Below are 54836 nucleotides of genomic sequence, written 5' to 3' on the forward strand. Positions count from 1 at the left end.
TCAATTTCATAGTTGGCGGAAGCCGGCCCCGTTGAATCAGTCAGCAGCGTCATGGACCATTCCGGTTTAAAGCTGTTCGGACTGATCAACGTTTTCACTTCACCGTCTGCCACCCATGCCAGTTTGATATTGGTGGAACCGTCGTCAACAAAAATACGCATTTCAAACCTCACATTATTTAGAAAAAAACCGTATCCATCAGGAAAAATACAACACTCAAATGGATTATTACGCATCCCCGTTGGCGTGTAAAGACAAAAAGACGCACTAATATAGAAAAACACAGAAAAATACCGAACATAAACCAACAAAAGACGGTCAGACCGTCCTGAAAACGGCCTAACAAAGAAAAACTAAGGATTAATTTAGATTTATATGGAAATATAAGGATGTAATGCGGATTATTCCGGAAGTGTTAAATGACTGTCAGGCAGGCTGAATCGGACGCCATACTGACGACCGACATCGAGCGCAAACACGCGCGTGTAGATTTCTGTGGTTTCCAGCCGGGAATGTCCGGCATAAGCCTGCACAACTTTCAGCGGAACCCCATGCTGGATCAGGTGCATACAGAAGCTGTGCCGGAACGTGTGGCAGGTGACAGGGATACTAAAAGTGACAGAGTCACGTTTTGCGAGGTCCAGCGCCTTCCTGATCCAGTTACGCGGCGTGTTATCACTCTGCACCGGCCAGAGCAGTTGCTGTTTACCAATACGCAGGGTGGTCAGAAATTCACGCACCTTCCTGACATATTGAGGATCGGTCAGAGGAACAATACGGAACACTTCTTCATCCTTGCCCGGTCTGCCGCGGCCGCGCTGACGCTGTTTAAGCGTCTTCAGCCGGACAAACGGCCGGGAACCGTCAAGCTGAAAGCTGGCGCCGGTCAGCGCCAGCGCCTCATTAATACGTGCCCCCGTGTTCCAGAGGGTGTCGAAAAGGACCTGCTGACGCAGGTCTGGTACATACCGAAGAAAAACCATCACCTCCGGGGCCAGCAGGTATCTGGGTAACTCGGCCTGGCTGGCCATCTCCCGCAGCGCCAGCGCATCGGCATAATCGAAGTAGGCGTATGTCACACGATCGGGCCCGGTGACGTCGCTACGTGAATTCTGAGAAATTTGCAGGGGAAAAGTGTTCAATTTTTTAAAATCCGGTAATCAGCCTTCAGGCAACTGAATTGTATGGTATTTTCCGCCGAAACAGACCGTTTTCTGCATATCTAACGCCATATCCCATGCGAAGGTGGTCGAGCGCCAGCTTTGCCCGCCGCCACTCCCGTCCATAAGGAGGTCACGCCTGTCCGTACAGAATCTGATGGTGCAGGGCTGCAAAAACCAGCGCCCCGACGGATACTTTTGACATCAGTGCAAACATATTTGCACTGATGCGACGCCCCCTAATTCCATTCATAGCAGCCGGTAACTAAAACCGGCACCGCGGCTGTTATTGTAAATCTGCTGGCCTGACTGTCCTGCATCTTCACTGTACACGCTCATGCGGCGGCCGTTAGTCAGCGAATCCATTTTCCGCCGCGCGTTTTTATCGTCATAGCGCACAGGCAGACACGCCCCTTTACTGGCGCTCTCACTTTCGACACGGAACACCCGTACCCTGATGGCATTTTTCCGCACCTGATCAGGATCTTCACCACTGACCACGCCCGTCAGTTTCTGAAGCGTATCTGCCGGACTGCTGTACTCAGCCTGGCTTAAATAACGGCCGTTCGGGGTTAACCAGAAATCCTGGCTGTCACTGACACGGTAGGTTTCGCCGTGGCTGGCGATGCCTGAGACGTTACAGAAGCGGCCATAATCGGTGGGCTGTCCGGGGAGCATGGCACACCCGCTAAGCAGCAGCGTCGACAGGGCGGCGATGTATCCTTTCAGTTTCATGTTGTCTCCTGTTCAGGATGAACCATTTCGGCCGGTGGGCGGTATCCCGGATACGGGATAAACGGCGCATCGGTGGCAATAAGGTCAAGCAGCTTCTGGCCACTGACCAGGATCAAGCGGCTGTCGCCACGAATGAGTTCTTTGGTGCCTTCGCGCGTTTTGCCGGTATGACAGAAAAATCCGCGGGCACCGGTGGTGTTCAGCAGGTCGCTGAAGTCACGGACGTGGCCAACGGCAATATAGCTGGTATAGCGTTTGGCCTGGACAAGCCAGGTCTGGCCATCAATCTTCACACGGCCATCAATCCCGCCGTCACCGGTATACCGGCGGTTACGGATCACTTCAAAGCCTCGGCGTTCAAAGCCTTCAAGCAGCAGCTCTTCGAATACAAACGGGTCAATCTTGCGCAGATAGGCAATTTTCTGCCCGAAATGCGGGAACGTATTAATTTTATCGATCACTCGTACCGCGCTGGCCTGTTTCCGTTCGTGCCGGCGCCGGCGTCGCCGTGTACCCTGCCAGAGGCCATACAGCAGGATACCCGCAAGGATAAAAGAGCCGACAACATGGATGGACTCATTCATTATCGATCCTCAGCACTTCATACTTCAGCTGCCGCAGCAGCCTGTCTTTGCTCATGGTTTTCAGGGCGGGCCATTCCGCTTTCAGCGTCAGCGCGACGGTGGCAAGTTGTATGGTCCGGGGTACTGTCTCACCGTCCTCATATTTTACCAGGCTGGTACGGCTGATACCGAGCTCAGCCGCGGCGCGTTCCTGGGTCCAGTTCAGGCCCCGTCGCCACAGGATCAAGTCAAAGCCGGTCAATCCGCCGCACTCCCATGCTCAGTGTCGGGCTTCGTGCCGGCGGGTACGGCCTCTTTCCCCTGTGCCTTTTTTTCCGCCGTGGCCGGGTAGGCCGATGCCAGCTGTGCCCGGAAGTCACGCCACGCTGACAACCAGAGCGCATCAGATACCTGGTCTGACGAAAGATTAAGGACCGCATGGCGGTCACGCCAGTGGTTAAACGTCTGTACCGGCAGACCAGCACGCCGGCGCAGCTGCTGCTCGTCGAAATAGGCACACTGAACCAGGAGGTGTCTGACGTTCTGCGGGACAACTTCATCCCTGGCCTCTTCCGGCACGGCCAGCATCCCGGCGCTGCATATCCCCTGAATGCCCGCCTCGGTATAAATCTGCTGCAGATCGGTATCATCACCCTGCGCAGCGCCGGCGGTATGCGCCACAACCAGCATGATGCCGGCAATAAGTGGTTTCTTCATCATGCGTACTCAGCTCCTGGCCTAATCCGGATGGACTGGCCTGTTATATTCTGCCTGTATTTATAGCCTGAAAATGTTCATATTTGAACATTTTTTATGTATATTAATTCGGCAGGCTCGCCATAAACACAACAGGAGACGCGATGGATATCAACTACTACGATGAACATCAGGAAGAATTTGAGGCGGTTAAACTGGCGCTGAAGGGCGAAATGGAGAGGATCTGGGGCTCCATGCTGAAAGAAAGCGGGGATAGCCTGGATAATGAAGCCACGTACCTTAACCTGTTTGAAGAACTGCAGTACACCTTCTCTCCGTCCAGCTTCAGTAAACTCACCCCGTCGCAGGATCTGGATGAAGATAAAATTGCCGCCTTTGTGGCCAGAACCCGCGGCTATAAGTACGGCATCACGATCAAAGCCCGGCCAGGCCACCCGCAGAAATGGCTGAAAGGACGAATCAAGCCACTTGAGGACGCGGCAGGCACAAACCAGTGCTGGATCGACACCGCCACCATCGTGCATATCGGTGCCGGTCAGCAGTTTGACGATCAGTATTACCTCACCGTGACCACCCAGACCGGGCAGAGCTACCGCGTGAATGAATTCCGTCTGCCAGGTCGCCTGCTGGAAGCCGCCCAGGAATCCCTGTTCAGGGCGCTTGATTCAACCACAGGCGGTAATTTCTGATACGGAGTTGCACCACGCTTATCGGGGATTTATACTCGCAGTGATTAACAGATTAATTTTCCGTTTACTCCGACAGAAAGTTAAGTAGTAAAAAGGTCTATAATTAAAAGGCGCCCTTCCTCACCAGTTGGACGCCTTTTGTGTATGCATCATCAGTTATCTGTAACCCCTGAAAGAAGTGTGATGGACATGTCGTCTTCTTCACGTGCAACCATCACCGGAACATCCTCCCAGCGTGCCACGTTTTCTCCCCACTTTTGCAGGTCAGCACATGACAGATTGTGCCTCTGACATAACCTCAGAATGGTGTCATTCGAATACCAGTCTATGCGGGACAGGTGTTCACGGATCACCCATTCATCCCACGGCCGGCCGTCAAATGCTGGTTCACGCCGGCGCCATTCCGGATTGTTAATGACCAGATAATCGCCGACATAAAGACGGTCGGTCAGCTGATATATATCAACGTAGCCAACCTCACTGTCAGGGATCACCTCCAGGAAGAGATAACCCGCTACGGGATGTACCGCGCCCAGAAGCACCATAGGCTGAGTCACCATGTTATTCCCCCTGTTCGTCTTCACCTGGCCGCCAGGCCCGCTGCCCCTTATAGCCCAGCAGGGATTCGCACATCAGGTCAGTGATGCGTGCAATAGCGAGATCCGCATTGTCAGCACGCAGGGATATCACGGCCGTTTCGCCCCGGTTCGCGGCATTCCAGACGCCAGGCAGCAGCGTCTGGAACCGGGCCCGGTCATCCCCCTCCGACAGCAGGGCCGTTTCCGGTAGCCGTTCGCGGATCACCGCTTCACCGGCCTGCCGCAGGATATCGTCACGACTCCAGATGCACAGCGTTGCCGGTCCGCTGCGCATGAGGATAGTAGCGGCGTCAGCCATACTCAGTGTATCCAGCTTCAGCATCTCCATACCCGGCCGACGCAGCACAAATCCTATGGGCCGGCGGTACTTGCCCAGCTGCAGCAGATCGTCGTCTGTCAGCAGCTCCAGGCCACGCTGCAGGACCAGATGAAGCACGTCCGCTTCTTTGACCGGGCGGATCAGGTTTTGTCTGGCATTTGCCCGGACGGTCAGATCTTCAATACGATGCCAGAGCTCGTCATTAATATGCTTGGTGGCCATCGTGTCTACACCTCCGATTCAAAAACGTGCATAACCAGGTTTACGCTGGCCTGCACCATCTGCACGGTCCCGATGAACCTGGCGCCAGTGAAGGACTCAGCCAGCGGCATTCCCGAGCCAGCCACCAGGAAGCGCCGCTGCTCTGTCGGCGCGTCAGTGTCAACCCGCGCCCAGAGACAGATATCATCGCCCTGCGTGCCCACACTGAGGATCGTCGCGCCAGCAGGCATATTCAGGGTGATTTGTGGCTCAAGTACATATTTCCAGATAGTGTTCATTGTGGTCCCGTTATTTACCGGTCAGAGGGCTTGCCGAAGCGCAGCGTATGGCCTGTCGGGGCATGGCCAGCATCGATAGTGAACGGTACGCCCGGACCGCGAAACACGCCCGGATCGACGGCGGCAGGTTCGCCGGCAACGACCGGCCGGACCATGCCCGTATCGTAACTGTCCGGCAGGTTATCCGGCAGGCAGGCCTGCGTGTAGTCATCCGCGACCTTCTGCGCCTCTTCCTGCGTGGGGAAACGACCCAGCACGCCGGTGATCTCTTTCTTCAGTCCGAAGCCGTAGCCGCGAACCTTGTACGCTTCATATTCCATCCCGTTCACTCCGCTTGCCGTTGTTTACTGAATAGCCACACTCTAATAAATTAGGTTTCATGCGTATATTATAAATATTTAGATTTAGCACTAGATGCTAATTCGTGAAATGCCGCACACAGGTAATCATCACGCTGCGTGACGACCGCACGATTTACCCCGCCGGATGATTTGCGACCTTATCTTTTCACCCTGTGACTTTTACGCCCGTAATCACCGGAAAATACCTTTTCGCCGGTGCCGTCATTGCGGAAAAAACGTAAATACCGCAAAAAACGAAATCAACAGGGAAGGGAAGGCAGGGGAACGGCCGCGCGGCTGCCGGCGCGGACACTATATCTTGTGCCGTTATCAGCTGACGGAGCCACTACATATAGCGTTATCCACAGAAACGGGGGATAAGTCGGGCAATTGATGAGAATACCGCTAAACCGCAACGGACCGCAAAACGACACCCTTCTGATAAAATGACATCAAAAAGACCACTATTTGAAGACACAAAAAATAACCAAAAGAGCACATATTGACTCATTGCATTCTGACAGGCATAGTGACTGAAAATCAGTCAGCCAGGAGAACGCCATGCAGCGTCTGAACGTCCGCAACATCCCCGATGAGATCTACAGACAGTTTGAGCAGGAAGCCGCCCGCCAGGAGCGCAGCACCGAGGCGCACGCCCGTTTTGTGATCGCACAGTCCGTGCAGCGTGAAGCAGCTCTCACCGGTGCCGATCGTTACCGCCGGGAGCTGAGCGCCCGCCTCAGGCACCTGTTACCCCTGGTCAACGAAGCGGCCTCCCGCCCCGGCCCCAATTACCAGCCGCCGATGGACGCGGCCGCCCTGGCGGAGCGCCTCGGTGAGGCCAACCCACTGGCGGTGATGAACTGGTTTTCCGGCCACGATGTCCCGGATTTTGAGCAGGCCGACCGTCTGGCCACTTACCTGGGCTGTTCCGCACGCTGGCTGAAATTCGGCGAGGGACGCCCGTTCGCGTTCGGTTCGCAGCGGCGCCTCAACGGCCACGGCAGCGCGTATGACGATGCGCGCGCCCTGCTGACGCCGGACGCCGCCGGCAATCCGGTCTATAAGATCAGCCTCATCCGCGAAGACTCCCCGGAGGGGAATATTCTCATCCTGCGTGAGTTCCACAACAGCCTGCAGGCGGAGATCTTCTGGACTAACCTCCACCTGAGCGAACACGTCGGCAATACCGGTTTTCACGATCTGTGTGATTTTTTCGCCATGCTCGAGCAGCTGTACATTTTCTATACCAATAACGACGTGTTCGTGAAAAGTTACGATATCGCCCGGGGACGCCTGCAGTACGAATTTGAAGAGAACGACTGTCACCCGCTGCTGATCACAAAACGCTGCGGCCGGGAAAACATCTGGTGGGAGGATATCTGGCACGAAGAAATGCTCGGTAAGCGCAATCCGGAACGCAACGGCGGGTATTTCTGGCCTGACGATCGGGAGATTATCAATAGGGTCATGGCGCACCTGAAGGAGAAGCAGCGTCTGATGGATAAGGACGATCTGGAGATGCTGACGCGCTACTCTTTCGGGATGGACGAACAACGCTCCCGTTACAGGCTCGCCACCCACACCGGTACGACAGAACAGGAGTCTGACCATGAATGATGAAATCCGCCATGAAAAACCCGTTGAGGTGAATCTGCAGCTGACGCACAGGGAAGCACAGGCGCTCGCACAGCTGGTCAAGCGGCAGGGATTCAGTGACTGCCGCCGACTGGCAACGTCTGATATTGAGGCATACCTGATGATGGATGGTATCAATCAACTCATGAAAGCACTGGCGGAAGAGGGTTATGCACCACGGTAAGGATGGTTGTCCGTCGTCAGAATCCCTCTATTATAGAGTCCTGTACTGCCTGACGAAGACAAAGGCCCTGGCCATAAAAATTGACCGGAATATCCCGGCGCAGCGGGTTATGCGGGGCTGGACAGGATAGTAGCAAACCGTGGATATCCGCTGAAGATACGGATGGATAACGGGCCGGAGCTAATATCACTAACCCCTGAATACTGAATAACCTAGGGCCGGAAGAATACCGGTTGATAACTGAGAAAACGGAAATATCAAAAAATGTGTGGAACTAAAATGGATGTGCTTACACACCGTTTAGTATCGTGTTAATAAAAATCTAAAAATCCATATATTTCAATCTTCTTATGGCTACTTTGAGCATGCTGTATTTACATGCAAGATTAACTCTAATAAAACCCTCGCCAGACTTACCGTAAATAGAACCACTATTTACGATTATCCCAACATTATTTCTCAGTAGCTCTAGGATTTGATCGCTGTTAAATCCCGTTTTACTAATATCAACCCAAACTAGATATGTTCCTTGTAGTTCCACTACTTTACACTTTGGTAAGTATCGAAAAATATACTTACGGAATAACTTATAGTTTCGATAGATATAATCCTTAACGCCTTCCAACCACCATTCCGAGTCATTATAAGCTGCGATTAGAGATGAAATGGCGAAGATACTTATATCGTTAGCATAATCATTTTTAAGTGAATCCTTTATTTTTTCTCTGAGGTGAGCATTACTGATTATCATCACTCCTTGTTTAACACCAGAAATATTAAAAGACTTGCTAGGTGAAAAACAGACTACAGAACTGCATAGCATATTTCCTATAGGCTTTGAAAATGGAATATGTTTATTACCCGCCCAAATTATGTCACAATGACTTTCATCAGAGATAACAATGACTCCATGCCTAGCACAAATATTACCTAACTGAGATATTTCATCCTCTGACCAGACTCTTCCTATAGGGTTATGTGGACTACAGAATAACATCGCCTTACATGATTCCCTCGCCGCCATAATTTCAAGTTCTTCAAAGTTAATATAATACTTATTATCACGATAAATAAGATTGTTAATCATGGCGGTTCTTCCAGAGCTCTCAATACAAGAGGCGAACATATTGTATACAGGCTCTTGGATAATTATTTCATCACCTTGTGATGAGATACTCTTTATTATTGTAGATATAGATACATCAACACCTGAAGCACAAACAAGCCATTCGCGTAAAATATTGTAATTATGCCTTCGAGAAAACCACTCAATGATAGAGTTAAAGTAATCTTCTGGTACATAATGATAACCAAATACTCCGTGTCGAATGTTATTAGAAAGAGAGTTTATAACTGCGGGGGGAGAATAAAAATCCATGTCAGCTACTGAAAATGGTAGTACATTATCTTGATTAGGCCGATCCCATTTACTCGAATGGGTACCGAGACGTGAAACATGCACATCAAAAAATTGAATAATCCAATCCTGCATATACTCATGATCCCCAATGATTTCATAATAAAGAAACGTATAACTATGTAGTAGCTGAAACATCAAAATGCAAATGATTCGAAGTTTTTTTGGATATACACCTATTCCCTCCTAGCACATCGTAACCCTCATCGCATCGCATCAGTTCCTTGTACCATTTTCTGCGGCATGCAAGAACAAAAGATATACATCACTTCTAAATTCCCAAAAAAAACCTTATATATCAATAGAATAAAAAACAACTTTGATCTTGACCCGCCATCTCCGGACAGCTTTTGTATCTTAAGTTAACGATGCCCGCTGCCGCCGGTATTCCCTTGGGGAGTGATATCCCAGCGCGCTGTGCGGGTGGTTTTCATTGTAATGCGTGAACGCTGCTGCAAGGTTTCGCAGTGCTGTTCTCACATCCGGTTTTGGCATGAACGCGATATAGTCTTCTTTCATCGTTTTCACGAACCGTTCGGCCATGCCATTACTCTGCGGGCTGCTCACCGCTGTTGTGCAGGGCTCCAGATTCAGCTCTCTCGCGAACCTCCGCGTTTCATTCGCGGTATACGCTGAACCGTTATCCGTCAGCCACTGCACCGCTGTGTCGGGCAACCTGTCGCCGAAGCGCTTTTCCACCGACCTCAGCATCACATCCTGCACGGTCGAACTGTCATAGCCTCCCGTGCTTGCTGCCCAGTCTATGGCCTCACGGTCGCAGCAGTCCAGCGCGAACGTTACCCGCAGTTTTTCGCCGTTGTCGCAGCCGAACTCGAAGCCATCTGAACACCAGCGCATATCGCTTTCTGCCACCGCGATTTTGCCCTTATGTTCACGCTTCGGTTGCTCTGGTTTGTCATGCAACAACAACAGGTTATGCTCGCTCATTATCCTGTAAAGCCGTTTGGCGTTCACAGGTGGCTGTCCCTCTGTGCGACGTTGCTTGCGCAGGATGCCCCACACGCGTCGATAACCATAACTCGGCATATCGCTGATAATGTTGAGGATAGCCGACAGTATTTCTGCGTCTGCTTCGTCATTACGCCGGTTACAGCGCCTGTCCTGCCAGTCGGCAGAACGCTTAATCCGCAGTGACAGTTGCGCACGCGACACGCCCATGGTGCGGCTGACCAGGGCTATTCCCCGTCCTTTGGCAACAAGGGCGCGTGCGCTATCCATTTTCGCGACTGACCGTACTCCACGGCTTCTTTCAGGATCTCAACTTCCATCGTCTTCTTGCCCAGAAGGCGCTGAAGCTCCCGGACCTGCTTCAGAGCAGCAGTAAGCTCAGAAGCAGGAACGACTTCCTCTCCGGCCGCAACAGCGGTGAGGCTGCCTTCCTGATATTGCTTCTTCCACTTAAACAGCAGGCTGGGCTGGATACCATGCAGGCGGGCGACATGGGAGACATTCATGCCCGGCTCCATCGTCTGCTGGATAATGGCGATCTTCTCCTGAGGAGTTTTACGTTTACGGACTTCTTGCCCTAACAGGATCCCGGTCATCTCAAAATTGGCGTTAGTGTTAGACATATATTCAAGACTATCTCTTATCTGGAGATACAGCTACTGTCTGGTGTTTCAGGGGGCTACATCAAATAAAAAACAACTTTAATGTATTAACGATTCCGTATTGACACACAATCACTATGTGTTAATTATGTTTCAGATTGTTGATTTTTTGTTTCACATGCGAGAACTGCAGTTTTCTCTGAAAACTAAATGATAACTTAATGTGAGGTATCTGTATGATTAACTGGAAGAATTCAGACTCTTTTTACAATAATGAGCATCAAGGATCAGGAAAGCCGGTTCTGTTGTTTATTCACAGTGACCAACTGAGTTGCTGCAATGAATTAGATTCACTCCTCGAAAACATTAACAACCAGGATAGTATCCTTGAAAACTATTTCCCTATCAGGGTATCTTCATTTAACCCTTCAGAGAATGATAAAAAACTTATTAACAATCATATATTTGTAGCATCTCCTGTTCTGCAGGTGTTAAATCATGATGGTAGCCGTAGTCATGAGTTTAGTTATGTGCCTAGACAAACAAGACATTCAAAAGGATATTCTTATACGCATAACGAGAATGACGGGGTATTTAACGAAGATTTAGTTCGCTCGCAATTGGAAATAGGTCTTGCAAAATATCACTTTCTCAATAAAAACCAAGATAAAGCATCTGATATAGCGGAAAAAATCATTACGAAGAATAATAATGATCCCAACGCCTATAATCAAGCCAAGATTATCATCGATAAAAAAGAAAATGATGGATACTCAAGTTTTCTAGACTCGAAAATAAATTATAGCGAATTGTCAAATGCCACTACCCGCCTGTTAAATAACCTGCGAAATATAGAAGACAGATTAGTGATGAAAGAGTGGCCTTACACCGATGGCGACGGTGATTGGAAATGGTATACAGATTGTGTACGTGAACTCTCATTTCAAATATACCAAGAGTTGATAACAACTTCTAATAATATTGAACTTGCTGTTGGACCGCGCAGGAAAAATAAAAAAACCCACCTAATTTTATCAAATTGGCACAAAAACTACAGGAAATTACAATCAGATTTCATTGGCGTTCCTGATGAGATGTTAGATATTATTGCTCTTAAGCATGAGCGTAGTTTACGAGAAAACATCGTCCATTGCATCCTTTGTGAAGGTAGCGCACATGGTTTACAGATCCTAAATACAGTTAATGAAAAAAACAACCCTGAGTGCATCATTGATTTTGAAACCCATCAAGCACAAGTAGGTGAAGTAACTGCAGATATTGGCCCAGCTGCAGATCTTTTCTCACATTATGAAAGCGTCCACACAAAAATGATGAACCAGCTCAAGTATATTAAGGATAGCGAGCTAGATATTAAGTCAAAATGGTGGGAGCCCGAAGCAGTTACGCTTAAGTTTAGACTTGACCGTCTTGGATGGCATCTGCAAGACCATATTTGCACTCACAGAAAATTATTATCAGAGATGAATTTTAAACCTAACCTTGTAGATACATTTTCACAAGTTATCTTTGAAGGAATGGCGCAGGTTGAATGCAGTTCTTTAGGATTTGAAAGGCAATTTAAGGATGAACTCTCAAGCCTAATTGCCATGATAAACAAGAGAGCGGACGAATTCTTAGAGTTCTCAAAAAAATAAAACTTCTAAAATACCATGCACGATATTTTTATATCGTGCAATAAACTTCAGGAAGATATTTATGAGCAATGAAGTTGAATTCTGGAAACGTTTGAAATGCTATAGTGGCATTGATTGCGAAACATTCCTATCTGAAAAGTGGCAGTTAAAAAACACGATAAAAAATAGAGATAATTTACTCGAATTTCTTCGACAAGAACTACCTCAAGAAATTATTGATGATTTTACTCTCTCTCTATCTAAAAACCCTATGCAGATAAAATTAAGCCCATATATTTTGTCACTAATTGACTGGGATAATTTTCATGAGGACCCTATTAGAAAACAGTTTATCCCTTTGTTTAGTGAATATAAAAAGGATCATCCGGCATTGAGACTTGACTCACTTAACGAGAGTGACGACTCCCCTGTCCAGGGGATAATACATCGCTACCCAAACAAAGTGCTTTTTCTCTCAAATCATAGCTGCCCAGTATATTGTCGTTTCTGTACACGAAGCTATATGGTTGGCGAAAGTACGGCATCCGTGAGCAAGAGTCATAATGTAGCAATGCCCAATAATTGGCATGATGCAATTAATTACATTATTAACAATGAAAATATTGAGGATGTCGTTGTCAGCGGGGGTGATGTATATACTCTCCCAGCAAAACATCTAAAAACATTACTCACTGAACTATTAAATATACAGTCGGTAAAGAGAGTAAGAATAGCAACCAAGTCACTTGCCGTACTACCCACTAAATTCCTATCATCAGATGGTTGGGCTAGTGCAATAATTGATGCGAATACACTCGCTCTAAAAAAGAGAAAACAGTTTTCTATTCAAACCCACTTCAACCATGCGAATGAAATAACATGGATAACCAAAAAAGCAGCTGACCTTCTGTTTGACCATGGTATAAAAGTTAGAAATCAAACAGTACTGATGAAAAATATTAATGATAGTTTCCAGAGTCTTAAAGATCTTATGGACTCATTAGTTAATATAAACATCGAACCCTATTATATATATATGCATGACCTAGTCCCTGGAAGCGAGTTCTTTCGCACCACCTTGAAAAGCGCTCTAGAGTTGGAGGAACTCTTACGAGGCTCGACATCTGGATATAATATCCCAAACTTTGTCGTTGATCTCCCTGGCGGTGGAGGGAAACGCAATGTTTGGTCATATCGACACTATGATATCGAATCAGGTATATCTATTTTTCGCTCACCTGTAATAGATAAAAATAAATTCTATTTCTATTTCGACCCTATCGCTCAGGGTAAAGAAAGTGATGTCAATATGGAAAACTTTGACCAAGCCAATCTTGATGCTATCATAGAAAAAATAAAAAATAAAAAATTTGAGGAGTTACGATAATGCAAAAATATCTTCTTGTTTCCGCTATGCCTACTCCAAACGGAGGGCTTCACCTTGGGCATTTAGCTGCACAATTTCTACCTCAAGATATTTTCAAAAGATACCACAAGCCTAGAGGAAAAATAGTTGAGTTTTATAGTGGCTTTGATGTCTATGATAACGCAATTAGTGTTGCTGCAAAAAAAAACAATGTTAGTACATATGAAATGGCTATTCACTATCAAAACATTATTAAGGATCAACTTAGTTATTTCAATATAGATATTGACAGATTAATCAATTACTTAGAACCGGAATTGATAAGGAAATCGAAAAACATTCTTGCATCTCTAAATAAAAACCTCAGCCCTAATCTTTTTACCAAGAATGTTTCATATCCTTATTCGGCTGATAACACTCCACTAAGTGGGAATTGGCTGACAGGCAAGTGCAAAAAATGTCACCATGACACAAAAGGCTATTCCTGCGATCGCTGCGGAATATCGATTACCCCCAATGATATTTACGACTTTAATTTTGAAAAATTATACGTAACACAAGGAATAACTTGGAAAGACAAGATGATATCTTTCCTCTCAGTCCCTTTTTCTGATCTTGAGAGTTACATTGAAAGTCAACCTATATCAGATGATATAAAATCTCTTTGTTATGTGTTAAATCAACAGAAAAATAATTGTTACCAATGGACCGCTATTGACCAGTGGGGTATGTCTCTAAATTCAGAGGTAAAAGATGAAGTATTTTTTAACAGAAACTTTACCTTGATAGAACAAATGATGATTTCTGATATTTTTTATGAACATCATGGTGAGAATCCATTTTCGATAGACAGTGAAGTGACAACAATTCTTGCTTATGGGAAGGATAATGTAGGATTACTCTTGATTGACTTACCTAGTATACTACTTGGCTCTAAGGTTTTTGCACCTTATAGACAACATTGGGTAAGTCACTTTTATTGCATCGATGGGCAGAAAATGTCCACGAGCAAAAATTTCGCTATCTGGCTAGATGATATTATGACGTCTAATATAAGCTCCGATAGTACAAGAGCTTATATTTGCAGTGTATACTCTAGAGATGAAGATACCAATTTGGATTTGAAATCACTACTTGAACATGAAAAATTTACTGTCGACCTGCAGCAAGGTATTCTCGGCATGAATAAAATAACTCAAAAAGATTCAGGAGAGAATGTACTATCGAGTAGAATGCAGTCTATAGCTGAAAAAGTAGATACTATATTCTCCAATGTTGATTTGGATTTTAAAGAATACTACAATAGATATAAAGAATTTTGTTCTTTGATTTATTACGTAAACTGTCAGAAATCAGCAATCTTATGGGTGGAAATATTTCATGGGTACTTTAGCGCATTGGTTCCAAACACTGCATCTTTTGCAAAAGAAAATGTGAGATTTTATGCCAAAGATTCAAAAAGGTAAATTTATCGCAAGTGCAGGTTTAGATAATTTTGGGGATGGTCTTATGACCATCTTTTTCCCTCTTATTATGTTATCAATGACTTCTGACCCTATTATTTTCTCACTAAGTTATGTAATAAAAACTTTGTCGTCTGTTCTATCGTCTTTTCTTTCTGGATACATACTGGATTTTCATCCTATATTAAAAGTAACTAAATTAGCTAAAGCCGCCAGACTAATTTCTCTTATTTTAATCATATCTCTGCCAATGAATATTATCATGATACTTTTTTGTGCGCTAATTTTTGGAGCCACAGAGGTATTTGTTGATAACTCAACGCAAACTATTAGTTTAAGTCTCTATCAAAAAAATGAATTAGTTAACATAAATAACAAACTTCAGTCAATGGAATATTTTTTTGTTTTCTTTATTGGGCCAATCGTTGGTGCATTTATTTTTAAACCTTATAACAATACGCTGCTTTACTTCGCGATCACTACATACTCTTTATCTTTATTGCTCTTTTCATTTATGAATGACATTCCAAGAAATAATAGGGAAAATAAAGAAAATGCTTTTAATGAAATTATGCACGGATTGAAATTCCTGTTAAGTCATGTATCGCTGAGGATCTTATGTATCTATGCTGCCGCTTTTTGTTTAGTTATATCTTGTTTATTCTCAGTTTTCCCGATGATAATCTCGTCACAAGTGAATGATCCGCAGTTGTTCACTGGATTGTTCTATGCACTAAACTCTCTCGGGTTCGTTTTAGCTTCATCTCTGACCCCTATAGTTTCAAAAGTTATTTCAACAAGAAAATTGCTATTTATTTCATTGTGTTTTACATTTCTCTCTAGCATTATTCTAGTATTGGATCATACTATTCATATAATGCTTATATCAGTTTTTTTTCTCGGATGTGGTATGGGGTGCTGGGGCTGCATTGCTGTAACCTATAGACAGAAAGTAATACCTCAAGGTATATTCTCGAGGACTAATGCTGTTTACAGACTTTTTTCTTGGGGAGCTTTATGTGTGGGAGGTCTTATGGGTGGAGCTATTTATCAGATAATCGGTTACGATTCACTCTTCTATATGACGTTAGCATTTACACTATTCCTTACTATATCTTTCTATTTTATGCCCTTAACGGATGAGTTATGATGAAGTTACCTACATCACTTTTACCATTCAAAATAAACAGAATACATACTGAGTTAGGTATATTCAAAGTGAATGGATATAGATCATCAGTTAGCACTGATAAAATGACCATAATTCTCTCAACGGTTTTTATTCTTTCTACAGATGGCTGGGAAGAACTTATTTTAACCCAACCTAATAGTAACCTGCTGGAACAATTAATTCCTTACCTGGAGCACCATTTAATGTCAATTCTGTAGTGGCACAATTCGCTTACCGAAAAAACGGCAATGCTCCCAATTAGTAGAACATGTATTTTTCAACGAAGGCTCCGATAACCTTTTCATGCAGCTCAACACCATGATCAAAAGCACATTGCTCCAGTGCGCGGCAGGTGAACTCCGGCCCCTGGTCAGTTCTTATCGTCGCTGGATACATCCGTCCGTGGCCCGAACGTATAGCAGGTCTTTCAATGGTCGGGGACTTTCACCCCTTGATCTCTACCGGTCTCCCGGCGCAAACTGTACATATAAACAGTATACATACAGTTTTAGCGAAGGGGAAAGGTGGGGCTAAGGTGCGTTGTCGCGCGGTTTAGCCGATCGGGCCAACAATCGGTGCAGATAAGTCAGGGAGGCATCACCTTCAGGCTGCACCAGCCAGTCACTGCGGATAAACAGTGTCACCAGTCCCGGTACATTCCCTGTCAGACGCACCAACACAGGATTTATCTGTCGGCCATCGTCGTCAAATGCGGCATCGAGACTGGAGCGTGAAAGATAAATGCCGTTCACGCTGGCATTCAGGGTTACGGCATTCCGGCCGGACCATTCCCGGTCGCTTAACACACGGTAATTCCAGTTCATAGCCTTCGCTGCCTCCAGCGCATGTTTCAGCCGGAACAGATCATTTTGCTCAGACAACTCGCCGGTACAGGAATGCCACAGGTAATTCAGCTTACTGGCCAGCTGTGCATTGACGCCCAGCTGACGGCCCTGTTTAAGCAGCCACTCAATGTCGGAAGCGACATCGCGCGAAAAACGACGTTGTCTCAGCGCGGTCGCCAGCCAGCGGGTGAGAAAGAGATTTTCCTGTGCCGGCGACACCACGTCACCGTTCTGCCTGGCTAAGGCCAGCGCCACCAGGGCACACCACGCCAGATGGGCCGATTTTCCTGACTGATTCACCGCGGGCTTTTTTCCTTTGTTCAGGGGAATGAATATATCTTAACCGGAAGCGGGTCTTATCCGGAACCGGTGATCCCGGATTGAAGGGGTCCGCTTGGAAAACGGAATCTATGGTCACTCCCGTTTTTGCAACACCGATTTTGACGATAAGTTGGCTTGCTTGAATCTATCCGGCGTCTGAATGGGATTTTATTCCCGCGCCTTGATGAGTTCCGCGCCTGATGAACCTCCAGAAAATATACGGCTTCAATGAGCCTTTCCGTTTTACAGGTTCCTCAACAGGCCGGTGGGCCGTTTGTATCATCAATATCAGTATTCGCAAAACCAGATGAATGATTGTTTAAACTGGTGTATTTCTGCCTTTATGCTTCGTAAGTTTGCTGTCGCGCCGTCAGTGCCCAGGCTATTCTGGCCAGCTTGTTTGCCAGAGCACAGGTGACGACAAAGTTGCTTTTCCGACACAACAACTCCCTGATCCAGTCGGCCAACTTGCCAGACTGGTGTTCCAGTTTTTGTATGAATACCCTGGCACATTGAACCAACAAAGTTCGGATCTTTTTATTACCTCGCTTACTAATTCCCAGCAATGTCGTCCTACCTCCCGTGCTGTACTGCCGAGGTACAAGCCCTGTTGCCGCCGCAAAGTCACGGCTGCTGGCGTACTGCTTCCCGTCGCCAATCTCAGTTGAAATAGTACTCGCTGTCAGTGTTCCGACGCAGGGAATGCTCAGCAAGCGCTGTCCAACCTCATCTTCGTCCAACTTTCGTTTCAACTGGGATTCCAAATCTTTAATCTGCTCAACAAGATAGTGATAATGCTGTTGTAATTTCAGCAATAACTGGCTGAGGTAAAGAGGCAAACTATTATCCTCAAGAATGGTACTCAGTCGGCTAATAACGGCAGCTCCTCGGGGAACGCTAATGCCAAATTCCAGCAGAAAAGCATGCATTTGATTGGTTGTTTTTACCTTATCCTGAACCAGGGATTCACGGACACGATGCAGAGCCCGCATTGCCTGCTGAGATTCCGTTCTGGGCTGCACAAAACGCATAGACGGACGCGATGCAGCTTCACAAATAGCTTCGGCGTCGACAAAGTCGTTTTTATTGCTTTTAACGAACGGGCGGACAAATTGTGGTGATATCAGCTTTGGGGAATGCCCCAACTCTTCCAACTTGCGTGCCATAAAGTGAGAACCGCCACAGGCTTCCATTGCGATGGTTGTAGCGGGGCATGTCGCCAAAAATTCGATCAACTTTGGCCGGGTAAATTTTTTACGGTAAACAGCCTTCCCGCGACGATCCTGGCAATGAATATGGAAAGAGTTTTTACCCAGATCGATACCAATGAGCGCAATGTTTTCCATGATAGTTCTCCGAATGAAAGCCTGTCCTCAGCATAGTACCGGGAAGGAGGGAGTGACCATCTCATTAATTATCCCACGCTAAGACTATATTTTGTACAGCAGTGGAGAAGGATGAGAGACCAGCAGTTCATTAACAGGGACTCCTTTTTGCTTAAGCGGCTCAATGGTTCTTTCTATATAAACCGTATTCCAGAGTGTTATCGCCGCCGTATGTAGTGTCAGCGCCGGTGGCGTGGTAACGCTGATCCTCCCACCCCCAGATCCCTGATTTCATTCAGCCGGTGCATGAAGGATGCTCGCCCAAGGGCCTCACCCTTATTCAGCCCCGCCTGTATGCATCGGCCTAAGCCTTTATCGCAAAATCAGTCCAGCATAAACAGCGTCCGATCTCTGCAGAAAATCGCCCTCTGCGCTACGAGTTTGAACGCATTTACTCTGTTTATAGGTAACATTCGCTCCACGATATAATGATATCGGCAACGTATTCAGCATCCTGAGCATGAGTCAGAAGGTGATCCGCCTTACCCAACGAAATGAAACTCTTGGGATGCTTTGCTGCTTTGAATATTTTTTCGGCCTGCTCAATTAACACAGTATCATCTTCAGTCGCATGAAAAATAAGCAGAGGCTTGTTCATGGCGAACACCTTATGAGCGATTTTGTGTTCCTGAATATTGTCCAGCATCTGTTTCTTTAAGGTAAATACCCGCCCGGCCAGCTCAACGGGATAGGCTCCATGCTGGTTAATGTTTTCAACATCATCCTTAAAAAGACGTTTTACGTGTGTCAGTTCTCCGGGTGATCCTATGGTGACAACGGCCTTTGCCTCAGGAACTTCGCCGGCAATAGACAGAATGGCCGATCCCCCCAGGCTATGGCCGATGAGCAAAGAAGGCGCTTCGTACTGTCGGCGGAGATAATCTACCGCGCAAAGCAGGTCCGAAATATTGGATGAGAAGTTGGTGTTGGAAAAATCCCCTTCGCTGTTTCCCAGACCAGTAAAATCAAACCGGAGAACGGCGATAGCATTCTCTGTCAGTTTCCGCGCAATACGCGCCGCGCCTTTGAGGTCTTTGCCACACGTAAAACAATGAGCTAACAGCGCAAACGCTTTAGGATTTTCAGGAAGTTCAAGCAATCCGGCCAGTTCTTCACCAGCCGCATTTTTGAACGTAAATTTTAGTTTTTTCATAGGATATTCCAGGTCTTAAACTGATTTCATATGTTTGATCGCAGGGAAAAATAATCTTCTGCTCTGCATCTGGCATTACGCGTTTTCCTTCCTCTACTGGGGATGTGAAACAGAATTCATTCCGAATGCCTGTCCTCACCTTCCAGTTTGAAAGCTGATTATTGCTTCCTGTTCGGTGATCACTTACGCTATGCTACCAACTAGATGGTAGTTTACAAGAATTTTATGAGGTCTCACTGAATGGCCAATTGCGCGCTCATTCTTAAAATATCCCTGGCAATGCTGGCGTTTGCTGCAAACTCTATTCTGTGCCGTCTGGCCCTGCAGGGAGGCCACATTGATCCCCTTTCATTCAGCAGCCTCAGGCTGGCCAGTGGTGCACTCGTCCTGTCACCTTTCTTGTTTTATCACGCAAAAACTACATTATCGCTGTGGCGTCCGCTGAGCGGATTTTACCTCATGGTGTACGCAGTGCTCTTCTCTGTCGCCTATATCCATCTCGATACCGGGGCAGGTGCGCTGTTACTTTTTGGTGCCGTACAGTTTGCGATGGTGATCCACGGATTATTTAAAGGGGAATCACTCTCCGTTATGCGGGCTTGCGGTTTAGTTATTGCTCTGGCAGGAATTGCTGCCCTGCTGTTACCCGGGGCGAAGGCACCGCCGCTTTACAGTGCACTTATGATGATCGTTGCCGGATTAGCCTGGGCCGCCTATTCCGTCAGGGGGAGGGCGGGCCAGGCGGCCGGGGCTTCAACGGCGGCAAATTTTGTACTCGCCACGCCGATGGCTCTCGCTCTTTCGTTGCTGTTTATGAAGCAGGGTCACTATGATGCTGCGGGCATTGCTTTGTCATTGCTGTCCGGTGCCGCCGCCTCAGCCGGTGCATATGTATTGTGGTATACCCTTTTACCCTCTCTCGGCTCTATCACCGCCAGTACCCTTCAGCTCAGCGTTCCCTGTCTGGCAATGCTAGGGGGTGTGGTATTCCTGGATGAATCACTGACGGTCAGAACGATATTTTCTGCCCTGGCGGTGCTGACTGGCATTGTGATGGTGACACGCGAGAAATCCCCCCGTCAGTCGATGACAAAGGCGAGAGAACCTTAATAACGCAATTAATTCATGCAGTTGTGATGATTCTCTTATGTTAATCACACGAGCCAGTTTTCCCGCTCCGGCATCAGACTGACAGTAATACTGAGGTCGACGTTTCTGACTACACCTAAGGCAGGTTTATGAAATGAAATATGATTTTGATGAGTACGTAAGCAGAGAGAAAACAGACAGTCTCACCGTGGACGGCTGGCGGGAATACCTGTTTTCGGGACAGTCCGAATTTGCAATGCGGTATCCGGCAGAAGGGCTAATCAACCTCTGGGTTGCTGACATGGCTTTTGCCACACCAGAGCCGATTCTTCAGGCCATCAGAGACCGTCTGGATAGAAAAATACTCGGCTACACTAAAATCTACGACGAAGAATACTATGAGATCTTTGGCAGCTGGTGTGAGCGACAATATGGTCACCGTTTCAAAACGGAAGACATTGTGCTGTCTCCGGGCATTATTCCCGCGCTGAACCGTCTCGTCCCGCTTCTGACCGACATGGATGACAGTATTCTTATTATGACGCCTTCATATGGCCCGTTTAAAAAGGCGGGTGAATACAGTCAGCGTCGCGTGGTGTACTCGGCGTTAAAAAAATCAGCAGGCGGCTGGGAACCTGACTGGGAAGACTTTGCACGCAAAGCCAGTCAGGCCGATTTACGTGTGAAAATTCTTTTCCTGTGTAATCCGCATAACCCGACCGGACGAGTCTGGCGGCCTGATGAACTTAAGCGGATTATTGAAATTTGCCTGGCCAATGACATCTGGGTGATATCTGACGAAATTCACTGCGACCTGTCCCGAAGCGGTATCGGTCATACACCGGCCGCCTCTCTTTTCCCTGATTCTACACGCATTATTACCTGCATGTCCTCGAGTAAAACATTCAATCTGGCCGGGAATTTGTTGGCAAATATCATTATTCCGGATCCCGGTGTCAGAAGCGAGTGGCGTCTCAGACACGACGAGTTCATCTCTCCACTGAGCCTGGCAGCAAACAAAGCGGCGTGGAGTGAATGTGATGACTGGCTTGTCCATCTGAGGGAATATATTGACGGCAATTTCCAGTACCTGCACGACTATCTCAAAAGCTATTTACCCGAAACCAGGTTCTCGATCCCCGAAGGGACATATCTGGCCTGGATAGATATTAGCCGCTACCTGCCCGACACCGCAGGTGAGGATTTATCGCTGTATTTTGCCCGGGAGTCAGGGGTCCTTCTTGAAGGGGGCTTGCTGTTTGTCGACAATGGGGACGGATATATCCGGTTAAATCTGGCCTGCCCACGGAGTATGCTGACAGCAGGGATGAAAAGAATTTCACAGGTACTGCGGATACCGGCTCCTCATCGTGTATAACCCCTTTCTCTCTGGCCGTTTTGTCCTGTCAGGATGTCGTCAGAACCCGGCATAACACCCTGTGCCGGGAACACAAAAGGCACGGATGAACAGGTCGTGAATATTCTTAGTGAAGCCTGCTGATGACATGTCTGGCGACAAAAAAATGCCGCCCTTAAGGGGCGGCTTATGCCAGCGTCACGGGGTTATCGTCTGACCGCCATGATGCCCGCATCGACATCCCAGATAGCGCCCGTCACCCATGAGGTTTTGTCAGACAACAGGAAGAGAATAGTGTTTGCCACATCTTCGGCAGTTCCGACGCGTCCCAGCGGGTGGAAATCGTTCAGCGACTTCATAGCATCTGCGATATCCGCTTTGTCCATGAAGCCTTCGTATATCGGCGTATGAACAATCCCGGGAGACACCGCGTTGACACGAATACCCGCGCTGGCCAGCTCAATCGCCAGATTACGCGTCAGGGCATGCAGACCCGCTTTTGCCATTGAATAGGCCGAGGCCGGCGAGTCACCCAGTGCAGCCTGAGCACCAATCGAACCGACGTTGACGATAGACCCTTCGAGCTTCGCGGCGAGCATGTTCTTCACGACATCCTGTGTAATAAAGAACGTGGCTCGGTTCAGCGAAAGATACATGTCATAATCGGCAAAGCTGTGCTCGGTAAATCCTTTGGGCATGAAGATACCGGCGGCATTCACCATCAGGCTGATATCGCGATGGTGAGCATTAATTTCCTGACGGATAGTTTCCATACCTTCTTCGGTCATCAGGTTCGCCGCGATGACCGCAACCGGTCCCAGAGGGCTCAGTTCTTTTTGCACCGCTTCGGCTTTGTCTTTTTTATTCCCGGTCAGCACGACACTGCCGCCCGCTTCCAGTACCATGCGTGCCACGGCCAGGCCCATGCCGCTGGTACCGCCGACGACGAGCAGTTTTTTACCTTTGAAAAAAGTGTTCATTTTCTGACTCCATTACTGGTGGGTAAGACGTTGCCGGCAGCGTGAAACTGCCGGCGGTTGACGGATTAAATACTGCAGCCATCCGTTCCGCAGGTCTGACCCGCAGTGGCTGAAAATTCGGTTTGCTGTTCATCCCAGACCTGACGCAGGGCATTCAAAAAGTTATCTGCTGCCTGAGCCCCGCTGATGGCATATTTTTCGTTCATCACAAAAACCGGAACGCCGCTGAGGCCAATAGACTGTGCGTGGGCTTCATCGTCGGAAACGGTGGCGCGAAAATCGTCATTTTCCAGGGCGGCTTCAGCGTCAGCTTTCGGCATACCGGCTTCTACGGCCATGGCAACGAGCTGCTGACGGTCAAAGAGAGAGCGACCTTCGGTGATACTGCCATGATAAAAACGTTCTTCCACCGCGTCCGCAATTCCGGCCTTACGCGCGGCAACCAGCAGGGTGTGTGCATCTTCTGTATCACCAAACATCATGCCGTCGAAGTTGTAGATCAGACCTTCAGATTTACCGGCGGTGCCCACCTGATTCATCATCAGCTCCGCTGAATGCTGACTGCCCAGCTTTTTAACGATGGCATCCTTAAAAGGCATCGCGGGAGTACCACCGGCCAGACGGTAGCTGTGATGGCGGATCACCACCTGGTCGCGAAATTCAAAGCGATTCAGACCCTGTTCAAATCTTTTTTTAGCAATCCAGCACCACGGGCAGACCAAATCTGACCAGATATCGATGGTAAGGGTGGGTTTCAGCGTTTGCATAATGATTCCTCAAAGACGTTGGGCTGTCGGATCTCACTTATCAGAGAACCGCGACCGTATGGGATTTATTGCGCCTGCCAGACCGGGTAATCGGTATAGCCTTTTTCCGGGGAACCACTGACGCCGTAGTAGGTGGCGCGGTCACTTTCTGCCAGTGGCCAGCCGTTTTGCATTCTTTCAACCAGATCCGGGTTAGCGATGTAGGGCACACCAAATGCCACCAGATCCAGCTCATCATCTTCCAGAGCCTGCTCTGCGATATCACGGGTAAAACCGCCGGCAGCGATGATGGTGCCTTTAAACGTGTTGCGAAAACGGCGGCGGAAGCCTTCCGGAAGTGGCGCTTTGATGTACACCGGCTGATAGTAAAGGTGTACGTAGGCCAGTTCCCGCTGACCGAGCGCGTCGGTGATGGCTGACCAGGTTTGCTCTTCACCTTCATACGGCGCGAGGTCATAAATGCGGCCGAACGGTGACAGGCGCACGGCAACGTGGCTGTTACCCACGGCTTCCGCCACGGCGTCAATGGTCTCCAGCAGGAAACGCTGACGATTTTCCACCGAGCCGCCGTATTCGTCGGTGCGGGTGTTCAGTTCGCTACTGAGGAACTGGTCAAAGATGAATCCGTTTGCCGCCATGATTTCCACGCCGTCAAAGCCGGCTTCCATCGCCAGGCGTGCGGAGTGCACGAAGTCTGCAGTGATGCGTTTAACTTCATGCGTTTCCAGCGCGCGTGGCTGGCTTGGTACAACCGGGCCCGGTTCTCCGGATTCGGTCAGCGCAAAAACGGTGGTATTGACCGCCTGAACGGTGCCCGCTGAAACCGGCGCTATGTGGCCTGGCTGAAGAGAGACGTGAGACATACGGCCGACGTGCCAGAGCTGCGCGAAAATACGGCCACCTTTGGCGTGAACCGCTTGTGTCACCTTACGCCAGCCCTGGACGTGTTCGTCGTTGTAGATACCAGGGGTATAAAGGTAACCCCGGCCTTCTTCTGAAACCGGCATCCCTTCGGTGATGAGCAGGCCAGCAGAAGCACGCTGTGCATAGTACAAAGCCACGACCTCATCCGGCACGTCATTCATGGTGCGGGTGCGGGTCATCGGTGCCATGACTACACGGTTTTTTAACGCCAGGCCAGACAGATTGTAGGGGGTGAAAAGCTTACTCATCGTATACCTCACAAAAAACAAAAAGGAGTATCCCGGCAGGGATTTGCACAGCCCGGCAGTATCATCGACTGGACGTCGCGCACTGGAGTTGCATAAACATCTGATGGGTGGCAATATACCAACCATCTAGTAGGTAGGTCAATGGCTGTGTCGTATTTTTTTGTCATAACGCAGCCATTTCTGAATTGTCACTCATTTTGCGAGGTCATCACCATGCGTACATTAACAGCTTATAACGAAGATAATTTCCGCCAGATAGAGCAGTACAACGGAATATCGGTGGTACGTTTCTCTGCACCCTGGTGTCCGCCCTGTCAGGCCAGCGAAGAAATGTTCAGTCAGTTTGCAGACCGGCTCGATAGAGATATTCAGGTGGGGAAAGTCAATGTAGATCAGGCGCCGGTGCTGACAACCAAATACGAGATCTGGGGGCTGCCGTCTGTGCTGATATTTCATGAAGGGCAATTAGTTAAACGCATACCGGGTGTGAAACCTGCATCGGTATATGCTCAGGCTATTGCGGACATAAAAAAAGGGCAGTAATGCCCTTTTAACGTGGAATTTATTAATGCTTAACCGCGTGCCTGACCGACGGCATCCAGAGTGCGGGCTGAATAAATGACCGCCGCGCCAGCGTTGAGGTTAATCGCCACGCCCAGCGCTTCAGCAATTTCAGCGTCGGTTGCACCGGCTTTCACAGCGGCGTCGGCGTGAAAAGCAATACAGCCGTCGCAGTGGGTTGTGACTGCGCACGCCAGGGCAATGAGTTCACGCACTTTTGCGCCCAAAAGGTCAGTTTTGTTACCTGCGTTGCCCAGGGCAACCACGCCTTTCATGGTCTCGGGGGTCAGTTTGCCCAACTCGCCTAAACGTTGCATTAACTCTGAGCGATAGTTGTTCCAGTCCAGCATAGTGTCATTCTCCTGAATGAGGGGTATTAAGAAGCAGTTTTATATACTTAAGGCTGTTGGCGAAGACTTCGGGTCTGGCCGTTGCATGCGCCACTACGCTTGAGCCTTCACAGACATTAATGATCATCAAAGCAATATCTGATGGTTCGGCATGGGATGAAAACTCACCTGACTCCATGCCCGCCCTGACGACTTTTGTGAGCCACTCGATTTGCATATCGAAATAAAGTGATGTCTGTACAGTAATTGCCTGAGGCAGATTGGCGGTCTCTGCTGACAACGCACAACACAGTGGCAGTAGCGAAGCTTTATGGCTTTGCGCGAAGATATCGATGTAAGCCGCAATTCTTCTCTCCGCGCTTTTCTCAGTCGCCTCTATCTGCTCAAATACGCGTTGTGTATCAGAGAACGCCTGTATTACCACCTGCTCACCCAGAATATCTTTGGTCGGGAAATGGTGATGAATACTGGCCTTGGTGATACCCACTATTTTTGATAAATCAGCATAGCTGAATACTGAATACCCTTTTTCGCGCATCAGGTGTTCTGCTTCGCTGAGCAGCCGTTCCCGTGTCATGGTTGTCATAATTACTCCATATAATCTACTAGTTGATAGATTATATTGTTGCTATTTTTCCGTAGCAAGTTGTATCACTGACTCAGTATCGTGCAGAGCTGAACGTCACTGCCATCCTGCATTCTGAATGGCAGCATTACATCTCTGACATCACGCCAGGCGTGTAATCATTTCAACCGGATTAGCCAGAGTATCGTGGATTGGCGAATTCTTTTGCATTTCGCTGACCAGCGCTTCTAACTCCTCGCGACTGGCGGTCTTGCTCGTAAGGTGAACATCGACGCGAATAGATTTCGCACCTTTACGCACGTTGCTGTCCAGCCCAAGGAAGCCGTTGAGGTTGATATCGAAATTAAGATCCAGCTCGATACCGTCCAGGTCGATCCCTTTTTCAGCAGCCATCATGGTAAGGGTGGCGGTATAACAGCCAGCCAGCGCCTGCATGATGTATTCAGTCGGGCTCATGCCGGTATCGGTGCCGAGTAAACCTGCGGGTTCATCACCGATATTAGAAAATTTCCCCACACGGCTGGTATCGATAACGCCGTTCTGGATTGTGGCGCCGGTCTCTGTGCGAACGGTTAATCCGCCGCTGGAACGGGCTTTCATCTGGAAAGTCAGGTTACCCAGGCCAGGCTGGCTGCGAACTGCTTCACGGGTATTGTGGATCGCAGCTGCGTCTGCAGAAGGTTTAACGGTAGTAGACATAATGGCTCCTGTAATTTCTTGATAAAAGGTATAGCTGGTGTAACCAGCACCAATCATCTAGTTGGTAGATTAGTGTCGCGAACCTCTTTTGTCTACTCTTTTATAAAAAATAGGGGGAAAAGAACCCAGCAGGCTGTTTTATTTCATAATAACCATTTGATTTTTTTATAATCTTCCCAGCCGCTCACTCTTGCAGCAATCCAGCCTTTACCCGAAGGATAGTCTGGCGGGTGGTATTAAATTCCCGGGCAATAGCACTGATACTGATGCCAGCATTTAGGCGCTCTGTCACTGTTTGCTTTTGTTCCTCGCTCAGGATGGGGGGGCGACCGAAGCGTTTTCCAGCCGCTTTTGCCCTCGCAATACCTGAATACGTTCGCTCAAGCAGCAAATCCCGCTCAAACTCCGCTACAGCAGAAATTACCTGCATAGTCATTTTTCCGGCCGGACTGGTCAAGTCAACGCCTCCGAGTGCGAGACAATGAACGCGAATATCTAAAGCCGCCAGTTGCTCTACTGTTTTTCGGATATCCATCGCATTACGACCCAGACGGTCAAGTTTGGTGACAATCAGTACATCCCCATTTTCCATGCGATCTAGCAACCGGATAAATCCGGGGCGTTCGCTGGCAGCAACCGAGCCACTGATATGCTCCTCAATAAGTCGTTGGGATCTGATGGCAAAACCCGCCGCTTCAATTTCACGACGCTGGTTTTCTGTGGTCTGTTCCAGAGTTGAGACCCTGCAGTAGGCAAAAACACGTGACATGGGAAACTTTCCGTACGAAATGGATGTCCGAATTATAACGTGTGTCCGAAATTAATTTCACTAAGTTTCGGACATGTGCTGTAAGTGGTGTACGAAACCGACCGGTTTCGGTCACAGCGAACAAATAACAGATGAAAACTATACGCGAGGGAGGCATTTATGCCACGGCGACAGATACTGAGCAGCGAAGAGCAGGAACGCTTACTGGTTATACCAGATGATGAAATTATTCTGACCCGAATGTGTTTTCTGAACGAACCGGATATTGCGCTCATTAATAAGCACCGAAGGCCAGCGAATCGCCTGGGCTTTGCTGTATTACTCTGTTATCTGCGTGGACCTGGATTTATTCCGGACAAAAGCAGTGCTCCTCACAATGGCGTTGTATCCAGGGTTGCTTCCCGACTGAAACTTCAGCCTGATTTATGGCCGGAATATGCATCCAGAGAGCAAACCCGCTGGGAACATCTGACCGAACTTTATCGCTACCTGGAACTATCCCCGTTCAGCCGGTCAATGCAAAAAGACTGTATCCGTCATCTGCACCCCTATGCCATGCGAACTGACAAAGGATTTATGCTGGCGGAAGAAATGCTCAGCTGGCTACATAACAATAATGTTATTTTCCCTTCTGTTGAAGTGATCGAACGGACGCTTGCCGAAGTCGTCACGCTCGCTAACAGATCGGTATTTTCGACACTTACCGCGCAACTGGAAAAGCAGCATAAATCAGCACTCGACAGCCTGCTCATATCAGAGGGTGAACAACCTTCCCGTCTGGCATGGCTGCTACAGCCTCCGGGTAAAATAAACGGTAAAAATGTGCTGCAACATATCGACCGGCTTAATTCCATCGCTGCGCTGGGGTTGCCTGATGGTATTGCACTTTCCGTTCACCAGAACAGGTTGCTTAAACTGGCGCGTGAGGGCCGGAAAATGAGCAGCAGGGACCTGGCAAAATTCACCGATGTCAGACGTTACGCTACGCTGGTTTGTATAATAACAGAGGCCAGGGCCACCCTGACTGACGAAGTGATTGATCTGCACGAGCGTATCCTGGGTAGTCTGTTCAGCAGGGCAAAACGCACGCAGGCCGAACGGCTCCAGCAAACGGGAAAGCTTATTCAGAGCAAGCTGAAGCAGTACGTTACCGTCGGGCAGGCGTTACTTAACGCCAGAGAATCCGGGGAAGATCCCTGGACTGCAATAGAAGATGTCCTTCCCTGGCAGGAATTCATCAACAGCGTGGAAGAAACGCGGTTTCTTTCCCGTAAGGGCAATTTCGACGCGCTTCATCTGATCACCGAAAAATACAGTACGTTGCGTAAATATGCCCCGCGTATGCTGTCAGCATTGCAGTTCATGGCGACACCTGCGGCGCAGGCGCTCAGCGATGCGCTGGACACCATAACGGAAATGTACCGTAAACAACTTCGTAAAGTGCCGCCATCAGCGCCAACAGGGTTTATCCCTGAAAGCTGGCGAAAACTGGTGCTCACGCCTTCAGGCATCGACCGCAAGTACTACGAGTTTTGCGTACTGAATGAACTCAAGGGTGCATTACGTTCCGGTGATATCTGGGTAAAAGGATCGCGCCGCTACAAAAATTTTGATGATTATCTCATCCCGACTGCTGAGTTTGAGAAATCCCGACATAATGACCAGTTACAGTTGGCCGTTCAGACCGATAGCCAGGCATACCTTCAGGCCCGTATGACTCTTCTTGCATCTCGGCTGGAAGAAGTTAACGCGATGGCGCTTGCCGGTGATTTGCCCGATGTAGATATCTCAGATAAAGGCGTAAAAATCACTCCACTGGAGAACAGCGTTCCTTCAGGTGTTTCGCCCTTTGCAGATTTGGTCTATGGCATGCTTCCCCATCCGAAAATTACGGAGATACTGGAAGAAGTTGATAGCTGGACGGGATTTACGCGTCACTTCGCGCACCTCAAAAATAATAACGTCAGACCAAAAGACGGAAGACTGTTGCTGACCACCATTCTGGCTGACGGCATCAACCTTGGGCTGACAAAAATGGCGGAATCCTGCCCTGGGGCCACAAGATCGTCACTCGAAGGTATTCAGGCATGGTACATCAGGGATGAAACTTATTCAGCGGCACTGGCCGAGCTGGTCAACGCACAGAAAGAGCGGCCTCTGGCCGCATTCTGGGGCGACGGGACAACATCGTCGTCAGACGGGCAGAACTTTCGGGTAGGCAGTCACGGACGTTATGCCGGTCAGGTCAATCTTAAATATGGTCAGGAGCCGGGCGTGCAGATTTATACGCATATCTCAGACCAATACAGCCCGTTCTACGCCAAAGTGATCAGCCGGGTGCGCGACTCAACCCACGTGCTTGATGGCCTGCTGTACCATGAAAGCGATCTGGAAATTACCGAGCATTACACCGATACCGCAGGCTTCACTGAACATGTTTTCGCCCTGATGCACCTGCTGGGATTCGCTTTTGCGCCAAGGATCCGTGATCTTCATGACAAGCGGCTGTTTATTCATGGAAAGGCCGAGCGCTATCCGGGGCTTCAGTCTGTCATATCAACAACCTGCCTAAATATCAAAGACATTGAGTCGCACTGGGATGAGGTATTGCGCCTGGCAACCTCGATTAAGCAGGGGACAGTCACCGCATCACTGATGATGAAAAAGTTAGCCAGTTACCCAAAACAGAATGGACTTGCCAAAGCGCTGAGAGAGATTGGCCGCATCGAACGGACACTATTTATGCTGGACTGGTTCCGTGATCCCGGTCTGCGCCGACGCGTGCAGGCGGGGCTGAATAAGGGTGAGGCCCGTAATGCCCTTGCGCGAGCGGTCTTTTTGCACCGTCTGGGTGAAATAAGGGATCGTGGGCTGGAGAATCAGAGTTATCGCGCCAGCGGGCTGACATTACTGACAGCAGCGATCACGTTGTGGAACACGGTATATATAGAAAGAGCTATTGAGTCACTAAAACGAAAGGGTATCCCGATAAATGAGCAACTGGTCTCTCATCTTTCTCCCCTGGGCTGGGAACATATCAATCTGAGTGGAGATTACGTCTGGCGTAATAATCTTAAGCTGGGATCCGGAAAATACCGCTCATTACGTACAGTCGATACCGCTTTGTACAAAAAACAGTCTTAGCGTGGGATAATTAATGAGATGGTCACTCCCTCCTTCCCAGTACTATGCTGAGGACAGGCTTTCATTCGGAGAACCATCATGGAAAACATTGCGCTTATTGGTATCGATCTGGGTAAGAACTCTTTCCATATTCATTGTCAGGATCATCGTGGGAAGGCCGTTTACCGTAAAAAATTCACCCGACCAAAGCTAATCGAATTTCTGGCGACATGCCCAGCAACAACCATCGCGATGGAAGCCTGTGGCGGTTCTCACTTTATGGCACGCAAGCTGGCAGAGTTAGGGCATTTTCCAAAGCTGATATCACCGCAATTTGTCCGCCCATTCGTTAAAAGCAACAAAAATGACTTCGTTGATGCTGAAGCTATCTGTGAAGCAGCATCACGTCCATCTATGCGTTTCGTGCAGCCCAGAACCGAATCTCAGCAGGCAATGCGAGCTCTGCATCGTGTCCGTGAATCCCTGGTTCAGGATAAGGTGAAAACAACTAATCAGATGCATGCTTTTCTGCTGGAATTTGGTATCAGCGTTCCGCGAGGTGCTGCCGTTATTAGTCGACTGAGTACCCTTCTTGAGGACAGTAGTTTGCCTCTTTATCTCAGCCAGTTACTGCTGAAATTACAACAGCATTATCACTATCTTGTTGAGCAGATTAAAGATCTGGAATCTCAGTTGAAACGAAAGTTGGACGAAGATGAGGTTGGACAGCGCTTGCTGAGTATTCCCTGCGTTGGAACGCTGACTGCCAGTACTATTTCAACTGAGATTGGCGACGGGAAGCAGTACGCCAGCAGCCGTGACTTTGCGGCGGCAACAGGGCTTGTACCTCGGCAGTACAGCACGGGAGGTAGGACGACATTGCTGGGAATTAGTAAGCGAGGTAATAAAAAGATCCGAACTTTGTTGGTTCAATGTGCCAGGGTATTCATACAAAAACTGGAACACCAGTCTGGCAAGTTGGCCGACTGGATCAGGGAGTTGTTGTGTCGGAAAAGCAACTTTGTCGTCACCTGTGCTCTGGCAAACAAGCTGGCCAGAATAGCCTGGGCACTGACGGCGCGACAGCAAACTTACGAAGCATAAAGGCAGAAATACACCAGTTTAAACAATCATTCATCTGGTTTTGCGAATACTGATATTGATGATACAAACGGCCCACCGGCCTGTTGAGGAACCTGTAAAACGGAAAGGCTCGCTGAAGCCGTATATTTTCTGGAGGTTCATCAGGCGCGGAACTCATCGAGGCGCGGGAATAAAATCCCATTCAGACGCCGGATAGATTCAAGCAAGCCAACTTATCGTCAAAATCGGTGTTGCAAAAACGGGAGTGACCATAGATTCCGTTTTCCAAGCGGACCCCAATTAACACTTGCCAACCTATCTACTGGTTGGTAGATTTGATTTTAACAACACGACACACAAACAAAAACACACAACAGAACATCAGGAGCGTCATCATGAAAAACATCATCAAAACCACCCTTGCCATCATCGCCCTGTCCGCCAGCGCACTGAGCTATGCCGCCAGCCCGCAAATGGTTTCCCGCAGCGAAGCAGCATCGCTGCAAAAAATTGGGGTGGTCTCTTCCGGTGGCTTCACCACCCTGGATGACCTGGTGGCCTCACTGGATATGAAAGCCGCTGATGCCGGGGCCACACACTACCGCATCACCAGTGCCACCGGTATGAATAAACTTTCCGGTACCGCTGTCCTGTATCGTTGAATACCCGTTACCCTCGCAACTGCGCCCGGAACCCTTCTGGTTTCCGGGCGCAGTTGTGTCTGAATAACAGGCACCCGCAGGTGCCAGGAGAACATTATGTCCACCCATGACAGTCTGATTGAACTGACTGATACCCTTATCCAGCAGAACGGCTACCAGGGCTTCAGCTATGCTGATCTCGCTGACGGTCTGGGAATACGGAAGGCCAGTATCCATTACCATTTTCAGACCAAAACCGACCTCGGGCTTGCCTATTGTGAATACAAGGAGGCCAGCCTGCTGAAACTGGAAGCTGCCCTGTTACAGCTGCCACCGGGTAAAGCCCGTCTGCAGGGTTATATGGACGCATTTCTCAAATGCGCCGACAGCGGCCAGATGTGTGGCATTCACGCCATGCTGTCCGACAGCGCCCTGTTTGAAGAACCTCTTCAGAAAGCCACCTCACGACTGGCACAAACCGACCTGCGCATCCTGACCAGTGTGCTGGTTTCGGGTCGTGAAAGCGGTGAACTGGCTTTTACTGCTGAGCCGGCTGACGTGGCCATTATCATCGGCAGCGCCATTAAAGGGGCCCTGATGCTCAATCGGATCCCTCCTCATGATGCCTGTTCCCGCACCATGAGCGCGCTTATTCAGCTACTCTCCCGCCCGTAAAGCCACGCCTGTGGCTGCCCCGGTTTAACCGGGGCAGCCAGCACTCAAAAAAATCACCGCTGACAACGCCTGTATTCCGGGGGCCTCAGAAGACATTAAGACTTTCCTTGCGTTTAATTTCCAGTTACCCCTTGCCAATCTATCTACTGGTAGGTAGAATAAATATTAACAACACGACAACACAATAAAACAGACATGCAGGGGGCATCATCATGAAAGCACTTATCAACGACGTTATCGCTGTCTTCACCCGTAAAGCCCATGGACCGGTCATCATCAAATCCGATCTTACTGAGGAAGAAAAAGCAGCTCTGGTACCGGTCCGTACACTCTCTGTTGGCTGGGTGTCTTCCGTGGATGAGCTGGAGCGGGAGGTTATCCGCGAAGCCCTTGAACATGGCGCTGCCGCTTATCTGATTTCTGAGCTTGAGCAGGCCCGTTTCGTTCATGCCCGCGCCACGCTGTTTGCATAAACACAAAACGAAAATAAAAGGACACACACCATGAAAAATAACGTCGAGACACAACTGCGCCGGTTACTTCGTAAAACGTCAGGCCTGGACATTATGGTTCTGCGGCTGTCAGTGATTTTCATCTTCGCCCTGTTTGGCACCTACAAATGGTTTGCCTTCGAGGCCAATGCCCTTCACCACCTGCTGCCAGGCACCTGGCTCGGTGCGCTGTATCCGGCTCTCGGCGTTCAGGGGCTCAGCTACGCACTCGGCGTGGTGGAAAATATCACCCTTCTGGCCCTGATTGCCGGATTTTTCCGGCCGGCAGTGGGTGCAGCAGGCGCCCTGATGGTGGCAGGCACCGGCATCGTCACCCTGAGCCTTCTGCCGCAGCTGGGTCGCATTGACAGCTTCATTATCAAGGATGTTCTTCTGATTGGGGCTGGACTGGTGCTGTTGCGTCATGACCTGCGACGGACACTGATTAACCGGAGGGCGAAGCAACTCAGCGCCGTGCACAAACCCCGCTCGTCTGACGCATTGTCAGCCATGGGGTGACCCTGAATTACGCAGCAGCCTGATATTTCTGGCCAGCAAATATGACACCACTCCCGGGTTCATGGTGAGAGGCATGGAAGCCGCCTTTCGGGCGGGGATCACTCCCCGCTACTTTTTAGAGCGCTACCTGGAAAATAAGTCGCTCCCCGCCAACCCGGACTTTGAAAAACACTATCTGGATCTTATTCATGAGTAGGACCCGTCCCGGTGAGTGAGATTTGTCAGGAGAGCGATATGAACAAACCGTATAAAAAAGACCCACAGACCATTCAGGCACTGACGGAACTGCAGTTCAGCGTCACCCAGAAAAGCGCCACTGAGCGCCCGTTTACCGGAGAATATGACGACCACTTTGAGGACGGACTGTACGTGGATATCGTCTCCGGTGAGCCACTGTTCTCGTCGAAGGACAAATTTGATTCGGGCTGTGGCTGGCCGGCATTCAGCAAACCAGTGGAAAACAACGTCCACAACCTGAGCGACCTCAGTCATGGCATGGTGCGTACTGAAGTGCGTTCCCGTCACGGTGACAGCCATCTGGGACACGTCTTCCCTGACGGGCCACAGGATACCGGTGGATTACGTTACTGCATTAACTCGGCTTCACTGCGTTTTATCCCGAAAGGCGCTCTGGAAACAGAAGGATACGGTGAATTTCTTCCCCTGTTTGAGAAAGGAGATAAGCATGAAAACTGATGTGGCAATCCTTGCCGGTGGTTGTTTCTGGGGTGTCCAGGAGCTGATCCGCAAACTCAATGGCGTGGTCAGCACCGAAGTGGGCTATACCGGCGGACGTAATGATAACCCGACATACCAGCACCACCCAGGACATGCGGAGGCGGTGAAGGTGGTGTATTCCCCGGATAAACTGAGCTACCGAAAACTACTGGAATATTTCTTTAGTATTCACAACCCTACAACAATACTTCGTCAGGGTAATGACGTCGGCTCAAGCTACCGCTCAGCCATCTTTTTCACCACAGAGGAGCAAAAGCAGCAGGCAAACCAGCTTATCCGTGAAATAGATGATTCAGGAGTCTGGCCCGGAGTCGTGGTGACAGAAGTAGAGCAGGCCGGTGAGTTCTGGTCTGCAGAGCCAGAGCATCAGGATTACCTGCAGCATAATCCCGACGGCTATACCTGCCATTTTGAACGACCTGACTGGACGCTTCCGGGATAAGTCACCGTCGCAGACTCGCAGCATTCAGCCCCGCCCATGTGCGGGGCTTTTTTGTTCATATGCAGAAACGAGAATGGGATCACAAACAAATTTCTTTAGTCCATTTCTTGCATACAAAACAATCAACATCCTGATTTTAAGGGGCATATTAGAAAAAAGATGAGGATGATTAGGGTCAAAGGGACAAAGGGACAATGTTTAGAATTATGCTGACCGTTATCGCAGGATCGTTATTTTACGGACTCTCGGCCAGTCTGTGTTTTGCCGGGCTTTTTCGCATACACGCCCCCAGTGCCTGCACAGCCTTCTGTCTGACTTATAACCCAACAGCCGGCTATGTCATGCTGGTTACCGGTATGACACTGTTTATCGTATTTTTGCTCAGCCTTTTCCGGACAACAAAAGCCCCTATTTAACATAAAGGCTTCATTACGCGCACCGCCCAGACTGACTCAGCGCGTTTCTGACGGATAACCGGTAAAAGCGGCAACAAACCACCCGAAAACCCGCCAGAAACGCACCGGATAAATCATACCCGGATGCATGGCTATGCAGCCAGGTGCATGAGTCCGGGTTTGGCGGAAAACGGGCAACGTAAGCCGTATTTCTGGCAAATATCACTGACTCCGATTAAAGTAGTCACATGTATTACACATGACTACAAAGGTGATTTTATGTCAGCTGCGACATCCATCAGGCTTGATGATGAACTCAAAGACCGCCTGAAAACCCTTGCCGATGACCGCCATCGCTCCGCTCATGCCCTGATGCTGGAAGCGATCACCGAATACATCGACCGGGAAGAAAAGCGCAGCCAGTACCTGAGGGATGGACAGGCCGCATGGCAGCACTATCAGGAAACCGGTCTGCACCTGAGCGCCGAAGAGGTGGAAGCGTGGATAGATACCTGGGGAACTGAGAATGAGCAGGATGCTCCACCATGCCACAGGTAATTGTCTCCGCACTGGCGCAGCGGGATTTACAGCGCCTGCAGGACTTTCTCAAAACCAAAAACCGGCTGGCGGCCAGAAAAGCCGGTGAAGTGATCATCCGGGCTATCCAGCAGCTGAAAACGCAGCCTGACATGGGCCGCCCGGTTTCTCTTCTCCCACTGGAATACCAGGAACTGGTGATCGGATTTGGCGACAGTGGTTATGTGATGCTCTATCGCCACGACCGGGAAACGGACCGGATAGTGATCCTGACTGTCCGGCACCAGAAAGAAGCCGGCTATCACGGCCTGCAGGAATAATCCCCCTTGAGCACCGATCTGCTCTGCCGTTCACCGTCGGAGCAGACCGGACTCGATAGCCAGAATCAGCGCCTCCAGTACCAGTCCCACCACCTTCACAGCCAATGCTATTGTCATTAATGCTTTCATCGTCTTGCCCCTGTTTTATCTGATACCGCTATTGCATCACCTGCCGGCCGCAGAAACCACTGACTGTACTTGTCGCAATACCGCGACAATCATCAGGCCATTGGAACAGAAAAAAATCGACAGGAGCGACTGATAGCGTTCAGCGCTTCCCATTATCACCAGGAAATTCGGGTTACATTGGCGCTATAATGATTGTGAGAAATTACACACCTTTCACACCCGAAAAAATCAGGGGTATACAGTGGCAAAAACATTGCTCAACCTTTCACAGGCAGCACAGGCAGCCGGCATCACCAGAAGAACGCTGTATAACCACGTAAAACAAGGGAAAGTGACCGTGTCACGCGACGGGAAAAACAACCCGGTCGTGGATGTATCCGAACTGATCCGCGTATACGGCAATGTGAATTTACCTGAGAAACAAATTCCCAGCGTTTCACACCGTGAAAATACACAGAAAAATTTCCCACATGAGCAGCTGACAGCCATGCAGAAAGAGCTGGCTGAAATGAAACAGGCCATCACGTTGATGCTGGAAGACAAAACGCTGCGGGAAAAAGAAAATCAGCAGCATGAGGACGAGAAAAACCAGCTGCGGGAAGAAATCAAAAAGCTCAGTGAAAGCCTGGAGCAGGCGCAAAAAAAAGGGTTCTGGTCCAGGCTGTTCAGTTAACGCATTCTGGGGTAATCCCGCCCCTTCTGCAGCTGTGGCCGCTCCGGCTCTGGCGCTTTCTCGTGCTGCAGCGCCCGTTCATGTGCCTGCCGCTGCTCGATGGCGTTCATCTCACGGACAAGCGGCGCAGCTGCTCGCTCAAACTCTGCACCTGCCTGCTCAAGTCCGATACGCGCTCGCTCAGCGCCGCGTTCTCCCGTTGCGTAATGCCAAACATCCTCTGCAACTCCGAGGAGGCGGCTTCCCACGCGCTCAGCTGCTGCGCGTAATCCTGCTGCAGTTGCTCGAATGCGCTCAATAATTGCGTTTCCAGTTCGGTCATGCTCTGTCAGTCCTGTTTCAGTTGTACCCACGTCGTACCGTTGTAAGGAATGGCTTCCGGCGTTGTTCCTGCAGGCATCACCAGAAAGCGCCGTCCGTCGCTGGTCGTCTGAAAGCTCACGCCCCACGTCTGCGCGTTCAGCTTCGTCAGCGCGTCTTTCTGCTCGCTGATGGCCTGGTAGTTGTCGAGAATTTTCTGCCCCTGCCACCACAGAATGCTCCCGCTCGTGCAGATCAGCAGGAATGACACGCCGGCGATAATCAGCCACGTCCGCCCGATGGTTTTCAGCATCCCTCTGGTGTTCAGGCTGATGGCGGAGGCCAGCTTCTGGTCGTGGTCGAGGATAGCGCTGTTGATTCGCTTCGCGCTTTCGCTCAGTTCCTGATTTACATACGCCTCGTGCTCGCTGAATGCGGCTTTCAGCATCTCGCCGGTAGATTGCCGCTGCGCTTTCGATTTCTGCTCCAAGTCCTGCGCCAGCGCTAAAAGACTGCTCATAAATGGCTCCTTTCAGTCGGATATTTCGCCCCCCGTCCGGGTTGGCAATGCTGATACTGCTCTGCGTGGTGCGTACCACCTCAAAACCTGCCGCTGTGAGCGCCTCAGTCACGTCCTGCCGCGTTTTAAGCTCCCCGGATGAGGCTAACACCATTAAACCCTGCGTAATCGCTCTGACAGCTTCCTGCTGCGCCTGTGGCAAGGCCGACGGCGTGACCAGCTCGCGTCGGTTTGCCGGGTCGTTCGGATCAGGGGTCGGTTCCGGCTGAGGGCGAAATGACACCCTAAGCGTTAGCTCTGTGTCGTTGCACGATGTCAGCGACGGTATTCTTGCTGATACCGAGCTCGCGTGCGATCCAGCGATAGCTGCGTCCCTCGGCCCTCATCGCAACCACCTTAGGCAAAAGTCGGTCTGATTTTGGTCGCACTCCGGCCTGACGACCAAGCCTCTTACCACGTGCCTTCGCAACAGCAAGGCCTGACTTGACCCGCTCGCTGATGAGATCCCGCTCAAACTCCGCAATGCCGGAAAGAAACGTCGCCAGCATTCGTCCATACGGCGACGAAAGATCGAACGCCATTCCATTCATGGCTATCACGGAAACCTTCCAGTTCTCCAGTTCACGTAGCGTATTGAGCAGATCGAGCGTCGAGCGCCCCCACCGGGAAAGCTCAGTGACCAGGATTGCATCAATTTGTCTGGACTGGGCAAGCGCCAGGACTTTCTTTCGCTCGGCCCGGTCGAGTTTAGTTCCTGAACCTGTTTCCTTAAATATTCCCACCACGTCGTAGCCGGCACGGCCGGCGAAGGCTCGCAGATCAAATTCCTGGCGTTCACAAGACTGATCCGCTGTTGAAACCCGGCAGTAAATGGCGGCACGATGTCCCAATTGAACCCTCCTGGATTTTTGTATCGGAACGCCCTGATTTATATGGGCTGGCTGTTGTCCAAAACAGACTATACTTCAAAAGGGACGAATTTGTATGTCACGACGCCATATTTTCACCGAACGGCAGCGAGCAGCGCTGTTCGATCTGCCCACGGACGAACTGTCGCTACTGAAGTTCTACACGCTGGGCGATGATGACCTGGAAAACATTAGGCAGCGCCGCAGACCGGAAAACAGGATTGGCTTTGCCCTGCAACTTTGTGCCTTACGATATCCGGGCCGTGCACTGGCTCCTGGTGAGATGATCCCGCGTGAAGTCCTTTCCTTCGTCGGTGCTCAGCTTGGAGTTCCGGCTGATGCGCTTCTCACTTATGCCACACGGCGCCAAACCCGTCAGCAGCACATGGACACGCTGCGCGAAATTTACGGCTACAAGACCTTCACGGGCCGTGGTGCCCGTGATCTGCGGGAGTGGACTTTCGGCCAGGCCGAAGATGCCAGATCAAACGAGGATCTTGCTCATCGTTTTATTGTGCGGTGTCGGGAAACTTCCACCATTCTGCCCGCAGTATCGACAATCGAGCGCTTGTGCGCGGATGCTCTGGTCGCCGCTGAGCGGCGGATTGAAACGCGGATTGCGGAAAATTTAACAGCGGATGTTCGCGATCACCTGGACAAACTTCTGAGTTAAATGCTCGCCGGCAATATCAGTCGTTTCATCTGGCTTCGCAACTTCGAGGTTGGTAACAACTCGGCTGCTGCTAACCGTTTGCTCGACAGGCTCGAATTTCTGCGTACCCTGAATATCAATCATAGTGCTTTGGCCAGCATACCTGCCCATCGCATTGCCCGGCTGCGTCGGCAGGGTGAACGCTACTTCACCGACGGTTTGCGTGACATCACTTCGGACCGCCGCTGGGCGATCCTTGCCGTCTGTGTTGTGGAGTGGGAAGCGGCGATTGCTGATGCCATAGTCGAAACCCATGACAGGATCGTAGGAAAAACCTGGCGGGAAGCGAAGCGCCAGCATGACGAAACAATTTCCGGCTCTAAAGCCACACTCACGGATACGATCCGTACCTTCACCGCGCTGGGAGCTTCGTTGCTTGAGGCCCGCAGTGACGGAACCCCGCTGGAGATGGCTGTCGCCAGTTCGGTTGCATGGGACCGGCTCGCTCAACTGGTAGCGACAGGGACTCAACTCAGCAACACGCTAGCCGATGAGCCTCTTGCATATGTCGGGCAGGGATACCATCGCTTTCGTCGTTATGCGCCCCGCATGTTGCGCTGTCTGAAGCTCGAAGCCGCGCCGGTCGCCGGACCATTGGTAGCAGCAGCTTTGTCGATCGGAGAGATGAAAGGTGTTGCATCGCCAGAAAGGCGTTTCCTGCGGCCCAGCTCCAAATGGAACCGTCATTTACGAGCTCAGGAAAAAGGAGATACCCGTCTTTGGGAAGTGGCGGTACTCTTTCACCTCCGGGATGCTTTTCGTTCCGGAGATGTCTGGCTCGCTCATTCGCGCCGCTATGGTGACCTCAAGCAGGTACTGGTGCCGATGATCGCGGCGCAGGAAAATGCAAAACTGGCCGTGCCTTCCAACCCACAGGATTGGCTGGCAGACAGAAAGGCGCGACTCACGATCGCTCTTAAGCGGCTGGCCCGGGCTGCCCGTAACGGCACTATTCCGCACGGTAGCATAGAAGATGGAACGTTGCGGATCGACAGGTTGACAGCAGACGTGCCGGATGGTGCCGAGGCACTCATACTGGATCTGTATCGCCGAATGCCGTCCGTTCGGATTACCGACATGCTGCTTGAAGTTGATGCAGCCCTTGGTTTCACAGATGCGTTTACCCATCTGAGAACCGGGGCTCCATGTCGCGACCGGATCGGTCTGCTCAACGTCCTGCTCGCTGAAGGGCTCAATCTGGGCCTGCGTAAGATGGCGGAAGCTACAAACACGCATGATTACTGGCAGCTCTCACGCCTTGCCCGCTGGCATGTTGAAAGCGAAGCCATGAACCAGGCATTGGCAATTGTGGTGGCCGCGCAGGGTAAACTGCCGATGTCACGCGTCTGGGGGATGGGCACGTCAGCATCGAGCGATGGTCAGTTTTTCCCGACAGCGCGGCATGGCGAAGTCATGAACATGGTCAATGCCAAATATGGTTCTGTTCCCGGCCTCAAAGCGTATACTCACGTAAGCGACCAGTTCGCGCCATTCGCTTGTCAGTCGATCCCGGCGACCGTGAGCGAGGCACCGTATATTCTCGATGGACTACTGATGAACGAGGTCGGTCGCCATGTTCGCGAACAGTATGCCGATACAGCAGGATTCACCGACCATTTGTTCGGAGCCAGTAGCCTGCTCGGCTACAATCTCGTTCTGCGAATCAGGGATCTGCCATCGAAGCGGTTGTACGTATTTAATCCCGATACGACCCCCAGGGAGTTACGCAAGTTGGTAGGTGGAAAAGCCCGGGAGGATCTTATCGTTGCGAACTGGCCTGATATTTTCCGTTGTGCCGCGACGATGACCGCTGGCAAAATCAGGCCCAGCCAACTCCTGCGCAAGCTCGCTTCTTACCCACGACAAAACAACCTTGCAGTTGCGCTTCGTGAAGTTGGTCGTATTGAACGGACCCTTTTCATTATTGAGTGGATCCTGGATACGGACATGCAGCGGCGTGCTCAGATCGGTCTTAACAAGGGAGAGGCCCACCATGCGCTCAAAAATGCGCTCCGTATCGGGAGGCAGGGGGAAATTCGCGATCGCACGACAGAGGGGCAGCACTACCGAATCGCTGGGCTCAATTTATTGACTGCGGTGATCATTTACTGGAATACCGTCCATCTTGGTCATGCCGTCACGGAGCGGCGGAACGAAGGGTTGGATGTTCCCCCTGAATTTCTTCCCCACATATCCCCATTGGGCTGGGCGCACATTCTACTGACTGGCGAATATCTTTGGCCCAAGGAACCGAAAGCTTAGGGTGTCATTTCGCCCTCAGCCGGAACCGACCCCTACCGCAGCGGGGCTGTGCTTATTGAATCGGCCCGGGAAATGTTCTGCCAATTGCGGATGTAACGCGAATGACGACCCGTCCTGCAGCAGTACCTGCTCAAAGCCTGCCAGTCCGTGGGCGTCCGGTAGACACTCCTTGAGGCGTAAGGCGATGGCTCGTTCAACCAGTGCGCGCATGAACAAGGGAAAACCCTGCTTGCGTAACTGGTTGTGAAAGGGTTTATACGCTATTTGGTCAGTATCATGGAGCTGCAACGCATTGAAATGGCGATGCAAACCAGCAATACCATCCACCTTGTCGCAACCAAGCCCTGAGAGCAGAGCCGGGAGTAGTCTCGCAGGCTGGATATCCCGGAGTCGCTGACAAAAACCGGTAAATTTACCGATCCGGTTGAGTTCAGAAGAGCTATGAAGTTGCTTGAGGTACTGGGTTGCATTTATAATAGTCATGGCTTCGGGCGTGTCGGTTTTTTTTTGCGATTAAATCAGATCACAAACGAAGCCTTTTTTCTATCTATTTCAATTGGTTGTAGCTAAAGATCCTGTACATGACAGGTCACTGCAGCGGCCAAACTGTTGCCACATCTCAGTTCAGGAGGAAACGCAATGACTCAGGAAAGGATCCAGACCCGCTACCCACTCGGCGGCCCCTTCGCCACCCAGGCTGAGCTGGAGCAGGCCATCACCCAGGCCATAACGACCCACAGACAAGATTTCTTCCCTCTGCTGGAACGGCTGGTGGACGTGGGGGACACCCGGGTCAACCTCAGTCAGGAGAACCCGCTGCGGGTGCTCAGCATCGAACTCGCTGACGGCCGTGAAGGAGTGGCCCATATCAACTACGAGTCCAACTTCGCCGAGAGCTGCCTGATTATCAACGAATACGACCAGCACCAGACCAGCCTGGCCTTTCGCCTCGACGGGGATGCACTTATCTTCGACGTCGAACTGCCGATCGCGTGGAATTTCAATAACTGAAGATTCAGCGGTGTAATGCCGCCTGGTTGCTACACCCGGTCAGCCAGCTCCCCTCACCCTAACCCTCTCCCAAAGGGAGAGGGGATCAGCCCGTGCCAACCTCCAGCCGTGGTAGTCACTCCATACTCTGCTGTTATTTCAGGCGCCTGTAATCTTCCCCATATGGCTGTCATCTGAATAGCAATATCCAGCATATAGCCACCATAACCCTCACTCATGTACAGGATCTTTAGCGGCAACCAATTGAAATAGATATAAAAAAGGCTTCGTTTGTGATCTGATTTTATCGCCAAACAAAATCAACACGCGCGAAGCCTATGACTATTATCAACGCTAATTACTATCTGGAGCAACTCTTGGCTCCCGCCGCACTCGAGCGCATTGCTCGGCTCTGCAAGTTTTGTCTGCGTCAGCGTGCCATTACCCCAGCCATGCTCGTACCTGCACTGCTGCGGGCCATGGGAGGCGACCAGGTCAATGACATTGCCGGTTTACACCGCCATTTCAATGCCTTGCAACTGGTAAACACCCATCAGGTTTCTTACAAACCGTTTCACAATCAGCTGCGCAAAGAGAGCTTTGCCCTGTTTATGAAAGCCCTGGTCGAGCGGGCCATCGCCTTGCGTATCGACCATCAACTCAAAGCAGCCTCCCTCGGCGCGTTCAAGCAGGTGTTACTGCACGATGGCACCTCCTTTGCGGTGCATCGGCGCCTTGCTGCTGATTTTCCCGGCCGGTTCAAGACCATCAGTCCGGCAGCTATCGAGTGCCATATGACCATGTCACTGTCGGAGCAGAGCCCGTTGTGCATGAGTGTGTCTGCCGATACCGCAGGGGAACGGCAATTTCTGCCTGAAGCCCACACGCTGACCAACTGCCTGCTGCTGGCTGACGCAGGTTACATTGACAGGGCTTGGTTTGAGCAGGTGAACGACGCTGGCGGATTTTATCTGGTGCGCGGCACGAAAAGCCTGAACCCCAAGATAATCCAAGCCTGGCGCGGTGATGGACGGGAAGTACCCAAGCTGGCGGGACTATCTCTGAGAGAGGCCGGACGGCGACGCTGTCGGGCCGAGGTACTGGATATGGTGGTGAAGTCCGGCCAGGTCGAGTACCGGTTGATCCGGCGCTGGTTTGCTGAGGAAAAGCGGTTCTGTCTGTGGATGACGAACCTACCGCGAGCAGCATGGTCAGCAGAGCAGGTGATGAGCCTGTATCGCTGCCGTTGGCAGGTGGAGTTGTTATTTAAAGAGTGGAAATCGCACAACCGGCTCAAGGGGTTTGTGACGGGCGAGAAAGCGATTGCCGAGGGGTTGGTGTGGACGAGCCTGCTGTCGCTGGTGATGAAGAGACGGGTCGCGCAGAGTGTGATGAGTGGGGCGCTATCGATGCTGAAAGCGTCGAAGAACAGTGCGACGTGGTGGCTACCGCTATTGGAAGCAGTGGCCCATAGGGCGCTGACAGAAATAAGGGAAAGATTGGAATGGGCTGCCGATTATTTGGCCAAGAACGCCTGCCGAACCAAGCAGAGAAAGTCGATACAGAACAGGACCTTGGAAGGCGTTTTAAATGGACTCGCCGCTTAAGGTCCTGTACATGATGATACTTTATTACTCGGTTGAAGCTCGATTCGGACTTCGTAGTAGCAATTAGTATGAATCTTTAATTTTGGTCATGTTTCATATAAAACGGTATGAGCAGGGGTGCTTGATTGTTCAGTATGAAACGTTATTCCTCTCCTACAGCTGGCGACCGGCCTGCTCTTCCACAACTTCACTCACTGATGCCGAGTTATCCAATGCCGCGACTCAAGGCAATGGTAAGGCTCAATATGAGTTGGCCAAACGTCTGGCCAGCCAACCTGATTACCCCAATGCCATGCACTGGATGCAGCAAGCGGCAGAGCAGTCGGGCCCTTTGGCTGCCGATGAGCAGGTCCGTGCCAATGCTGCCTGGCATTATTACGCATTATTGGTCGTTTTTTTTGCAACAACCTTACCGGTAGTATTGTCCATGCGGTACTGCGAGATTGTTCCATCCAAAATGTGGTGAATAACTTCAAGGATGGTTGTCAATGGAGTATGGAACCACTCTCTCGGGGCATAGCTGGTGCCATCAACCCCCTTCAAGGTGATATCGAGGCGCTGCTTGGCGAGAAAACCGTGCACCAAGGTCTCCAATTTGTGGGTGTTCATGTTGAAACACTGGAATGTCGTGATGATCCTAACCGGGGCTTGCAGGAACGTCTTGTCTTTCTCGGCGTGCTTTATCCGGTCTTCGACGGTACCCTCGGTGAAACCTATCTTGTAGAGATTTTGCATGAAGGGCATCAATATAGGGTCCGTGCTCTTTGTCGCGAGCACATAGACAAAGCCGCTTGGAATGGGCGCGTAATTTGGCAAGAGGAGTTTGTCACCTAGCATGACCTTACGGCCCTCCTTGTCACGAATAAGCCCCTGGGTTAGTGACTGGTAGAGCATATGCAGCTCAGTGCCATTATCAAAAACCAGGTGAAGTCGTGCGTTATACCTCTCGTACTGTTCCAATCGTTCCCCAGCACTATGCACATAACCCATCACCCCATTCAGGATGAAGAAATCCCCAACCTGAAAACCATGCTCGTTTCGATAGCGCACGAGGGAGAACTCTTGGCCTTGCAGGCCCGTTTTCACGGTCTCAAACAGCGGCGCAAAACGAGCGAAATCTGGACAGGGCTGGCGCTGGGCTATCTCGTCAGGTAACGCCTTTTTTTCCCTAGGCACATGCTGCATGCTGAATATATCGGGAGCATCAAAATCCAATAACCCGAGGTCATCATCGGCAAAAATATCGTCCAGCGAGGTCACCAGCTCCGACGTATCAACGGTGGGTGCATTAACAGTCTCAAGAGCTACTCCCCTGGCAGGATATTGCTCATGCTCCTCGGCAACCATCCCCACTACTTCTATGCCTACCAGCAGACCATGGATATCCTGACCTGAAAGGGCACTGCATTGCTTTTGATCCGTGCGTATCGCCTGCAAGCGCCTTGCAAGACGCTTCTCGGGCATATCGGCACAGGTCGAGTTTTGGGGGGCTCTACCGTGTTGTTCAAAAAACGCCACGATATCCCCAAACTGGTTGCTCACAAGGTCAACTGGCGCACTTTTCGGTTTTAGGGGCTCTACATTGAGCAGACCCAATGCATCGTCTGTCGGTACATTGGTTGAACGGACCAGCGGCTACTTGATGCTGGTGAAGATGCGCGACGCGACGGCCACGTCGGCGATGGAGGGCTTCAGTGCAGCGCTTAATCGGATGCCGTTGGCGGTGCGCAAGAGCATGACTTACGACCAGGGCCGGGAGATGGCCAAGCACGCCGAGATCACGCAAAACACTGGTGTAGCCATTTACTTCTGCGACCCGCATAGCCCTTGGCAGCGAGGCAGTAACGAGAACATCAACGGCTTGATTCGCCAGTTCCTGCCCAAGGGCACAGATCTGTCGGTACACAGCCAGGAGCAGCTGGATGAGATCGCTTACCTGATGAACATTCGCCCGCGCAAACGCTTCAACTGGAAGTGCCCGATTGAAGTCATGACAGAGGTGGTAGGAATGCATCATGCTGCGCCTGCTTCAATTCAATAACCGTGTTGCACTCAGCCCCTGCAACCGCCTATCATAAAACACTGACACTGTATTATATAATCGTGCTTTTGTGTTATTTTTTTAATATTTACTGATTACGTACTTGCTTAACCACTCAGTTGCGCTAGAACTAATAGACGCGAAATTTAAATCTCTAATTTTCCAACACTTAGTAAAACCTCGTTTGCCATCCCACTACCATTGTAGGAGCAAATCAGGAGACATAAAAAATTAGCGGTAGCGTGCCTGGCCCTCTAGATAAGTATTGGAGACTGTAATGAAGTTTGAAAAGTCACAGACAGCAATCGACCACCTGACTCCCGAGCAACACCGAATTACCCAGGAGGCGGGCACCGAAAGGCCCTTCACGGGCGAGTACAACGACAACAAGGAGCCTGGCATCTACGTCGACATAGTGTCGGGAGAGCCACTGTTCGCTTCGACGGACAAGTTCGATTCGGGTACTGGCTGGCCCAGCTTCACCAAGCCGATCGTTTCGGCAAACGTGAACGAGGTGCGGGACAGCGCACACGGCATGGTCCGGACGGAGGTCAGGTCAGTACACGCAGACAGTCATCTCGGCCATGTGTTCCCCGATGGTCCTTCCGACCGCGGCGGTCTGCGGTACTGCATCAACTCAGCGTCCCTTCGCTTCATCCCGCGCGACGAGATGGAGTCCGAGGGATACGGTGAATATCTCGATCAAGTAGAGGAGGCTTAACATGCATCAGCGCGCTGTTCTCGCAGGAGGATGTTTCTGGGGCATGCAGGATCTGATCCGCAAGCGGCCCGGCATCATCTCGACCCGTGTGGGTTACACGGGCGGCGATATTCCGAACGCCACGTATCGTAATCACGGCACGCATGCCGAGGGGATCGAGATTGTCTTCGACCCGACAGTGACGAGCTACCGGAACATCCTGGAATTCTTCTTCCAGATCCACGATCCGACGACGCTGAACCGCCAGGGCAATGATCGTGGGCTCTCCTACCGGTCGGGCATCTATTATGTCGACGAGGAGCAGAAGCGCGTCGCCGAGGATACGATCGCCGATGTGGATGCCTCGGGGCTGTGGGATGGCAAAGTGGTGACCGAGGTCCAGCCGGTCGGCGAGTTCTGGGAGGCCGAGCCCGATCACCAGGATTATCTGGAGAAGCGCCCGGGCGGCTACACCTGCCACTTCGTCCGTCCCGGCTGGGTGCTTCCGAAGCGCCAAAAGGTTGACGACGTACAGCCAGCGGCCGGGACCGCGGCGGAATAGGCTTCACTGCCGTTGCCACTGCGCCGATCCGGTCCGCAATCTTCGTGACCGCGTCGTTCAGCGACGCGGTCATCGAACCCTACTTCAGAGTGACGGCTCGTTCCAGTCAGTCGCCATCGCAACACCAGGATCGCAGATTTATGCCAGACCTCTCGTCCTTTCCGATCACGCAGCGCTGGCCGGCATCTCATCCCGATCGCCTGCAACTCTACGCAGCCCCTACGCCCAATGGCGTCAAGGTCTCGATCATGCTTGAGGAGACTGGCCTGGCGTACGAGCCCCACCTGATCGACATCTCGAACAACGAGTCGAAGGATCCGGCGTTCGTGTCGCTGAACCCGAACGGACGCATACCGGCGATCATCGATCCGGCTGGCCCTGACGGTAGACCCATCGCCTTATGGGAATCCGGTGCGATCCTCCTCTATCTGGCCGACAAGACGGGTCAGTTCATCTCCACCGAACCAGGCCAGCGTTACGAGACCCTAGCGTGGGTGTTCTTTCAGATGTCGGCCATCGGGCCGATGTTCGGTCAGCTCGGCTTCTTCCTGCGATTTGGCGGCAAGGACTATGAGGACAAGCGGCCGCAACAGCGCTTTATCGACGAATCCACGCGTCTGCTGGGGATTCTGGATCGCCGGCTGGAAGGCCGCGACTGGATCGTCGACGACTATTCGATCGCGGACATCGCGACGCTCGGCTGGGTGAATGCGCTGGTGGAATTCTACGCTGCGGGTGACATCCTTGGCCTCAGCAGCTTTTCGAACGTCCGCGCATGGCTTGGACGCGGGCTGGCTCGACCGGCCGTCCAGCGTGGCCTCCACATTCCCGCGAGGCCAGCATGAGCATCATCGCCGCCTATTATTACAACGAAGGCAAGCGAGTTCGCGAAATCGCGCTCGATGAGCACGTCAAGTTGGGCGAGAGTCGCTCGGGCTTCTGCTGGATCGCGCTTAGCGAACCCACCCCCGAGGAACTACTCGCGATCCAAAGGACATATAATCTTCATCCGTTGGCGATCGACAACGCGATGCACCCGCTGTGCCCGCCCAAGCTCGAGGTCTACAACGATGAGTTGTACGTCGTCGCGCAGACCGCCGAGCTGGTCGGCGACCGGATCAGCTACGGCAAGATGGCGATCTTCACCGGTCACAATCACCTTATCACCGTGCGGCACGGCAATGCCGGAGCGCTGGGCAAACTTCGGGAGCAACTCGAGGCATCGCCGACGCAGTTCGGCAAGGGTGTCGACTATGTGCTGCACGCGATCTTGCATCGCGTGGTCGACCAGTATCTGCCCATCTTCGAAATGATCGAGGACGACGTCCTGGCGATGGAGCGACGGTCGCTGCACGATTTCCTCGGGCCAGAAGAGGTGGCGCGAATCTTCGAACTAAGGTCCGAACTCACGCGGTTCCAGCGCACGCTCGGGGCTATGGCCGAGCTGGTGCGAAAGCTCGTTCGCGGCCACTTTCCCTGCATCAGCGCCGAAATGACACCATATTTCCACGACGTCGCGGACCATGTCCACCGCGTGCAGTCCATGGTCGACGGCCTCCTGCTTGTCCTGTCCACGGTCTTTGAGGCCAGCAGCCTTCTTGAAGCGCAAAGGACGGGGGTGATCACCCGCCAGCTGGCGGCTTGGGCGGCAATACTGGCAGTCCCGACGGCGATCGCTGGAATATACGGCATGAACTTTAAGCACATGCCGGAGCTGGACACGGCCTACGGATACTTTGTCGTGCTCGGAGTGATAGCGATATCGTGCGTTTTCCTATTTGTGCGCTTCAAGAAGGCTAAGTGGCTGTGAATACTGCCCATCGTTTTCTTCGCCGTCATCTGACGGTTACAGCGGGCCTTATACGGAAGCTTGTCCAATCCAACTCAAGATGAAGGTGCGTCCATGACATAGCAGCTGACCGACGCTCTACAAGCAGTTCAGTCCTTCATCGCCAAGGGCTAAGACCGCGAATAGCGCGTCAAGGACAGCAATCTCGTCGATCTCGAGCCAGGATCAACCATCGGTCCGTGCGGCATCTGCGTCGACGCGGCGTTTCGCCTCGGAAGCGGTGATGATGGCGATAACGCCTCCACCCTCTACGCGATCACCGATCCGGCGACCGAGCATAAGGGCCTGTTGATCGACGTGTTCGATGAAATCTGCTACCGCGACCCAGTTCAAGAGTCGGGACCTCAATGTAGAAGAAGTTGACTAACGAGCATTCGCGTCATCCGATCAAGCAAGCTGGAGACATTTATGAAAGCCATTGGTTACAAGGTTCCGGGACCCATCGCCGCGGATGCCGCGCTGGTCGACATCAATCTGCCTCGGCCTGTCGCTGCAGGATACGATATCCTGGTTGAGGTGAAGGCCGTCTCGGTCAACCCGGTCGACTACAAGGTCCGCAACAGCACGCCGCCGGCAGATGGCGATTGGAAGGTGCTGGGATGGGATGCCGCCGGGATTGTGCGCGAGGTCGGCCCCGACGTCACGCAGTTCGAGTTAGGCGACGAGGTCTATTATGCCGGATCGATCACACGGCCCGGTACCAATGCGGAGTTCCATCTCGTCGACGCCCGGATTGTCGGTCACAAACCTGCGTCGCTCTCCTGGGCGGAAGCGGCGGCGCTGCCGCTGACGACGTTGACGGCCTGGGAGGCGATGTTCGACCGCCTGGACGTGGCGAAGCCCGTACCCGGTGCGGCGGAGGCGATCCTCATCATCGGTGGCGCGGGCGGGGTTGGGTCGATCGCCGTCCAGATCGCGCGACAGCGCACGGACCTCACCGTCATCGCCACAGCCTCTCGACCGGAAACCCAAGAGTGGGTAAGAGGGCTTGGAGCTCACCACGTCATCGACCATTCTCGTCCGCTCGCGCCACAGATCGCCGAACTCGGCATCGGTGCTCCCGCTTTCGTCTTTTCGACCACACATACCGAGCAACATGTCGCCGACATCGCCGAACTGATCGCCCCACAAGGACGGTTCGGACTGATCGACGATCCCAAGGCATTCGATATCATGGTTTTCAAGCGCAAGGCGGTGTCGATCCACCACGAGCTGATGTTCACGCGGTCGATCTACGGCACGCCCGACATGAATGAGCAGGGCGAGATTCTGGATGCGATGGCAGCGCTGGTTGACGACGGCAAAATCCGCACGACGCTGACCCGGCGACTGTCGCCGATCAATGCCGCCAATCTGAAGACGGTGCATGCACTGATCGAAAGTGGCGCGGCTAAAGGCAAGATCGTCCTCGAAGGCTTCTAACGACCGCGATCGCCAAACATCTTGTCCAACCTCAAAAAGCCGAACGGGTTATGCCCCAGCGATGAGAATCCCATGACCAAATCTATTGCCACCGCCTCGATCAACCGCGAAACCGCAGTCGCCCTCATCGACGCGGCGCTCGCTGCGGCCCGTGCCATCGGCATCCCGGCTGCCGTCGCCGTCGTCGACGCCACCGGTAACCTGCGCGCGTTCGAGCGCACCGACGATGCGCCGTTCCTTACCGTCGATGTTGCCATCGACAAGGCCTGGAGTTCCGCCTCGTTTGGGTTCCCGACCCATGTCTGGAACGACTATGTGACCAACGATCCAAAAGTGGCGCCGCTAGCCTATCGCCCTCGGATGGTCGCTGTCGGCGGCGGTTATCCGATTCTGGAGGATGGGAAGTTGATCGGCGGCATAGGCATCTCCGGAGGCAACTATCAGCAGGATCAGGATGCGTGCGTCGAGGCACTCATGAAAATCGGGTTCCAGTTGCCAGCCTGACGACTGTGAGGCCATCACCGGTGGTAATGGCCAACAGATCCAACCTTTGAGAGGCCTAATGATGGAAGCGTTCGTCGTCTTTACGCGGGAAGAAACCAGCGACCCACATGCACTCGCAACCTATTCTGCAGGCGTCGGACCATCGTTCGATGGTCACGACGTTACCTTTCTCGCCGCTTATGGCGCGATCCAGCATTTGGAGGGGCCGCCCATCGAAGGGGCCGTAATCTTGCGTTTCCCGACGATGCAGGCCGCTCGCGACTGGTATGACAGTCCCGCCTACCAAACCATCGCTGCTCAACGCTTTGCCGGTTCCCGTTACCGCGCCTTTATCATTGAAGGGCGGCGGTGACATACCGACAGAAGCACTTCGGCGCTGACCACGAGGTATCGGCGTGTGAACTCGCATCTTGGGAATCTGTGGGGGGGACCAAGACAGCGGCGCTAGGGGCTCATATCGTCGATCGGATCAGAGAGTTGCTCGGCGAGAATGGGTTATCTATTGCCGAGCTGACGGAGCGGAGCCGCCCTCTCCCAACGGATTGATTCAATCGTTGACGCTCCTCCTATCCGGATCCGGGTTTTCGCACGCTGATCAACAGAGTTACAGCGCGCAACGCCTGTAGTGGGCATCAGGGGATGGGTGGCAATCAGGATGATTGCCCACCTTCCAACGATTAACCTTGCTCAAGTTGCTTCACTAGTCGCTCCGCGTCGAGATGGAAGTCCGAGAAAACAATGCTACCGCCAGCGTCGATAACCGTAAACCACGGAGTTCCTCGTGTGCGGTAGTCTTCCATGAAGGTTGGAAACGGCGAGCCGGTCGGTTGCTCGTCGTGACCGAAAACGATAGGAAGCTCATACTTGAGCTGGTTCACGCGCAACTTCTCGAAGGTATTCTCATGCGTTCCTTCGAAGACGGTCTGGATCACTGCGAACCCCACGTCTTTTGAGCTCAACGCTGCATGCAACTTTTGTAGCGTCGGAAACCCATGCAAATGGCAACCTTGGCACCAATGCTGGAAGGCAAACAAGATTTTCGGGCCGGGCCCGATATCTGACAGTTTGAACGGCGCGATACTTTCCCCATCTTTGCCAATCCATTTTTGCACCCGCAGCTCAGGCGCTTGTCGTTCGATCTCGTTCATCTGATCCTCCAACCCCGATACAGAAGCTTAGTGGATGATCGCGCGTCGCGACGGTGCGCGAACGTCCGACCTTATTTTCCCTATTTCCTGAAGCCAGAATAGATCAGATCGACATTTCGTCCTTAATATACTCAAGCTGCCGGCGAGCGCGAACTGGGCAACCATGCGCTGGTGAGCCTTGAGCTTTGCACGCTGCCCATCCGTTTGAGAGCGAACCTGCAACTTCCGCTCCGCATACCGCAGATCAGCGTACGCAGCCTTGGGGTTATCTACCCTATAGCCATTGGGTATTGGGAATCATGCTGGCCTGACGCTATGTTCGATACGCGATTTTTTACGATGATAGAGCATCTGTATCTGATTTTTAGTCGATTGGCTTATTCGGCGGATGTGCGGGCAAATGCTTTACGCAGAGTACTGAAATGAAGGCCGGCTTCGGTCTGCCGTATCGAGCAAGAGGGGTCACTATGGTCACCAGAGGTTTCACCGGTCGCGGTTCAGGCGACCAGTCCGATCGGATTCCGCCAGGTCAGCATCTGGTGGAGGATTTCCCTGTTCTGTCGGCCGGCCCTACGCCGAGGGTAGAGCCCTCCGACTGGAAATTCACAGTCAAAATTGGTCCGAAGCCCGTCAAAACGTGGAATTGGGGCGAATTCAACACTCTACCAAAGACCCAGGTGACAAAGGATATTCACTGCGTCACCTCTTGGTCCAAACTGGATACCGTTTGGGAGGGTGTACTCATTGAAGACATCCTTGCAGATGCAGAGCTTGATCGGCCTACCGATTTCGTCTTGGCGCACTGCTACGATAATTATTCGACAAACGTCCCTCTGACGGATCTGCTTTCCGGGAAAGCGATGGTCGCCCTCAGTTATGCGGGCAAGCCACTTTCCCGCGATCATGGGGGGCCGGCGCGTCTTCTAGTGCCGCACCTTTACTTCTGGAAATCCGCCAAATGGGTGAATGCGCTGCAATTCACGACGCGTGACGAGGCCGGCTTTTGGGAGCTGCACGGCTATCACATCTACGGCGATCCGTGGCGCGAACAACGATACACCCATGACTGAAAACGAAGCGCAAGTCCGTTCGTGGCAATCATGCGTGATCGACGACATCATCCAGCAAACACCGAGTATCAAGAGCTTCTTCCTTCGGTTGAGCAAGCCGTTCGCGCACACCGCAGGTCAGCACGTCGATATCCGGCTGACCGCGCCCGACGGCTACAGTGCAATGCGCAGCTACTCGATCGCGTCATCGGCAGTTTCGACCCCGATCGTCGAGATAGCTATCGAGCGCATGCCGGATGCCGAAGTTTCGCCGTTTTTTCACGACATCGCGGCGATTGGTGACGAAATCGAAGTTCGCGGTCCGCTCGGTGGCCATTTCCTTTGGCCTGAGCCTGCCATAGATCCGGTTCTGTTGATCGGGGGAGGCTCCGGCC

The 54836-nt window shown here is 51.2% G+C and carries 61 protein-coding genes and 7 pseudogenes (2 of these 68 cut by a window edge); 39 read left to right on the top strand and 29 right to left on the bottom strand.

Features of this window, described 5'->3' with window-relative positions:
* The 6 genes from BHE81_RS27150 to BHE81_RS27180 form a co-directional block, all read right to left on the bottom strand.
* Positions 1-161, bottom strand: the start of a protein-coding gene (locus BHE81_RS27150) for a plasmid segregation protein ParM (RefSeq protein ID WP_103468696.1). 814 nt of this gene lie to the left of the window's left edge; only the first 161 of its 975 coding nucleotides appear in the window; its start codon is at positions 159-161; its stop codon lies beyond the left edge, outside the window.
* Between the two features lie 240 nt (positions 162-401).
* The gene (locus BHE81_RS27155) at positions 402-1142 is read right to left on the bottom strand and encodes a tyrosine-type recombinase/integrase (protein ID WP_103468695.1); all 741 of its coding nucleotides are present in this window, start codon (positions 1140-1142) and stop codon (positions 402-404) included.
* 267 nt (positions 1143-1409) lie between these two features.
* Positions 1410-1895 carry a hypothetical protein gene (locus BHE81_RS27165; RefSeq protein ID WP_103468694.1) on the bottom strand — a complete coding sequence of 162 codons (486 nt, stop codon included), beginning with the start codon at positions 1893-1895 and terminating at the stop codon, positions 1410-1412.
* Entirely contained in the window at positions 1892-2479 is a 588-nt protein-coding gene (locus tag BHE81_RS27170; RefSeq protein ID WP_103468693.1) for a restriction endonuclease, read from the bottom strand. Before BHE81_RS27170 ends, BHE81_RS27165 begins: the two co-directional genes overlap by 4 nt.
* On the bottom strand, positions 2472-2720 hold the full coding sequence (locus BHE81_RS27175) for a helix-turn-helix domain-containing protein (RefSeq protein WP_103468692.1): 249 nt from the start codon (positions 2718-2720) through the stop codon (positions 2472-2474). The genes BHE81_RS27170 and BHE81_RS27175 overlap by 8 nt, the downstream gene beginning before the upstream one ends.
* Entirely contained in the window at positions 2717-3178 is a 462-nt protein-coding gene (locus BHE81_RS27180; RefSeq protein WP_103468691.1) for a hypothetical protein, read from the bottom strand. Before BHE81_RS27180 ends, BHE81_RS27175 begins: the two co-directional genes overlap by 4 nt.
* Before the next feature lie 140 nt (positions 3179-3318).
* Here BHE81_RS27180 and BHE81_RS27185 point away from each other — a divergent pair, with 140 nt between their 5' ends.
* A complete protein-coding gene (locus tag BHE81_RS27185) occupies positions 3319-3864 on the top strand; it encodes a hypothetical protein (protein ID WP_103468690.1) in 546 nt (181 codons plus the stop codon).
* A gap of 152 nt (positions 3865-4016) precedes the next feature.
* Here the strand turns inward: BHE81_RS27185 and BHE81_RS27190 are convergent, their stop codons facing one another.
* Genes BHE81_RS27190 through BHE81_RS27205 form a run of 4 tightly spaced genes read right to left on the bottom strand, consistent with a single transcriptional unit; the run spans position 4017 to position 5602 of the window.
* Positions 4017-4424, bottom strand: coding sequence for a hypothetical protein (locus tag BHE81_RS27190; RefSeq protein ID WP_103468689.1), 408 nt, complete (start codon positions 4422-4424; stop codon positions 4017-4019).
* 1 nt (position 4425) lies between these two features.
* On the bottom strand, positions 4426-5004 hold the full coding sequence (locus tag BHE81_RS27195) for a hypothetical protein (RefSeq protein ID WP_103468688.1): 579 nt from the start codon (positions 5002-5004) through the stop codon (positions 4426-4428).
* A 5-nt stretch (positions 5005-5009) separates the two neighbouring features.
* Entirely contained in the window at positions 5010-5282 is a 273-nt protein-coding gene (locus tag BHE81_RS27200) for a hypothetical protein (protein ID WP_103468687.1), read from the bottom strand.
* A gap of 14 nt (positions 5283-5296) precedes the next feature.
* On the bottom strand, positions 5297-5602 hold the full coding sequence (locus BHE81_RS27205; RefSeq protein ID WP_103468686.1) for a hypothetical protein: 306 nt from the start codon (positions 5600-5602) through the stop codon (positions 5297-5299).
* 582 nt (positions 5603-6184) lie between these two features.
* Here BHE81_RS27205 and BHE81_RS27210 point away from each other — a divergent pair.
* The 4 genes and pseudogenes from BHE81_RS27210 to BHE81_RS29200 all read left to right on the top strand — a co-directional run.
* Positions 6185-7243 carry a FitA-like ribbon-helix-helix domain-containing protein gene (locus tag BHE81_RS27210; RefSeq protein ID WP_103468685.1) on the top strand — a complete coding sequence of 353 codons (1059 nt, stop codon included), beginning with the start codon at positions 6185-6187 and terminating at the stop codon, positions 7241-7243.
* Complete coding sequence (locus BHE81_RS27215; RefSeq protein ID WP_032440553.1) at positions 7236-7445, top strand: hypothetical protein; 210 nt, start codon at positions 7236-7238, stop codon at positions 7443-7445. The genes BHE81_RS27210 and BHE81_RS27215 overlap by 8 nt, the downstream gene beginning before the upstream one ends.
* Positions 7446-7506: 61 nt before the next feature.
* Positions 7507-7637 (top strand): annotated as a pseudogene (locus BHE81_RS29195) (IS3 family transposase); the annotation flags it as partial.
* Between the two features lie 6 nt (positions 7638-7643).
* Positions 7644-7723, top strand: a pseudogene (locus BHE81_RS29200) (integrase); the annotation flags it as partial.
* A gap of 44 nt (positions 7724-7767) precedes the next feature.
* Here the strand turns inward: BHE81_RS29200 and BHE81_RS27225 are convergent.
* A complete protein-coding gene (locus BHE81_RS27225) occupies positions 7768-8937 on the bottom strand; it encodes a MalY/PatB family protein (RefSeq protein ID WP_158656807.1) in 1170 nt (389 codons plus the stop codon).
* Between the two features lie 282 nt (positions 8938-9219).
* A protein-coding gene (locus BHE81_RS27230) for an IS3 family transposase (protein WP_097311113.1) occupies positions 9220-10427 on the bottom strand; the annotation gives its coding sequence in 2 pieces (ribosomal slippage) (positions 9220-10106 and positions 10106-10427; 1209 coding nt in all).
* 242 nt (positions 10428-10669) lie between these two features.
* On the opposite strand from BHE81_RS27230, the gene BHE81_RS27235 reads away from it, so the two are divergent.
* From BHE81_RS27235 to BHE81_RS27255, 5 genes are all read left to right on the top strand, one after another.
* Positions 10670-12088 (top strand): hypothetical protein, encoded by a 1419-nt coding sequence (locus BHE81_RS27235; RefSeq protein WP_103468683.1) that lies wholly within the window; start codon positions 10670-10672, stop codon positions 12086-12088.
* 61 nt (positions 12089-12149) lie between these two features.
* Positions 12150-13454 (top strand): KamA family radical SAM protein, encoded by a 1305-nt coding sequence (locus tag BHE81_RS27240; RefSeq protein WP_103468682.1) that lies wholly within the window; start codon positions 12150-12152, stop codon positions 13452-13454.
* Complete coding sequence (locus tag BHE81_RS27245; RefSeq protein ID WP_103468681.1) at positions 13454-14899, top strand: class I tRNA ligase family protein; 1446 nt, start codon at positions 13454-13456, stop codon at positions 14897-14899. Before BHE81_RS27240 ends, BHE81_RS27245 begins: the two co-directional genes overlap by 1 nt.
* Positions 14877-16046 carry an MFS transporter gene (locus BHE81_RS27250; protein ID WP_103468680.1) on the top strand — a complete coding sequence of 390 codons (1170 nt, stop codon included), beginning with the start codon at positions 14877-14879 and terminating at the stop codon, positions 16044-16046. The genes BHE81_RS27245 and BHE81_RS27250 overlap by 23 nt, the downstream gene beginning before the upstream one ends.
* Positions 16043-16285, top strand: a complete 243-nt coding sequence (locus BHE81_RS27255; protein ID WP_149888860.1) for a hypothetical protein — start codon at positions 16043-16045, stop codon at positions 16283-16285. Before BHE81_RS27250 ends, BHE81_RS27255 begins: the two co-directional genes overlap by 4 nt.
* 312 nt (positions 16286-16597) lie before the next feature.
* Here the strand turns inward: BHE81_RS27255 and BHE81_RS27270 are convergent, their stop codons facing one another.
* The 4 genes and pseudogenes from BHE81_RS27270 to BHE81_RS27285 all read right to left on the bottom strand — a co-directional run bounded on the left by BHE81_RS27270 (position 16598) and on the right by BHE81_RS27285 (position 19771).
* Positions 16598-17212 (bottom strand): DUF2913 family protein, encoded by a 615-nt coding sequence (locus BHE81_RS27270; RefSeq protein WP_103468679.1) that lies wholly within the window; start codon positions 17210-17212, stop codon positions 16598-16600.
* Positions 17213-17574: 362 nt separating this feature from the next.
* Positions 17575-18579 carry an IS110-like element IS4321 family transposase gene (locus BHE81_RS27275; RefSeq protein ID WP_149888861.1) on the bottom strand — a complete coding sequence of 335 codons (1005 nt, stop codon included), beginning with the start codon at positions 18577-18579 and terminating at the stop codon, positions 17575-17577.
* A gap of 99 nt (positions 18580-18678) precedes the next feature.
* Positions 18679-18992, bottom strand: a pseudogene (locus BHE81_RS27280) (Tn3 family transposase); the annotation flags it as partial.
* A 26-nt stretch (positions 18993-19018) separates the two neighbouring features.
* A complete protein-coding gene (locus BHE81_RS27285; protein ID WP_004729622.1) occupies positions 19019-19771 on the bottom strand; it encodes an alpha/beta hydrolase family protein in 753 nt (250 codons plus the stop codon).
* A gap of 240 nt (positions 19772-20011) precedes the next feature.
* Here BHE81_RS27285 and BHE81_RS27290 point away from each other — a divergent pair, with 240 nt between their 5' ends.
* Positions 20012-20881: a DMT family transporter gene (locus BHE81_RS27290; RefSeq protein WP_001567390.1), complete on the top strand. Its 870-nt coding sequence runs from the start codon at positions 20012-20014 to the stop codon at positions 20879-20881.
* Positions 20882-21014: 133 nt separating this feature from the next.
* On the top strand, positions 21015-22238 hold the full coding sequence (locus tag BHE81_RS27295; RefSeq protein WP_023287190.1) for a MalY/PatB family protein: 1224 nt from the start codon (positions 21015-21017) through the stop codon (positions 22236-22238).
* A gap of 185 nt (positions 22239-22423) precedes the next feature.
* Here BHE81_RS27295 and BHE81_RS27300 read toward each other — a convergent pair whose 3' ends face one another.
* From BHE81_RS27300 to BHE81_RS27310, 3 genes are all read right to left on the bottom strand, one after another.
* Positions 22424-23197, bottom strand: a complete 774-nt coding sequence (locus tag BHE81_RS27300; RefSeq protein ID WP_004729618.1) for an SDR family NAD(P)-dependent oxidoreductase — start codon at positions 23195-23197, stop codon at positions 22424-22426.
* Between the two features lie 65 nt (positions 23198-23262).
* Positions 23263-23964: a DsbA family oxidoreductase gene (locus tag BHE81_RS27305; RefSeq protein WP_001194072.1), complete on the bottom strand. Its 702-nt coding sequence runs from the start codon at positions 23962-23964 to the stop codon at positions 23263-23265.
* A 65-nt stretch (positions 23965-24029) separates the two neighbouring features.
* The gene (locus BHE81_RS27310) at positions 24030-25136 is read right to left on the bottom strand and encodes an alkene reductase (RefSeq protein ID WP_021242986.1); all 1107 of its coding nucleotides are present in this window, start codon (positions 25134-25136) and stop codon (positions 24030-24032) included.
* Between the two features lie 213 nt (positions 25137-25349).
* Between BHE81_RS27310 and BHE81_RS27315 the strand changes: the two genes are divergently transcribed.
* Positions 25350-25679 (top strand): thioredoxin family protein, encoded by a 330-nt coding sequence (locus tag BHE81_RS27315; RefSeq protein ID WP_021242987.1) that lies wholly within the window; start codon positions 25350-25352, stop codon positions 25677-25679.
* Positions 25680-25708: 29 nt separating this feature from the next.
* On the opposite strand, the gene BHE81_RS27320 is transcribed toward BHE81_RS27315, so the two are convergent.
* From BHE81_RS27320 to BHE81_RS27335, 4 genes are all read right to left on the bottom strand, one after another.
* Positions 25709-26047: a carboxymuconolactone decarboxylase family protein gene (locus BHE81_RS27320; protein ID WP_021242988.1), complete on the bottom strand. Its 339-nt coding sequence runs from the start codon at positions 26045-26047 to the stop codon at positions 25709-25711.
* A gap of 4 nt (positions 26048-26051) precedes the next feature.
* On the bottom strand, positions 26052-26633 hold the full coding sequence (locus tag BHE81_RS27325; protein WP_020277920.1) for a TetR/AcrR family transcriptional regulator: 582 nt from the start codon (positions 26631-26633) through the stop codon (positions 26052-26054).
* A 141-nt stretch (positions 26634-26774) separates the two neighbouring features.
* Positions 26775-27332, bottom strand: a complete 558-nt coding sequence (locus BHE81_RS27330) for an OsmC family protein (RefSeq protein WP_000108589.1) — start codon at positions 27330-27332, stop codon at positions 26775-26777.
* A 184-nt stretch (positions 27333-27516) separates the two neighbouring features.
* Entirely contained in the window at positions 27517-28101 is a 585-nt protein-coding gene (locus tag BHE81_RS27335; RefSeq protein WP_012695450.1) for a recombinase family protein, read from the bottom strand.
* A gap of 159 nt (positions 28102-28260) precedes the next feature.
* Between BHE81_RS27335 and BHE81_RS27340 the strand changes: the two genes are divergently transcribed.
* The 12 genes from BHE81_RS27340 (at position 28261) to BHE81_RS27390 (ending at position 37867) form a co-directional block, all read left to right on the top strand.
* Entirely contained in the window at positions 28261-31245 is a 2985-nt protein-coding gene (locus BHE81_RS27340; RefSeq protein WP_021242989.1) for a Tn3 family transposase, read from the top strand.
* A 78-nt stretch (positions 31246-31323) separates the two neighbouring features.
* Positions 31324-32328: an IS110-like element IS5075 family transposase gene (locus BHE81_RS27345; protein ID WP_047721751.1), complete on the top strand. Its 1005-nt coding sequence runs from the start codon at positions 31324-31326 to the stop codon at positions 32326-32328.
* A 374-nt stretch (positions 32329-32702) separates the two neighbouring features.
* Positions 32703-32969 carry a YdgH/BhsA/McbA-like domain containing protein gene (locus tag BHE81_RS27350; RefSeq protein WP_001567383.1) on the top strand — a complete coding sequence of 89 codons (267 nt, stop codon included), beginning with the start codon at positions 32703-32705 and terminating at the stop codon, positions 32967-32969.
* A 96-nt stretch (positions 32970-33065) separates the two neighbouring features.
* On the top strand, positions 33066-33623 hold the full coding sequence (locus BHE81_RS27355) for a TetR/AcrR family transcriptional regulator (RefSeq protein WP_001567382.1): 558 nt from the start codon (positions 33066-33068) through the stop codon (positions 33621-33623).
* Positions 33624-33835: 212 nt separating this feature from the next.
* Positions 33836-34096 carry a DUF1471 domain-containing protein gene (locus tag BHE81_RS27360; protein ID WP_001567381.1) on the top strand — a complete coding sequence of 87 codons (261 nt, stop codon included), beginning with the start codon at positions 33836-33838 and terminating at the stop codon, positions 34094-34096.
* A gap of 30 nt (positions 34097-34126) precedes the next feature.
* Positions 34127-34633, top strand: a complete 507-nt coding sequence (locus BHE81_RS27365; RefSeq protein WP_001567380.1) for a DUF417 family protein — start codon at positions 34127-34129, stop codon at positions 34631-34633.
* 73 nt (positions 34634-34706) lie between these two features.
* The gene (locus tag BHE81_RS28995; RefSeq protein ID WP_266095328.1) at positions 34707-34829 is read left to right on the top strand and encodes a hypothetical protein; all 123 of its coding nucleotides are present in this window, start codon (positions 34707-34709) and stop codon (positions 34827-34829) included.
* Positions 34830-34867: 38 nt separating this feature from the next.
* Positions 34868-35329, top strand: a complete 462-nt coding sequence (gene msrB, locus BHE81_RS27370; protein ID WP_021243015.1) for a peptide-methionine (R)-S-oxide reductase MsrB — start codon at positions 34868-34870, stop codon at positions 35327-35329.
* Positions 35319-35813 carry a peptide-methionine (S)-S-oxide reductase MsrA gene (gene msrA / locus BHE81_RS27375; protein WP_021243016.1) on the top strand — a complete coding sequence of 165 codons (495 nt, stop codon included), beginning with the start codon at positions 35319-35321 and terminating at the stop codon, positions 35811-35813. Before msrB (BHE81_RS27370) ends, msrA (BHE81_RS27375) begins: the two co-directional genes overlap by 11 nt.
* Before the next feature lie 674 nt (positions 35814-36487).
* Positions 36488-36766: a CopG family ribbon-helix-helix protein gene (locus BHE81_RS27380; RefSeq protein WP_014542884.1), complete on the top strand. Its 279-nt coding sequence runs from the start codon at positions 36488-36490 to the stop codon at positions 36764-36766.
* Positions 36754-37065 carry a type II toxin-antitoxin system RelE/ParE family toxin gene (locus tag BHE81_RS27385; RefSeq protein ID WP_015059150.1) on the top strand — a complete coding sequence of 104 codons (312 nt, stop codon included), beginning with the start codon at positions 36754-36756 and terminating at the stop codon, positions 37063-37065. The genes BHE81_RS27380 and BHE81_RS27385 overlap by 13 nt, the downstream gene beginning before the upstream one ends.
* A 370-nt stretch (positions 37066-37435) precedes the next feature.
* The gene (locus BHE81_RS27390; RefSeq protein ID WP_048234297.1) at positions 37436-37867 is read left to right on the top strand and encodes a hypothetical protein; all 432 of its coding nucleotides are present in this window, start codon (positions 37436-37438) and stop codon (positions 37865-37867) included.
* Between the two features lie 106 nt (positions 37868-37973).
* Here BHE81_RS27390 and BHE81_RS27395 read toward each other — a convergent pair whose 3' ends face one another.
* The 3 genes from BHE81_RS27395 to BHE81_RS27405 form a co-directional block, all read right to left on the bottom strand.
* Positions 37974-38189: an MbeD family mobilization/exclusion protein gene (locus tag BHE81_RS27395; RefSeq protein WP_032634148.1), complete on the bottom strand. Its 216-nt coding sequence runs from the start codon at positions 38187-38189 to the stop codon at positions 37974-37976.
* A gap of 6 nt (positions 38190-38195) precedes the next feature.
* Positions 38196-38687, bottom strand: coding sequence for an MbeB family mobilization protein (locus BHE81_RS27400; RefSeq protein ID WP_015059161.1), 492 nt, complete (start codon positions 38685-38687; stop codon positions 38196-38198).
* Between the two features lie 284 nt (positions 38688-38971).
* Entirely contained in the window at positions 38972-39577 is a 606-nt protein-coding gene (locus BHE81_RS27405; protein WP_000509966.1) for a recombinase family protein, read from the bottom strand.
* Positions 39578-39671: 94 nt separating this feature from the next.
* Here BHE81_RS27405 and BHE81_RS27410 point away from each other — a divergent pair.
* A pseudogene (locus BHE81_RS27410) lies at positions 39672-42569 on the top strand (Tn3-like element Tn5403 family transposase).
* A gap of 33 nt (positions 42570-42602) precedes the next feature.
* Here the strand turns inward: BHE81_RS27410 and BHE81_RS27415 are convergent.
* Positions 42603-43052 (bottom strand): annotated as a pseudogene (locus BHE81_RS27415) (IS4 family transposase); the annotation flags it as partial.
* 156 nt (positions 43053-43208) lie between these two features.
* Between BHE81_RS27415 and BHE81_RS27420 the strand changes: the two are divergent.
* The 3 genes and pseudogenes from BHE81_RS27420 to BHE81_RS28940 all read left to right on the top strand — a co-directional run.
* A complete protein-coding gene (locus BHE81_RS27420) occupies positions 43209-43580 on the top strand; it encodes a hypothetical protein (protein WP_004099020.1) in 372 nt (123 codons plus the stop codon).
* Positions 43581-43897: 317 nt separating this feature from the next.
* Complete coding sequence (locus BHE81_RS27425) at positions 43898-45166, top strand: IS4-like element ISApu1 family transposase (protein ID WP_011191342.1); 1269 nt, start codon at positions 43898-43900, stop codon at positions 45164-45166.
* A gap of 88 nt (positions 45167-45254) precedes the next feature.
* Positions 45255-45536: pseudogene (locus tag BHE81_RS28940) on the top strand (hypothetical protein); the annotation flags it as partial.
* Positions 45537-45541: 5 nt separating this feature from the next.
* Here BHE81_RS28940 and BHE81_RS27435 read toward each other — a convergent pair.
* Positions 45542-46708 carry a GIY-YIG nuclease family protein gene (locus BHE81_RS27435; RefSeq protein ID WP_223306706.1) on the bottom strand — a complete coding sequence of 389 codons (1167 nt, stop codon included), beginning with the start codon at positions 46706-46708 and terminating at the stop codon, positions 45542-45544.
* A gap of 46 nt (positions 46709-46754) precedes the next feature.
* On the opposite strand from BHE81_RS27435, the pseudogene BHE81_RS27440 reads away from it, so the two are divergent.
* The 8 genes and pseudogenes from BHE81_RS27440 to BHE81_RS27475 form a co-directional block, all read left to right on the top strand.
* A pseudogene (locus BHE81_RS27440) lies at positions 46755-47207 on the top strand (IS30 family transposase); the annotation flags it as partial.
* 277 nt (positions 47208-47484) lie between these two features.
* The gene (gene msrB / locus BHE81_RS27445; protein ID WP_003464965.1) at positions 47485-47928 is read left to right on the top strand and encodes a peptide-methionine (R)-S-oxide reductase MsrB; all 444 of its coding nucleotides are present in this window, start codon (positions 47485-47487) and stop codon (positions 47926-47928) included.
* Position 47929: 1 nt separating this feature from the next.
* A complete protein-coding gene (msrA, locus tag BHE81_RS27450; RefSeq protein ID WP_003464967.1) occupies positions 47930-48469 on the top strand; it encodes a peptide-methionine (S)-S-oxide reductase MsrA in 540 nt (179 codons plus the stop codon).
* 140 nt (positions 48470-48609) lie between these two features.
* Positions 48610-49314 carry a glutathione S-transferase N-terminal domain-containing protein gene (locus BHE81_RS27455; RefSeq protein ID WP_003464969.1) on the top strand — a complete coding sequence of 235 codons (705 nt, stop codon included), beginning with the start codon at positions 48610-48612 and terminating at the stop codon, positions 49312-49314.
* Complete coding sequence (locus BHE81_RS27460; RefSeq protein ID WP_003464971.1) at positions 49311-50279, top strand: magnesium and cobalt transport protein CorA; 969 nt, start codon at positions 49311-49313, stop codon at positions 50277-50279. Before BHE81_RS27455 ends, BHE81_RS27460 begins: the two co-directional genes overlap by 4 nt.
* A 447-nt stretch (positions 50280-50726) precedes the next feature.
* Complete coding sequence (locus BHE81_RS27465; protein ID WP_002118279.1) at positions 50727-51740, top strand: zinc-binding alcohol dehydrogenase family protein; 1014 nt, start codon at positions 50727-50729, stop codon at positions 51738-51740.
* A 72-nt stretch (positions 51741-51812) separates the two neighbouring features.
* Positions 51813-52244, top strand: coding sequence for a GlcG/HbpS family heme-binding protein (locus BHE81_RS27470; RefSeq protein WP_005006001.1), 432 nt, complete (start codon positions 51813-51815; stop codon positions 52242-52244).
* Positions 52245-52302: 58 nt separating this feature from the next.
* The gene (locus BHE81_RS27475; protein ID WP_010591688.1) at positions 52303-52596 is read left to right on the top strand and encodes a DUF1330 domain-containing protein; all 294 of its coding nucleotides are present in this window, start codon (positions 52303-52305) and stop codon (positions 52594-52596) included.
* Positions 52597-52921: 325 nt separating this feature from the next.
* On the opposite strand, the gene BHE81_RS27485 is transcribed toward BHE81_RS27475, so the two are convergent.
* On the bottom strand, positions 52922-53392 hold the full coding sequence (locus tag BHE81_RS27485; protein WP_003464979.1) for a TlpA family protein disulfide reductase: 471 nt from the start codon (positions 53390-53392) through the stop codon (positions 52922-52924).
* A gap of 467 nt (positions 53393-53859) precedes the next feature.
* Between BHE81_RS27485 and BHE81_RS27490 the strand changes: the two genes are divergently transcribed.
* Together BHE81_RS27490 and BHE81_RS27495 are read left to right on the top strand one after the other, a co-directional pair.
* Complete coding sequence (locus BHE81_RS27490) at positions 53860-54462, top strand: sulfite oxidase-like oxidoreductase (protein WP_003464980.1); 603 nt, start codon at positions 53860-53862, stop codon at positions 54460-54462.
* Positions 54455-54836, top strand: partial view of a ferredoxin reductase gene (locus BHE81_RS27495; protein WP_002118292.1) — the 5' portion only. It continues 365 nt past the right edge of the window; 382 of the gene's 747 nt are visible here — the first part of the coding sequence; it begins with the start codon at positions 54455-54457; its stop codon lies beyond the right edge, outside the window. Before BHE81_RS27490 ends, BHE81_RS27495 begins: the two co-directional genes overlap by 8 nt.

Origin of the sequence: Klebsiella sp. AqSCr, assembly GCF_008452795.1 — a bacterium.
Taxonomy (GTDB): domain Bacteria; phylum Pseudomonadota; class Gammaproteobacteria; order Enterobacterales; family Enterobacteriaceae; genus Klebsiella; species Klebsiella pneumoniae.

What these genes read in the sequence shown, in the direction of transcription:
- BHE81_RS27165 (WP_103468694.1), bottom strand. Translation starts at nt 1,895, where the DNA reads ATGAAACTGAAAGGATACATCGCCGCCCTGTCGACGCTGCTGCTTAGC.
- BHE81_RS27170 (WP_103468693.1), bottom strand. Translation starts at nt 2,479, where the DNA reads ATGAATGAGTCCATCCATGTTGTCGGCTCTTTTATCCTTGCGGGTATC.
- BHE81_RS27180 (WP_103468691.1), bottom strand. Translation starts at nt 3,178, where the DNA reads ATGATGAAGAAACCACTTATTGCCGGCATCATGCTGGTTGTGGCGCAT.
- BHE81_RS27185 (WP_103468690.1), top strand. Translation starts at nt 3,319, where the DNA reads ATGGATATCAACTACTACGATGAACATCAGGAAGAATTTGAGGCGGTT.
- BHE81_RS27190 (WP_103468689.1), bottom strand. Translation starts at nt 4,424, where the DNA reads ATGGTGACTCAGCCTATGGTGCTTCTGGGCGCGGTACATCCCGTAGCG.
- BHE81_RS27195 (WP_103468688.1), bottom strand. Translation starts at nt 5,004, where the DNA reads ATGGCCACCAAGCATATTAATGACGAGCTCTGGCATCGTATTGAAGAT.
- BHE81_RS27200 (WP_103468687.1), bottom strand. Translation starts at nt 5,282, where the DNA reads ATGAACACTATCTGGAAATATGTACTTGAGCCACAAATCACCCTGAAT.
- BHE81_RS27205 (WP_103468686.1), bottom strand. Translation starts at nt 5,602, where the DNA reads ATGGAATATGAAGCGTACAAGGTTCGCGGCTACGGCTTCGGACTGAAG.
- BHE81_RS27210 (WP_103468685.1), top strand. Translation starts at nt 6,185, where the DNA reads ATGCAGCGTCTGAACGTCCGCAACATCCCCGATGAGATCTACAGACAG.
- BHE81_RS27215 (WP_032440553.1), top strand. Translation starts at nt 7,236, where the DNA reads ATGAATGATGAAATCCGCCATGAAAAACCCGTTGAGGTGAATCTGCAG.
- BHE81_RS27225 (WP_158656807.1), bottom strand. Translation starts at nt 8,937, where the DNA reads ATGCAGGATTGGATTATTCAATTTTTTGATGTGCATGTTTCACGTCTC.
- BHE81_RS27235 (WP_103468683.1), top strand. Translation starts at nt 10,670, where the DNA reads ATGATTAACTGGAAGAATTCAGACTCTTTTTACAATAATGAGCATCAA.
- BHE81_RS27240 (WP_103468682.1), top strand. Translation starts at nt 12,150, where the DNA reads ATGAGCAATGAAGTTGAATTCTGGAAACGTTTGAAATGCTATAGTGGC.
- BHE81_RS27245 (WP_103468681.1), top strand. Translation starts at nt 13,454, where the DNA reads ATGCAAAAATATCTTCTTGTTTCCGCTATGCCTACTCCAAACGGAGGG.
- BHE81_RS27250 (WP_103468680.1), top strand. Translation starts at nt 14,877, where the DNA reads ATGCCAAAGATTCAAAAAGGTAAATTTATCGCAAGTGCAGGTTTAGAT.
- BHE81_RS27255 (WP_149888860.1), top strand. Translation starts at nt 16,043, where the DNA reads ATGATGAAGTTACCTACATCACTTTTACCATTCAAAATAAACAGAATA.
- BHE81_RS27275 (WP_149888861.1), bottom strand. Translation starts at nt 18,579, where the DNA reads ATGGAAAACATTGCGCTCATTGGTATCGATCTGGGTAAAAACTCTTTC.
- BHE81_RS27285 (WP_004729622.1), bottom strand. Translation starts at nt 19,771, where the DNA reads ATGAAAAAACTAAAATTTACGTTCAAAAATGCGGCTGGTGAAGAACTG.
- BHE81_RS27290 (WP_001567390.1), top strand. Translation starts at nt 20,012, where the DNA reads ATGGCCAATTGCGCGCTCATTCTTAAAATATCCCTGGCAATGCTGGCG.
- BHE81_RS27295 (WP_023287190.1), top strand. Translation starts at nt 21,015, where the DNA reads ATGAAATATGATTTTGATGAGTACGTAAGCAGAGAGAAAACAGACAGT.
- BHE81_RS27300 (WP_004729618.1), bottom strand. Translation starts at nt 23,197, where the DNA reads ATGAACACTTTTTTCAAAGGTAAAAAACTGCTCGTCGTCGGCGGTACC.
- BHE81_RS27305 (WP_001194072.1), bottom strand. Translation starts at nt 23,964, where the DNA reads ATGCAAACGCTGAAACCCACCCTTACCATCGATATCTGGTCAGATTTG.
- BHE81_RS27310 (WP_021242986.1), bottom strand. Translation starts at nt 25,136, where the DNA reads ATGAGTAAGCTTTTCACCCCCTACAATCTGTCTGGCCTGGCGTTAAAA.
- BHE81_RS27315 (WP_021242987.1), top strand. Translation starts at nt 25,350, where the DNA reads ATGCGTACATTAACAGCTTATAACGAAGATAATTTCCGCCAGATAGAG.
- BHE81_RS27320 (WP_021242988.1), bottom strand. Translation starts at nt 26,047, where the DNA reads ATGCTGGACTGGAACAACTATCGCTCAGAGTTAATGCAACGTTTAGGC.
- BHE81_RS27325 (WP_020277920.1), bottom strand. Translation starts at nt 26,633, where the DNA reads ATGACAACCATGACACGGGAACGGCTGCTCAGCGAAGCAGAACACCTG.
- BHE81_RS27330 (WP_000108589.1), bottom strand. Translation starts at nt 27,332, where the DNA reads ATGTCTACTACCGTTAAACCTTCTGCAGACGCAGCTGCGATCCACAAT.
- BHE81_RS27335 (WP_012695450.1), bottom strand. Translation starts at nt 28,101, where the DNA reads ATGTCACGTGTTTTTGCCTACTGCAGGGTCTCAACTCTGGAACAGACC.
- BHE81_RS27340 (WP_021242989.1), top strand. Translation starts at nt 28,261, where the DNA reads ATGCCACGGCGACAGATACTGAGCAGCGAAGAGCAGGAACGCTTACTG.
- BHE81_RS27345 (WP_047721751.1), top strand. Translation starts at nt 31,324, where the DNA reads ATGGAAAACATTGCGCTTATTGGTATCGATCTGGGTAAGAACTCTTTC.
- BHE81_RS27350 (WP_001567383.1), top strand. Translation starts at nt 32,703, where the DNA reads ATGAAAAACATCATCAAAACCACCCTTGCCATCATCGCCCTGTCCGCC.
- BHE81_RS27355 (WP_001567382.1), top strand. Translation starts at nt 33,066, where the DNA reads ATGTCCACCCATGACAGTCTGATTGAACTGACTGATACCCTTATCCAG.
- BHE81_RS27360 (WP_001567381.1), top strand. Translation starts at nt 33,836, where the DNA reads ATGAAAGCACTTATCAACGACGTTATCGCTGTCTTCACCCGTAAAGCC.
- BHE81_RS27365 (WP_001567380.1), top strand. Translation starts at nt 34,127, where the DNA reads ATGAAAAATAACGTCGAGACACAACTGCGCCGGTTACTTCGTAAAACG.
- BHE81_RS28995 (WP_266095328.1), top strand. Translation starts at nt 34,707, where the DNA reads ATGGAAGCCGCCTTTCGGGCGGGGATCACTCCCCGCTACTTTTTAGAG.
- msrB (WP_021243015.1), top strand. Translation starts at nt 34,868, where the DNA reads ATGAACAAACCGTATAAAAAAGACCCACAGACCATTCAGGCACTGACG.
- msrA (WP_021243016.1), top strand. Translation starts at nt 35,319, where the DNA reads ATGAAAACTGATGTGGCAATCCTTGCCGGTGGTTGTTTCTGGGGTGTC.
- BHE81_RS27380 (WP_014542884.1), top strand. Translation starts at nt 36,488, where the DNA reads ATGTCAGCTGCGACATCCATCAGGCTTGATGATGAACTCAAAGACCGC.
- BHE81_RS27385 (WP_015059150.1), top strand. Translation starts at nt 36,754, where the DNA reads ATGCCACAGGTAATTGTCTCCGCACTGGCGCAGCGGGATTTACAGCGC.
- BHE81_RS27395 (WP_032634148.1), bottom strand. Translation starts at nt 38,189, where the DNA reads ATGACCGAACTGGAAACGCAATTATTGAGCGCATTCGAGCAACTGCAG.
- BHE81_RS27400 (WP_015059161.1), bottom strand. Translation starts at nt 38,687, where the DNA reads ATGAGCAGTCTTTTAGCGCTGGCGCAGGACTTGGAGCAGAAATCGAAA.
- BHE81_RS27420 (WP_004099020.1), top strand. Translation starts at nt 43,209, where the DNA reads ATGACTCAGGAAAGGATCCAGACCCGCTACCCACTCGGCGGCCCCTTC.
- BHE81_RS27425 (WP_011191342.1), top strand. Translation starts at nt 43,898, where the DNA reads ATGACTATTATCAACGCTAATTACTATCTGGAGCAACTCTTGGCTCCC.
- msrB (WP_003464965.1), top strand. Translation starts at nt 47,485, where the DNA reads ATGAAGTTTGAAAAGTCACAGACAGCAATCGACCACCTGACTCCCGAG.
- msrA (WP_003464967.1), top strand. Translation starts at nt 47,930, where the DNA reads ATGCATCAGCGCGCTGTTCTCGCAGGAGGATGTTTCTGGGGCATGCAG.
- BHE81_RS27455 (WP_003464969.1), top strand. Translation starts at nt 48,610, where the DNA reads ATGCCAGACCTCTCGTCCTTTCCGATCACGCAGCGCTGGCCGGCATCT.
- BHE81_RS27460 (WP_003464971.1), top strand. Translation starts at nt 49,311, where the DNA reads ATGAGCATCATCGCCGCCTATTATTACAACGAAGGCAAGCGAGTTCGC.
- BHE81_RS27465 (WP_002118279.1), top strand. Translation starts at nt 50,727, where the DNA reads ATGAAAGCCATTGGTTACAAGGTTCCGGGACCCATCGCCGCGGATGCC.
- BHE81_RS27470 (WP_005006001.1), top strand. Translation starts at nt 51,813, where the DNA reads ATGACCAAATCTATTGCCACCGCCTCGATCAACCGCGAAACCGCAGTC.
- BHE81_RS27475 (WP_010591688.1), top strand. Translation starts at nt 52,303, where the DNA reads ATGATGGAAGCGTTCGTCGTCTTTACGCGGGAAGAAACCAGCGACCCA.
- BHE81_RS27485 (WP_003464979.1), bottom strand. Translation starts at nt 53,392, where the DNA reads ATGAACGAGATCGAACGACAAGCGCCTGAGCTGCGGGTGCAAAAATGG.
- BHE81_RS27490 (WP_003464980.1), top strand. Translation starts at nt 53,860, where the DNA reads ATGGTCACCAGAGGTTTCACCGGTCGCGGTTCAGGCGACCAGTCCGAT.